Here is a 57,545-nt window from a genome sequence, read left to right as displayed (position 1 = left end):
CCGGAAATCGAGTTTTATCTCGTGCGCAAGAATCCAGACCCGGATTATCCGCTGACCCCTCCTGTGGGCCGTTCCGGTCGCGCGATTGGTGGCGGTCAGGGCTATTCGATTGCTGGCGTAAACGAATTCGATGAACTGATCGACGATATCTATCACTTCTCGGAAGGCCAAGGCCTTGAGATCGATACTCTGATCCACGAAGAAGGTGCTGGCCAGCTTGAAATCAACCTGCGCCATGGCGATCCGGTTGAGCTGGCTGATCAGGTCTTCATGTTCAAGCGCACGATCCGCGAAGCGGCTCTCAAGCACGACATGTACGCCACCTTCATGGCCAAGCCTATTCAGGGACAGCCGGGCTCAGCGATGCATATTCACCAGTCGATCGTCGACAAAAAGACGGGAAGAAACATCTTCTCCAATGAAGATGGCACGGAAAGCGAAGCCTTCCGTCACTTTATCGGCGGTATGCAGCGACATGTACCCAATGCGCTGGTTATGTTTGCGCCGTATGTGAATTCCTATCGTCGTCTGACGCCAGATGCCTCGGCTCCGGTAAACGTCAAATGGGGTTATGACAACCGCACCACAGCCTTCCGTGTTCCGCGTTCAGAACCGGGCGGCAGACGCGTTGAAAACCGCATTCCTTCCTCCGATGCCAATCCTTATCTGGCGCTGGCCGCATCGCTCGCCTGCGGTCTGATCGGACTGGTAAACAAGATCGAAGCAGATCAGCCTGCATCAACCAGTGTCAACACCAAGGAGATCGATCTGCCACGCGGCCTGATTGAAGCGGTGCAACTGTTTGAAAAAGATCAGGAATTGCGCAACCTGTTCGGCAGCTCGTTCGTAACCACCTATGCAGCGATCAAGCGTGCTGAATTTGAAACCTTCATGGAAGTCATCAGCCCGTGGGAACGTGAGTTCCTGCTGCTCAACGTCTGACCGGTTCTACATGCCCAATCAACGGCCCTATCAAAGCCCTATTTCGCCCGGCATATCATGGTACGAAGCGAGCGTTGCTGAACGTCCGCAATATCCCGAGCTGGATGGTGCCCGGCAGGCTGATGTCGTCGTCATTGGCGGAGGTTATACAGGGCTTTCGGCAGCCTATCACTTAGCGAAACAAGGCGCAGACGTCGTTCTGATCGAGGCCGCTCGCTTTGGTGATGGTGCATCTGGCCGCAATGGGGGACAGTTTGGCACTGGCCAGCGAACATGGGCCGAAGATCTCGAAAAGCAGTACGGACTGGAGCGCGCAAAAGCACTGTTCGATGTAGCAGAAGAGGCAAAGGCGCATCTTCTCGGTTTTGCGCGCGAGCATAGCATCGACATGGAATATGTGCCCGGCCAGATATCGGCCGTGCACAAGCCGCGCTATCTCAAACACTATCAGGAACATGCGGAGTTGATGGCAACACGCTTCAACTATCCGCATGTGCGTTATGTTGAGCGCGAGGAAATGGCCACATTGCTTGGTTCAAACCGCTATTACGGTGGCGTTTATGATGCCGGCACAGGCCATATTCATCCGATGAAACTGTTGATTGGTCTGGCTAAAACTGCCGAGACCACTGGCGCTCATCTTTATGAAAACACCACAGCCACGAAAATCAGTACGGCAAGTGGGCGCATCGAAGTGGAAACGGCGCGTGGTACAATTTCGGCCAAGAATGTCTTCATCGCAGTAAATGCTCACGGCGGCGATCTGGAGCCGATCAGTGCGGCCCATGTCATGCCTATCCGATCATTCATCGGAGCGACTGCGCCTTTGGGTGATGACAGCCCGGTCATTCCCGGTGGGGAATCTGTCGATGACTCGCGTTTTGTGGTGCGGTATTTCCGTAAATCAATGGACGGCCGTCTGCTGTTTGGCGGACGCGAAGCCTACACGGCAGACAATCCGCGGGATATCAGCGAGCATATCCGCCGACAGATTGCAGAAATCTACCCGGCGCTGGACAAGGTTGAAATCACGCAAGCATGGGGCGGGTCGGTTGGAATAACCATGCCACGGCAGCCATTCGTGCGCGAGGTAATGCCCGGTGTTATTTCCGCTGGCGGTTTTTCCGGCCATGGTGTGATGCTGGCCAATTACATGGGCAGACTTTACGCCGAGGCAATCAGCGGCAAGCGCGAGAAACTCAAGCTCTTTGAGGAACTGCGGATTCCGGCCTTCCCCGGAGGCCGCACTTTCCGTGCACCGCTGCTATTTGTTGCGCTGTCATGGTATGCGCTCATGGATCGTATTTAGGCTTTTCCAAAGCGTAAAACGATACTCAGGCGTTGAACGAATTTCAAAGAAATGGGCGGGGCTTTTTCCATGCCCCGCCCATCGCGTTATGCTCTCCTGAACGACATTTCACCAGGCTCTGATGGCCAGACGTTGATAAGTCTCTTCCACGATATCGCGCATAGGAAGCACACCGCTGAGGCAAAGCAGAGCATGCATATGTTCACGCGCACCTTCATAGCCAATAACAGGCGCAAAAGGCTGCATGACAACACCCGGCTTACTTGAATAAAGTTCCTGATACTCTGCGAAATTTGTGAAACTCTTGTAGCTTTCGCCGCGCATCAGATAGGTTTCTACTGCAACGCCTTCAGCCAGAACCGCCTCGTGGCTATCTAGAACGATGTTGTAATAATCAACTGTATCTTGTGCTGGAATACGTGTGATGGACCGGCCGTTTACCAAGTCCTTCGCGCGGATCAGAACACCGTCAATGTAAAGCGCATGGTTTGGTGACAGATAGAGATCGCGATAAGGGGTCTTGCCGTCCAGAGAATGTCGCGCAAAACGGATCGGCATGATGTCTTCGTTCCAATCCGCGCCGCTTTGCCGGTAACTTTGCCAACCGATCCATTTGACGGGCATCACGATACCATCAACCGTCTTCACCAGATCGCCAGGATCAAGTTTTTCTACCGCCACGGGCCCATTCGACGTTTCGACGAGAGTTCCTTTCAACAGGCAGTTGGAGCCGGAACCGCCACCCTCGCTTTCCCACCATTTCGTGCCCATAGCGCGTGCTGGCAAAGACGATAAGGACGAAGCCAGAGCGCCAATTGCGGCGGCCCTTGCGGCAAGCCCAGCGGCCGCTCCCAGAAAATGTCGCCGTGCACGATTGCTTGGCGAATGCCGATTTTGATCTGCTGACATGAGTCCCTCCGCTCTTCAAGCGCTACGGCATCGAGCCAAAAATCAGCGTGGATTTTTGCAAAGCACGATGCGCCAATTCCAGAACCTGAAACGCCCTACCGTGTTGCGCGGATGTGAAGCGCTCCAATTGCTTTGCCCCAAGACTACGATTCTGATCTTACCTGATCACCCCTTTGAAAATATTACAGTAATCCGTGCAAAAGCCTCCGCAAATAGACGTAGCCTATACTCAGAATGGTGGAGGTTGGACGGGGTTTTAGTCGCATATGGGAGCACGTTAACGCTAATCGAGGTTAAGGGATAAGCCTGATGCCCTCTCTTTCATAAACCCGCAATGCCAACAGGGTTTGACAGAAAAACATGCAATCGCCGCCGTTTTGCACGGCATCGGTATTGTCTCTGGTTCGCCGCATGCGCGCAGCCAACCGACCCGCTAAAACAAAGTTGACATTCTTGCGAAGCAGGAATAGCAAAGCGCCATGATTAAAGCGCTCATCAACACCCGTTCTTATTACGCCCCGCTCATATAGCGGCGGGTTTGCTTTGTCATAGTTCAACCGCTGCATTGCCAGCGGTTTCGTATGAAGACAGTGCCTCTGGCCTTGCAGCCATTCAGAGGTCAGTTCATGTCTCGCGACGAAAACAGCATTCAGCATAACACAATCGGTATTATCGGCTTTGGTGCATTCGGGCAGCTTATCGCTCGTTACCTGAGCCCTTATTTCCGGCTGTATGCTTACGACACTGTCGCGGGACTGGATAATATTGCTGGCGCACTTTCCGTAACACTCACTCGCATGGAAGACGTCGCGCGTTGCGATATCGTCATTCTGGCTATGCCAGTCGCTCGTCTTGAACATGTTGTTGAAGCGATAGCGCCGCATTTGCGTCCGGGTTCGCTCGTTTTGGATGTGGGATCGGTCAAAGTCAGTCCTGCCAACATCATGCTCAGTGGCTTGCCCGATAATGTCGATATCATTGCGACACATCCACTTTTTGGCCCGCAAAGCGCGCGCGATGGTATTGCCGGTTTGAAGATTGCCGTCTGTCCCGTTCGCGGCTTACAAGGGGCGCGCATCGGTGCTTTTCTGCGCAAAAATCTGGCGCTGGATGTCATCATGACCACGCCCGAAGATCATGACCGCGATGCGGCTATGGTTCAGGGGCTCACACATCTGATTGCCAAAGTATTGGTTCAGATGGAACCTCTGCCCACGCGCATGACAACCAGAAGCTTCGACCTGATCATGCAAGCTGTAGGGATGGTTCGCCACGATGCACCGGAAGTTTTTCATGCTATCGAACGTGCCAATGATTTCGCGCCGCAAATTCGTCAGCGTTTTTTCGAACTGGCTGCTAATGTGAATGAAGAACTGAGCCGTACCCCGCAACCATGACTGCAACCATTTTCTAAGATCCGGAGTGAAAGTTCAATTCATGAATCGCGATACGCTTTTCCTTCTGCAACCGGGATTTGAAGATCCTGCCTATCCCGGCCAGGTTTTCTATTGCTGGCACTGTGCACTCATCGAAGGGGTACTGGCTTCATTTCCTGAATTGGGAAAGGGCCTCGACATAAAGCGGATTGCCTGGGCACGCCCCAGGCAGGAAGTCATTGCTCTTGTGGGCGAAGAAAACCAGTCTTTGCCTTTGCTGATATTGACGAAAGGTGATCCTTCGGTCCATCAGACGGGCGAGTATGAAGGGAGTGTCTTCATCTCAGAAAAGGATGCTATCCTTGAAGTCCTTGCTGAACGGCACGGTTTTCCGTTGCCACACCCGTAATTGAAGGTCCGGCCTTATGAGCGGCAAAATTCTGATCAGCGCCTGCCTTGCAGGGCATCCGGTCCGTTACAACGGATCAGCAAAGCCGCTTGTGCATCCGCTGATCGATCAATGGCGCGCTGAAGGCCGGCTGGTTACGGCTTGTCCTGAACTTATGGCGGGGTTCACTGTGCCACGTCCACCTGCAGAAATCGCAGAAGGGCGCAATGGCGAGACTGTCTTGTCTGGTCAGGGCCGGGTAATTGAAGAAAACGGTGGCGATGTCACAGCACAATTTGTCGCTGGCGCGAAAGCAGCTCTTGCCCTCGCCCGCGCTAATGATTGTCGTTTTGCGCTGTTGATTGATGGCAGTCCGTCCTGCGGCAGTCGTTCAATTTATGACGGTAACTTCGTGGGTCAAAAACATTCAGGCGAAGGTGTTACTGCCACCCTTCTTCGCAAACACGGAATAGAAGTGTTTTCTGACACCGAGATTGAAGACCTGGGCGTGCGCCTTCAGACCACGACCAACTAATATAACTCTTCCAGAATCCACTCTCTAAAGACACGCACTTTGGGCAGGTTCCGCCGAGATTTCGGATACACCAGCCAATAAGACTGACCGTCATCACAGAGAAGATCAAAAGGTTGAATGAGCTGACCTGACGCGAGTTCAGCTGTGTGAAAGGCCGGAGTAAGGATACCCACCCCCTGACCCGCAGCAGCCGCACGTCCTTCAAGATGCTGTGCGCCGTATCGACTAAACGAATTGCCCTGAATGGTCGGGTCTTCAATACCGGCTGCCGAATACCAGATTTTCCACCATGGGTCGGTTGGATCAATGGCGCGCAGACGCAACAAATCGGCAGGCTCTTTTATGCCTCCAACAGATTTTGCAAGCGTGGGGCTCAGCATTGGCGTGAATTCGGCTTTAATCAGCTCATGCGAGATAAGTCCCGGCCACTCACCTCTGCCGCTGCGAATAGCCATGTCGATATTCGACGTCGAGAAGTCGACCATATCATTGGATGTGTCCAGCCGAACAGCAAGCGAGGGATGCTGCATCTGGAACGATCCCAATCGCTGCACCAGCCAGTTGGCCGCAAACGTGACAACGGCGCTTATCGTCAAAATGCCTTGTGTATCTTCACGAGCTGCCGCAAAAGCCGCCCGCATAGTTTCAAAGGCTTCATTGATTGAAGGGGCCAAACGCTTGCCAAGCTCAGTCAATTGTACCTGCCGTGGCAGACGCAAAAATAGCGGCGCCCCAATGCGCTCTTCCAGCAGCTTTATCTGATAACTCACAGCTGCCTGCGTCATCCCAAGCTCTTCCGCAGCACGCGTAAAACTCGCATGGCGGGAGGCCGATTCAAAAACGCGAATAGCAGAGAGCGGCGGTAGCGGTGACGTCATCATACATAAGTCCTCCTTATGTATGCTAATTGACGTTCGATTGGAAAACAACGCATTTTTCCATCATAACCATAGGTACAGTTTAAACGATAGCCAGCCGTGATATGAGGCTATCATCTTAAGAAAATCGAGAACGACCATGCGTGATGTTGAGATCTGCTCATCAGCGATTGCCGCAGCTTGTCCTGAAGGCACTGTCTTTTCTGGATGGCGTGGATGGATTGCACGTCTTTTCAACCGTAAGCAAAAGCACTACGTAGTCAGCGAAAACTCGCCTGAATATTTGCTGCGAGATATCGGCCTGATCGAAGGACGATCATCGCGCCTTTCTCGCCACAGACAAAAACTTCCTGAATGGAAGTGACTCGCTACCCATTAACGACCGCAAAGCCGCGAGCTTTCAGGCCGCGGCGGTCTTCACGCAGATTATCGATGAGTCTCGTACGACTGCCACTAAGATGCGCCGTCATAAGGCTGGTCGCTTTCTGCGCATCACCTTCCCTCACCGCATCAAGAATGGCCCGGTGCTGCACCCACGCACGCGCCAGCGCCTCAGTGTCACGTACCTCCAGCCAACGCGCGCGCGAAAGGCGCTGCATGGCATCACGAACCCCACGGCTCAGAAATTCGTTGCCCGAAAGCCGCGCAAGTTCGATGTGAAAATCCATACCAACGCGATGCCATTCCTCTCGCGAGGTTTGCGCGTCGCAACTATCAAGCAAGGCCATGATCGCATCCACGCCGCTACGATCTTCAAGCGCACATGTGAGCTGTAAAGCAGCAATTTCCAGAACTTCACGATAGACGCCAATCTGCTCTATCTCATTGAGATTGATCGGCGAAACGGTCCAGCCGCGCCCTTCCCGCCCGACAAGCCCCTCAGCTTCCAGCCTGAGCAGAGCCGCACGGATTGGGGTGCGTGAAGCACTGAATTGCGCCTCGATCCAGCGTTCGGTGAGACGCTCGCCCGGTCCGAGTTCAAGCCCAAGGATCATATCGCGAAGCTGTTCTTCGACTTGCCGCATCTGTGACATCTGATCCTCACTTATTCATTCTTCAAGAACTCATGCCCACCAACACAGGTCCCCACTCTTGGGAGAAATGTTTGATCCTGATTGACAAGCCATTCCGACAGGCGCATTTGTGTATTCCAATTTGGTATCCCAAAATGGAATACAAAGCAATCGCACCTGGGGCGGTTCCCATTAAGACTGAATCGTTGGAACCGCTCTAACTATATGTTCGTACGCATTATCCTACGCAAAACCGCTTCGCACTTTTGCTGGAAACGCTTTAATATCAATGGAACAGAGCATGAGTACCCAGCGGGCCGAATACCGCAGCAAGGCCACAGCACAATCGTCAACCGCGATTGCAATTGACGAAAACCAGGAACGGCATTGGAAGCAGAACCTCGTAATCTGCCTCGTAGGGTCCTTCACAACGCTTGTTGCCATGTCGCTGCTTCTGCCGTTTCTTCCACTCTACGTGGAACAACTTGGTGTCGCTGATCATGCCGCCATTGTGCAATGGTCCGGCATTGCATATGGCGCGACGTTTCTCGCAGCAGCAATCGTTGCTCCGTTCTGGGGCAGACTCGGCGACCGTTATGGCCGCAAGCTGATGCTGATACGTGCAAGTCTGGGCATGGCTATCGCTATGTCATTGATGGGTATGGTCACGGATATCTGGCAACTCGTGGCTCTGCGGTTATTCGTCGGCATTGCCGGGGGCTACTCGTCGGGTTCGATGATCCTTGTCGCTACGCAAACGCCAAAAGACAAAACGGGCTGGGCGTTGGGCGCACTTTCGGCGGGCATTATGGGCGGCAATCTGGCTGGTCCTTTGCTCGGTGGTGCGCTGCCCCCTTTGATAGGTATTCGTGCGACTTTCTGGCTGGCTGGCAGCGTGATTTTCCTCACCTTTCTGGCCACCACATTTCTGATCCGTGAGGAGAGGAAACCGCCCAAGCGCAGCAAGGAACAAAGCCGGGAATCTGCCTGGTCTGCCATTCCGGATCGCAAGCCAATCATCGCTATGCTTGTGACAGGTATGTTACTAATGTTCGCAAACATGTCTATTGAACCAATCATCACGGTCTATGTCATGCAATTGATGGACGATCAGGCCAAAGTGACGATGATATCCGGCGTGGTGATGGCTGTTGCAGCGCTCGGCAGCATCCTTTCGGCTTCCAGGCTTGGACGTCTGGCAGACCGTATAGGCCACACGCGCGTCATCATCGGTGCAATGACGATTGCAGCACTCCTGCTGATACCGCAAGCCTTTGTCACAGAGGCCTGGCAGCTGATTGGCCTGCGCTTTCTGATGGGGTTGGCCTTGGGTGGACTCTTGCCCTGTATCAGCAGTGTCATTCGACACAACGTTCCTGATCGGGTCGCAGGCAGTGTTCTCGGTCTTTCAGTTTCAGCGCAATATGTGGGTCAAGTTGCAGGTCCCGTTGCAGGTGGGTTCGTTGGCGGTCGTTTTGGCATGCCTGCGGTATTTCTCTGCACATGTGCACTTATGGGCGCAGGAGCAATTTATAATTGGAGCGTTCTGAGAAAAGCTTCACAGAATTGATGCATGAGGACGATAGTTACCCTCACTCCCCGATTCTTCGAGACAAGCCATGACGACACATATTTTTGCGCCCTATGACGCTCTTGCAGCTAAGCTTTTGCCACACGCATTAGACAGCCATGAGGACGGATCACATGATCTTTCCCATCTCGCTCGCGTCTGGAAAAATGCGGCCACCATCCAGCAGACGGAAGGCGGCGATGCAGAAGTGTTATGCGCAGCCGCTCTCCTGCATGATTGTGTGAGCGTGGAGAAAAATTCACCTGACCGTCACCTTGCCTCGAGCTTAGCTGCCGAAAAAGCATCCAGTCTGTTGAGTAAGCTCGGCTGGAACGAAGATCGGATCGCAGCGGCGGCACACGCCATCAAGGCACACAGCTTCTCTGCCAATATCGAGCCACACACCGTTGAAGCTAAGATTTTACAGGATGCAGACCGGCTCGATGCAATCGGTGTCATTGGGGCAGCACGCTGCTTTTATATCGCAGGACGCATGGGCAGCGCACTTTATGACTGGCAAGACCCGAAGGCAGAAAGCCGCCCGCTCGATGACAAACGCTATGCGCTTGATCACTTCCGAACAAAACTTTTCAAGCTTGCTTCCGGATTCAAAACAGAAACCGGAGGCCGCATGGCTGCGGAGCGCCATGAAAAGCTGGAAGCAATTTTCGATGATTTTCTTGGCGAGGCTGGTTGCCAGAGCATTTCCAGTTTAAGCTGAATCACTGGAAACGCTCTATCTGCTTGTTTTCACGCATGTCTTTATCCCAAAATCGGCTCTCGCTTTTGGGAGACATGCTCTAGATCGAGTAACCGCCATCGACATTGAGGGCTGTTCCCGTCACCATAGAAGATGCATCAGAGGCAAGGAAAAGCGCAGCTTCCGCAATATCTTCTGGTTTGGAGAAACGGCCAATTGGGATAGTGCTTTTCAGAAACTCACGAGCCTGCGGCGTGTCCTCGGCAAGAAACATCCCCAAAGCTTCGCTGTCGCTTTCGGCAGGGCAGATGCAATTGACGCGAATATTCTTGTCAGCAAGTTCCAAAGCCATAGCTTTGGTTGCACTCACCACCCAACCCTTGGAGGCCGTATACCAGGCGAGGCCCTTGCGCGGACGATTTGCGGTGGCGGAAGCAGTGTTAATGATAACGCCGCCACCCTGATGTTCCATGATCGGCACGACAAGCAGCGTCGAATGGTAGATCGCCTTCATGTTGACGGCATTGATGAGATCGAAATTGTGCTCATCCACTTCCGTCAAAGGCATGTTGCGATGCGTAAAACCAGCATTGTTGACCATGATGTCGATGCGACCGAATTTATCGAAAGCCGCACGAGCCAGCCGCTCCATATCGTCTCTACGCGACACATCGGCCTGTACGGACAGCGCATCCTTGCCGATGTCGGCAAGTTCATCTTCCAGACGCTTCACATTCACATCAGCCAGCACAACTTTGGCGCCTTCAGCTGCAAAGCGGCGCGCTATGGCAGAACCGAATCCCGATCCAGCACCTGTGATAATCGCAACCTTGTCCTGCAGCCTCTTCATGTCATTCTCCTTTTGCGGATGAGAGATATGATCCGCCCGTCAAATCACTACAACTATATTCAACATGGGTGTGTTCGCGTTGAAATATGGCCCTATGTTGAACACGTCATCTATGCATATGCGGTTAACCGAGATGCAAAGACAGCTGTAATTGGCAACATTCGCGAGAATGTTACTTTGAATGGTTGAATTTAAATCGATTAGATTATAGACAGAGGCTGCACGAAAATCGCAATCTGCTATTAGCAGACTGATTTGCGTTAGAAGTGGAAGAGAGCAATATATGACCAGCCAGATAATACCGGTAGAGCCCTTCGATTGCATCGTTTTCGGCGGTTCCGGCGATCTTGCCGAACGCAAACTGATTCCTGCGCTGTATCAGCGCCAGCGTGCGGGTCAGCTCAGTGAGCCGACGCGCATCATCGGTGCCTCGCGTAGCGCCATGACCGATGATGAATATCGCAAGTTTGCACGCGATGCGATCAACGAGCATGTGAAGGCTTCTGAAATTGACGCCAAGGAAGTTGATGCTTTCGTTGCTCGTCTTACCTATGTTGCAGTTGATGCCAAGTCCGAAGAAGGCTGGGCTGCTCTCAAGGAAGCTATAGGCAAAAAGCCTGAAAAGATCCGCGCTTTCTATCTGGCTGTTAGCCCGACGCTGTTCGGTGACATCGCCACCCGTCTCAAGTCTCATGGCCTGATCACTCGCGACACACGCATTATCGTTGAAAAGCCAATTGGCCGCGATCTTGAATCCGCCAATGCGCTTAACGATACAATCGGCAGTGTTTTCCGCGAAGACCAGATTTTCCGTATCGACCATTATCTCGGCAAGGAAACCGTCCAGAACCTGATGGCTCTGCGCTTCGCGAATGCGCTCTATGAACCGCTCTGGAATTCCGCACATATCGACCACGTGCAGATCACAGTTGCCGAAGCTGTCGGCCTCGAAGGTCGTGCTGGTTATTACAATACCGCTGGCGCACTGCGCGATATGGTGCAGAACCATATTCTCCAGCTGCTCTGCCTGGTCGCCATGGAGCCACCTTCGTCCCTTGAGGCCGACGCAGTACATGACGAAAAGGTCAAAGTGCTTCGCTCGCTGAAGCCAATCACAACCGCTAATGTCGAAGACGTGACCGTTCGCGGCCAGTATCGCGCCGGCGCATCAGCAGGCGGCCCGGTAAAGGGCTACCTGGAAGATCTCGGCAGCGACACCAGCAACACGGAAACCTTCGTGGCGCTTAAGGCAGAAATCGACAACTGGCGTTGGGCTGGCGTTCCATTCTACCTGCGCACGGGCAAGCGTCTTGCAACTCGCGTGTCGGAAATTGTCGTCACGTTCAAACCAATCCCGCATTCGATCTTCGGTGAAAATGCCGGAAAGGTTGTAGCCAACCAGTTGGTTATCCGCTTGCAGCCTGATGAAGGTGTGAAGCAGTGGCTGATGATCAAAGATCCGGGCCCGGGCGGTATGCGCCTGCGTCACGTTCCACTGGATATGAGCTTTGCAGAATCGTTCAGCGAACGTAACCCCGATGCTTATGAACGCCTGATCATGGACGTTGTTCGAGGCAATCAGACGCTGTTCATGCGTCGCGATGAAGTGGAAGCTGCATGGCGCTGGGTCGATCCTATCCTTCAGGGATGGGAACTGAACAACCAGCTGGTTCAGGGTTACACGTCAGGCACATGGGGACCTTCGTCTTCCATCGCCCTCATCGAGCGTGATGGCCGGACCTGGCACGAGAGCCTGTAAAGAAAGCCCTAAGCCCCGGAGACATTGACAGACATTTCCGGATCAGTCTTTGTGCCAAAAAAGAAAGAGCGAGCGCGAATACCCGGTATGGGGGGTGCTCGCTCTGGACTGTCCTGACTTGAAAGGTATGGCATGAGCATCGAACGGCACGATTTCACCAGCGGAACGGAACTGGCCCAGTCGCTTTCTGAAGCGATTGCGGACAAGCTGGCTGCCGCTATCGCTGAGCGGGGGCAAGCGACACTCGCTGTCTCTGGCGGCACAACGCCGCTCAAGCTGTTTGACATCCTATCTCGCAAGATGATCGACTGGACACTCGTTACAATTACGCTTGTTGACGAACGTTTCGTCGCTCCAAGCAGTGAACGTTCCAACGAAAAGCTGGTGCGCGACCATCTATTGCGCGATCATGCAGGGGTCGCAAAGTTTGTCGGGCTCTATAATCCGGCTGCGACGGCTGAAACAGCGGCACTTGCTGCCGCCAATCGCATTGATGCACTGCGCCGCCCTTTTGACGTCGTTGTGCTCGGCATGGGCAATGATGGCCATACGGCATCGTTCTTCCCGAATGCCGACAGACTTGATCAGGCCATTGATCCTACGACCAAGGCCGTCGTTCTGCCGATCCATGCAGAAGGTGCAGGCGAAAAGCGTCTGACCCTTACGCTACCACTGCTGGCTGAAGCCGACATGCTGGTTCTGCACATTGAAGGTGCAGCCAAGCAGGCGACGCTTGAGAAAGCGCTCGCGGGCGACGACCAGAATGAAATGCCGGTGCGTGCGGTATTCCGCCATGCCCGCAAGCCGATCCAGCTCTACTGGACGAGTTAACGGTTCCGATCATAAACGCAGCAGTTTGCGTTCGGGACTGTCGGATTAAACCGCAGGCAAACCTCGCACTATTTTAGCAGGTGATACCCATGACGACGCAGACTGCACATATCCGTATCAGGAAAATTACCGAGCGTATCGTTGAACGCTCGAAACCCAGTCGCGAGGCCTATCTTGGACGCGTGCGCGACGCTGCGTCCAGGCAACCCCATCGCACGGTGCTTGGATGTGCCAATCTCGCGCATGGTTTTGCAGCCTGTGGCCCGAATGACAAAGCGGCGCTCACTGCTGATATTGTCCCAAACCTTGGCATTATCACCGCCTATAATGACATGCTGTCCGCGCATCAACCTTTTGAGACCTATCCTGAACTGATCCGCAAAGCGGCGCGCGAAGCAGGTGGCGTGGCACAGGTCGCGGGCGGCGTTCCTGCAATGTGCGACGGCGTCACGCAAGGCTTTGCAGGCATGGAACTCTCGCTGTTCTCACGCGAAGTAATTGCAATGGCGACTGCCGTTGGCCTGTCACATGACATGTTCGATGCTGCCGTCTATCTCGGCGTCTGTGACAAGATCGTGCCAGGACTGATCATAGGCGCTTTGACGTTTGGTCATCTGCCTGCGGTCTTCATTCCGGCTGGTCCTATGACAAGCGGCTTGCCGAATGATGAGAAGGCAAAAACCCGTCAGCTTTATGCCGAAGGCAAGGTCGGGCGCGCGGAACTGTTGATCTCTGAATCGAAATCCTATCATGGACCGGGCACCTGCACCTTCTATGGTACCGCCAATTCCAATCAAATGCTGATGGAGATCATGGGGCTGCATCTGCCAGGCTCGTCCTTCATAAATCCCGGCACGCCTTTGCGCGACGCCCTCACCCGCGAAGCAGCCAAACGCGCGCTGGCAATCACCGCATGTGGCAACGAATATACGGCCGTCGGTGAAATGCTTGATGAGCGCTCTTTTGTGAATGGCATTATCGGGTTGAACGCCACAGGTGGCTCGACCAATCATACAATTCACCTGATCGCCATGGCAGCTGCGGCAGGCATTAAGCTCACATGGCAGGATATTTCGGAAATATCCGACGTTGTTCCGCTTTTGGCGCGCGTCTATCCAAATGGACTTGCCGATGTGAATCATTTCCATGCCGCAGGCGGCATGGGCTTCCTGATCCGCGAACTGCTTGATGGCGGCATTCTGCATGAAGATGTCCGCACCGTTTGGGGCGAAGGGTTGCGACCTTACGCGATCGAGCCCAAGCTCGGTGCGGATGGCAATGTCGTGCGTGAACCGGTGCCCGAAAAGAGCGGTGACGACAAAGTGCTGGCCAAGATTCACGCGCCTTACCAGCCAACCGGCGGCATCAAGATTTTGACCGGCAACATCGGCAATGCAATCATCAAGGTTTCCGCAGTGAAGCCTGAACGCCATGTCATCGAAGCGCCCGCAAAAGTCTTCAACGATCAGTCTGAATTGCAGGCTGCATTCAAAGCAGGTGACCTCACTGGCGACTTCATCGCCGTTGTCCGCTATCAAGGGCCGAAAGCCAACGGAATGCCTGAACTGCACAAGCTGATGACTGTGCTTGGCATTTTGCAGGATCGTGGACAGCGCGTGGCACTCGTCACTGATGGACGCCTTTCCGGCGCATCAGGTAAAGTGCCTTCCGCAATCCACGTTACACCCGAAGCCCTGGACGGCGGCGCGATCGGAAAAATCCGCAATGGCGACATTGTTCGGGTTGACGCTGTCAATGGAAAGCTGGAAGTGCTTATCAACGATACGCTTTTTGACGAGCGCATCGAACAGCGTCCAGACCTCTCCGGCAATGAATACGGAATGGGGCGTGAACTTTTCCGCGCTTTCCGCCAGATCGCTGGCCGCGCCGATGAAGGTGCATCCGTATTCTAAAGCATGTCGCGAAAAGTGGGGAACGGTTTTCCGACAACGATATTCACAAATACAAAAAGGGCCGCGTAAACGTTGCGGCCCTTTTTTATTGATCTGAACTTTAGAAGACTGGCTTATCAAAGCCCACGCTGCGACAAGCAGCTGTCAGCGTATTTGCCATCAGCATGGCGATGGTCATAGGACCTACACCACCTGGAACCGGCGTAATGGCACCGGCCACTTTTTCAGCATCTGCAAAATCGACATCGCCAACCAGACGCGTCTTGCCTTCACCCTTTTCAGGTGCCGGAATGCGGTTGATACCCACATCGATAACGGTTGCGCCAGGCTTAACCCAATCGCCCTTGACCATCTGCGGACGGCCAACAGCGGCGACCAGAATATCAGCCGTGCGTGCAATTGCCGGCAAATCCGCGGTGCGGCTATGCGCAACGGTCACGGTTGCATTGGCAGCAAGCAACAGATTGAACATCGGCTTGCCGACAATATTGGAACGGCCAATCACAACAGCATTCAGACCAGACAGATCGCGGCCATGAACGCGCTCAATCATAATCATTGCGCCAGCCGGTGTGCATGGGACAAAAGCCGTATCGACTTCACCAGTGCCAAGCTTGCCGACATTGATGAAATGAAAGCCGTCGACGTCCTTTTCCGGCGAAATGGTCTGAATCACACGACCTGAATCAATGTGTTTTGGCAGCGGGAGTTGCACCAGAATACCGTGTATGGCCGGATCGTTGTTGAGGCTGTCGATCAGATCGAGAAGTTCTTGCTCAGATGCATCTTCCTGCAAATCATGCTGAACAGAAACAAAGCCACATTCCTTGGCCTTCTTGCCTTTCGAGGCCACATAGACCTGACTTGCCGGGTCTTTGCCTACAATCACCACTGCGATGCCAGGAACGACCCCGGTCGCACTGACGAGCTTTTCAGTCTCACGCTTTACCGTGGAAATCACATCCTCAGCGAGCGTCTTGCCATCGATCAATTGGGCCATATCGAATGCTCCGTTTAAGAGCGTATCCCGAAAAGTGCGAAACGATTTTCGGATAAGATACGCTTCAATCAAATAATCGGAGCCCAGTCTGATCTATTCAGATCGACGAGCGCTCCAGGCAGGCGACGCCTTGGGATACATCGCCTTTATCCAGCAGACATGCCAATAAGCGTCATCAACGGATATGACAATCTCGAAAGCAGAAGTTTCAGGATAAAGTCGCAAAATGCCTGAGTGTGAAGGCGATTTCGTATAGCAGTGCAAATGTAACAAACACCGCATGATAACGCCGGTTATCGGTAAACATTGCAATAAGGCTTCCCGCAATCAGCGCACCGACGCGAATAGGATATTCAATCCCGTAAAGATTATAATGCTCCATGCCTTTGAGAAGCGTATCAATGACATCCGCGACATAAACCACTGCAAGAATGCCGAAAAACCATTTGCGTCGGGAAATGAAGTAATCGCGATAGCCGGTATATTCTTCCATACTATCTGGAAAGAGCAACGTGCAGAGCAGGAAATAAAGCCCCGCATAAAAAATCACGAAGAAATATTTTTCAAAAGTCCAGAGATGAATGGTCCTCAGATTGAACTCGAACCACCAGAAATGGATGACCGACAGCAGGATGAAAGCCACCCATGCCAAATGGACCGGGTATATTTTCTGCTTTCCCGGATGCTGTATGAAACGTGCGGAACCCGTCAGCAGACGTGATACGCAAAGACCCAGAATGATACCGATGATAATGCGGACGTGGGTAAAGGCCTCCGCAGGTGGCACGCCAATCGTTAACGCCGGATCCATTGTTTCCCTCAATGCTATTTTATGAAGCATTCTGGAATAGAAAAGTAAGCAATCAATAAATCAAAGTAAAATTGCAAAAATTAAGCGATGCCAACTTGCGTCGGCATCGCTCCAATAACTATCAACAGACGACTGATTTTAGTTGATGGAATTCAGGAAGACTTCCCAGCTTTCAGACCAATGCGTACGGATTTTTTCGTCCGCGGAACGAATGTTACAAGTCTGGAGATCGCTTTCCGGGATTCCCTTCTGGGTTTTTTCACACACCCAGACATCACTGTTTTCAGGTGTAGTGGATGCAACGATACTGACAATTTTATTGTCTTTGATACCAAGCAGGATATCAAAATCGGCTTCATCATTATTGAAGGCCCACGAGCAATACTCATCAAAATCCGGGCGATTTTCGCTTGGAGCACTGCAAGCCTTGTCCCTCACTGGAGCCAGCTTATCCATGAAAGCTTTACCCGCAGATGACGTAAGAACAAGATCAGTATCAGACAACTTGCTGATTTCCTTAACACCCCATTCCGGTCCAGCAGGCGTTTCTGCCGCTGCAGCACCTGCGACCATGACACCTGCTGCAATCGCAGCCACACGCACGATATGGAAAGCTCTTCCAAGCATTTGCTTCACCTTTTAAAGCGATGTTTTACAATAGATTTATCAGCCAATATTCAATTTCAGCAACGAGAGTTATCTATAAAGTTGCTGATATTCAACAAGGAATTTCTCCCAAGTCTGGAATACACGCCCCACCTCGCCCTTCAGACTTTTTGCCGTGAGCCTTGCGATTTGTGTCTGCGGAAGGCTATACCGGACACAACAAACGGCAGTGCTTCAACACTCGATTCATGAAGGCGGAACATTCTCATGCAAGATACAGTTATTCTCGTTGGTTGCGGCAATATGGGCTTTGCAATGCTGAAAGGCTGGCTCGACAGCGGCATTTTGCAATCCGAGAATGTGTATGTTGTTGAACCTTCAGAAGCTCTTCAGAGCCGTGCCGCTGGTGTTGGCGTCAATGCCTGCTCAAGTGTGGATTCCCTGTCTGACGATTTAAATCCACGTATGATCCTTATCGCGGTTAAACCACAGGTCATGGGCGATGTATTGCCTGCATATAAGCGGTTTGCGCCAAATGCGACCTTTGTCAGCGTGGCTGCAGGCATTCCAGTTTCATTTTTCGAACAGCAACTGGGCAGCGACGCCCGGATCATGCGCTGTATGCCCAACACACCAGCCGCAATTGGCAAGGGCATGCTTGTGACCTACAAGAATGCGAATGTGCGTGAAGAAGATGCGGCTTTTGTGAAGAGCCTGCTCAAGACGTCTGGCAAGGTGGCGAGCATTGAGGACGAAGCACAGATGGATGCCGTAACGGCCGTTTCGGGTTCAGGCCCGGCCTATGTGTTCCACTTCATCGAAGCGTTGACCGATGCCGGTGTGACTGCTGGTCTTCCGCGCGAAACCGCGGCACTTCTTGCCATGCAAACTGTTATGGGCGCGGGTGCACTTGCAGCTGCAAGCAGCGATAGCCCAACCAAGCTGCGTGAACAGGTGACAAGCCCCAACGGCACAACGGCCGCAGCGCTTGATGTGCTCATGGGTGACGATCGCCTCAAGAATCTGGTCGCTGAGGCAGTGGATGCAGCTCGCAAGCGTTCTATCGAGCTTGGTAAGGCCTAAGCAATAATTCTCGGCACCGCTTCAATAAGCGCCTTTGTGACAGGCGCATGCGGCGCTGCAATCAACTCTCGTGCCGGGCGGCATTCAATAATCCGCCCGCGCTCCATCACCGCAATGCGATCAGCCATCTGTGCTGCAACTGCCAGATCATGCGTGATGAACAGATAAGCCGTACCTTCGGACTGCTGTATTTCCCGCAACAGTTTGAGAATTGCACCGCGCACTGTTACATCAAGCGCCGATACTGCTTCATCCAGAACGATAAGCGACGGAGACGTAGCAAGTGCGCGAGCAATCGCTACGCGCTGGCGCTGACCGCCGGAAATCTCATGCACGCCGCGTTTAGCGAGCCTGGCATCAAGGCCGACCTGTTGCAGAAGCTCGGAAACGTTCCGGCTCAGTCTGTGAATCCGCAACGGGTCGCGCAGCAACTCGTAAACGCTTGCCCGTGGGTTGAAGGCGGAAAGTGGATCCTGAAATACCATCTGCATACGAGCACGAAGCTTACGAAGAGCAGAACCTTTTGGTGTGAGCCAATCTTCACCCTCGAAATAAATCTTGCCACCATCAACAGGGTGCAATCGCAACAACGCTCGTGCAAGCGTTGATTTTCCACTGCCAGAAGAACCAACGAGAGCCAGCGTTTCACCCGGAAAAATTTCGAGGCTTACTCGGTCGAGGGCCATCTTATCGCCGTAGCGCACGACCATTTCGCTCGCCTCCAACAGAGCCCTAACCATGTGCAGTCTCCAGTGTGGGAACCGCGTTGATGAGTAGCTTCGTGTAATCGCTTTGCGGACTACAGATAACCTCGCGCGCCGTACCAAGTTCCAAAAGTTCGCCATGCTGAAATACTGCAATGCGGTCCGCCAGATTAGAGGCCAGAGCAATGTCGTGCGTGATGAAAATCAGCGTCATGCCGTCTGCTCGCACCAGATCACGCAGAAGAGCTACGATTTCACTTTGCACAATAGTATCGAGCGCGCTCGTTGGCTCATCAGCTATCAGCACCTGCGGGTTGGCCGCGATCGCAAGCGCTATAGCAATGCGTTGTTTCTGGCCACCAGAAAACTGGTGCGGGTAACGGAAGAAACTGTCTTCCGGTTCGGGAATATGGACACGCTCTAACAGCCTGATCGCTTTGATCTTTGCGGCTTTGACGTCAATCTTTTCATGGGCGCGAACTGTTTCGACGAGTTGTGTGCCGATACGCATAAGCGGATCAAAGCTTGAAGCCGGGTCCTGAAATACAAACCCGATGTCGCGACCCAGCTTTGGTAGCCCCTCGCGCCAATTGATGCGTCCTGAGACAACCGCATTAGCTGGCAGGAGATTGGCCAATGTCAGTGCCAGTGTGCTCTTGCCGGAACCGCTTTCACCAATAATTGCGAGGATTTCACCGGCATCGATAACAAGATCAACATCTTGCAGAGCAGCATCCCGACCATACTGAATACTGAGATTTTGAAGGCTTACAAGAGACTTCATGACTGCACCTCGCGGCGCGACGTCGCATTGGTAATCCCCTCACCTGCAAGATAGACGCCGACGACAGTGAGTGCCAATGCCAGTCCCGGCAAGATCGATAGCCATGGTGCAGAACGCAGAACCGTGCGACCTTCGGCGATCATACCGCCCCACGTGACGCGATTAGGATCACCCAGTCCGAGAAATGATAAAGCCGCTTCAATCAAGATTGCTGAGGCAACGATCACCGGAACCAGCGCCAGAACTGGCGGTAAGGCATTGGGCAATATTTGCCGAAAGGCAATCTCGAGCGGGTGCATACCGATAACCCGAGCCGACGCCACATAGTCGCGCTCACGGATCGAAAGCACTTGCCCTCGGGTAAGGCGTGCGGCCTGCGTCCAGCTTGAAAGGGCGATTGCCGCAACAAGAACCGACAGTGATGGTCCGGCAATACTGACCAATGCCAGCGCCAGAAGAAACCCCGGTACGGTTTGAAAAGCTTCCGTAACCCGCATCAACACTTCATCGACAAATCCGCCAGCAAAACCCGCCAGCGTTCCGACGATACTACCTATGAGGATTGAAGCTACAGCGGCAGCAAGCCCTACAATCAGCGAAATACGACTTGCATGAAAAAGCTCGGCCAGAACATCGCGTCCGAGCCGGTCAGTTCCAAGCGGAAACGTTGTGTTGTCAAAAGGTGCAAGCAAAGGCGTTGCAACAATGCGCTGGGGATCGCCGGGGAAAAGCAGCGGCGCGAAAAGAGCAGCAACGATCAACAGAACGAGAATGATTGCGCCCGCGATGCCCTCGCCCGTACCGAAATAGCGTTTAAACCCGTTCATGATCCAGCCTTCCCCGCAGCAATACGCGGATCGAGCCAGAGATAGAGAAGATCAACAACGAAATTGACGACAATCACCATAAGAGCGCTCGTCAGAATGATGCCAAGCAACAGCGGCGTGTCACGGCTTGCCATCGCCTCCTGCGCCAATCGCCCAAGACCCGGCACAGCAAAGACGCTTTCAATCACCACGCTGCCGCCAAGCATTGAAGCAGCTTGAAGCCCAAGCATGGTGACAACAGGCAGAAGCGCGTTGCGTGCAACATGGCGCACAACGATGTGCGGGCGAGAGATGCCGCGTGCTTTCAGTGCTCTGACAAAATCCATTCGCCAGATATCAGCCATGGAAGCACGCATGACACGGAGATAAAGCGCCAGATAAATCAGCGCGAGCGAGACAACCGGTAGCACCAAATGGCGCGCTATATCGATTGCGCGCGCCAATCCTTCTTTACCTGAGGCAATCGTTTCAATCCCGCTTGAAGGTAGCCAGCGCAACCTGATGGAAAACAGGATCACCAACACCAGCGCCAGCCAGAAACCTGGAATGGCATACAGCACCAGCGATGCAACGGACAAGAAACGGTCGCGCAAACTACCGGGTCTCGCGCCTGCAACAATGCCCAACAGAGAGCCAATAGCAAAGGACAGTGCCGTCGCCGCTCCCATGAGCCAAAGCGTATTGGGCAGCCGCTCAAGGATCACATCAAGAATGGGGCGGTTGAAACTTACCGACCAGCCAAGACTGCCGTGGAGAAGTGCTGACAGATAAGCGCCAAGTCTGTGCCAGATCGATTGATTCAGTCCCCAACGTGCGCGCATTTCGGCAATGGCTGTGGCATCCCCGCCAAAGCTTACAGCATAGGCATCGACAGCGTCGCCCGGTGCCGTTTCAAGCATGAGGAAACAACCAATAACAACAATCAGCAGCACAATAATGCTGCCAATCAATCGTTTCCTGAAAAGGGTTAGAATCTGTGCCACGCTTTGAGCGTACAATCAAAGCAATGCTTCGTCACGGTGCTATCCAGACATCTGCCCAGTTGGATACCGCCCAGCGCGGGTTGTTGGAGATGTTTTTCACGCGCTCGTTAGCGACGGTTATAAAGCCCCATTCGGCCACATTGATGAGAGGCAGATCAGCTTCCACCAATTGCTGGAACTGATGATACAATTCGATGCGCTTCTTCTCATCAACTTCATGCGCGGCCTTTGCGATCACCGCATCGAGCGCCGCATTGGTGTAACCACCCTGATTGGAAAAAGGAACGCCCGCAGGAATTCCGCTTTCAACCAGAATGGTAGTCGAAATAGCAGGATCACCTCGATAGACAGTCGGTGCGATAGCAAGATCAAAATCGTGATCCGTATAAACAGCCTTCTGATGAGCGGCTGAATCATTGTTGACAATGCGTGCATCAATCCCGACTTCTGCAAGCGCCTGCCGGAGATAATCGCCGAACTGTTTGGTTTCATTGAAATAAGGTGCTGGCAGAAGTTTCAACGCAAACCGTGTACCATCAGTGCCACGCTTGTATCCAGCCTCATCCAGAAGCGCGTTCGCCTTCTCCACATCGAGAGGATAGGCTGTTACATCGCCGGTATAGAATTGGTCATCGTAGTGTGGCACAGGACCAGTCGAGGTCTTTGCGAAACCAAGAAAAATCGTTTTGACTAGGAAATCGCGATCAATGGCATGGGCAATGGCCTGCCGAACCTTGAGATTATTTAGTTCCTTGCGCCGATGATTTATCTCGACAACAAGCTGATACGTCAGCGCTTCATAGCCTTTGGAAATGACCGTCAGCCCTGATAATTTTGAGACACGATCAAGGTCGGCCAAAGGTACGGCGGAAAACGCTGCGAGATCAATTTCTTCGGCTTCCAGCGCTCCGGCTGCGGCTGCGCGGTCCGGCAGCACACGATAGATGATCTCATCGAGATATGGTTCGCCCCCTCCCCAATAAGCATCATTTTTCACAAGCCTATAATATTCGCCGGCCTTGTGTTCTGCATATTTGAAAGGCCCGGTGCCGATCAGCTTTTCATTCGCCGGATTGGAGGCAATGTCAGTGCCATCAAAAACATGCTTCGGCAAAACAGCAGTCAGCGCAGGGAGCGCGTTGCGGATAAGCTGAAACGGCGTAGGTTCACTGAAATGGAAAACCGCCGTATGCTCATCAGGCGTTTCAACTTTTTCAAGCGCCTTGAAAACCACTCGGCCGAGGTTTTGCAGCGGCTTCCAGACTTCCATCGCCGAAAATGCCACATCTGCAGAAGTGAATGGCTTATCGTCATGCCATTTTACACCTTCGCGTAAACGGAACGTCGCAGTAAGGCCGTCATCTGAACCTTTCCAGCTCAGTGCCAGACGTGGCTCAAGACCATTTTCGCCATCAAAAGCAGCTTCCGCCAGCGGTTCTATCACTTTGCTTGCAACGAAGAAGACACCATTGGACGCGACAATTGCCGGGTTGAGATTGCGCGGTTCGGAATCCGCTGCAACAACCAGTCGCCCACCTTTTTGCGGCTTTTCCTCTGCCGTCGCCCACCGCGGTAAAAGTGGCAGAGCCACCAGCGAAGTCGAGCCAACCAGAAACGCTCTGCGCGATGCAATAAACCGAGCCATGTCACTGCCTCTGAAATTCAATTCCCTTTTTTCATTGTCTACACTGGCCAAAAAACAAATGCAGGGCAAATTCTGTCACAGTGGCAATAAATATCGAAAACTGTTTCTCTTTTTCGAAGTGAATACAATTTTTGGAGAGATAAAAAATCCTTAAAAGCGTTGGACATCGACGCCTCTAGCGGCCCGCTTCAGGCTGAATTGATTTTCCCCGTTCCGCTCATTTAAAGAAATTTTCTCCTTGCCAAGCACCCGTCCTTGCATAGATCATGGTTAATTATGTGTTGTCGTATTCCGTGAGCAGAAATTGATGCGGCACATGCATGAAGAGCGAGTATCGGCTCTTTTTGAACCGCATTTGCGGAGTCCTGTATCGAAGTTTCCGTAGATGCCTGAAGCTGAACCACCATTGAAAGAGAGGAAACAGACATGTCTAGTTTGCTGCCCCCACTTCATGACGGTCATGCACCGATCTATTTGCATCACGCATTTCAGGACGCAGTCGATGCTTATGAGCACTGGAATCTGGAAACAGCAGAACCAGTCGTAGCAATCAATGGTAAGATCACGCGGATAAGTGTCGTTTTCCGGCGCCTGTGGAGCTGTACCGACACCATTCCTCGTCATACACTTGAAGCATTGAGGGACATCGTTCCGTCCAGTCTCATCCATGCGGAACGCTGGAAAGAAAATGCAACATTCGCCGATGCTGCCCACCTGATGAGGACAGCGATCGAATGGCGCAAAGCACGACGGCTTCCCGTCGTCTGCTGACATTACTTCAGCCGAAACAAGCAGAGCGCCTCTTCGATTGGGGCGCTCTCGTTTTTATTCACATCGCTTAACCGTGCCAATGCGAGCAGCGGATAACGCTACAGAAATTACCGCGATGAAAATGCGGCTCCTTGTCGGCAATAACATCCGCTTTCACGGTGCCAAAGGTCGTATCAGGCTTGTGTCTGATGCCGTCATAGAAAGCTTGAATGATGTATTCCTTGAACTGTGACGTACGTGGAAACGCCTTAACCACCGCATCTCGTTCGGCATCCGTGTATTGATCATAGGTCAGGCCCAGCACGTCCATTTGCCAATACTATCGCCGCACATGCCAGCAGCGCTTAATCTCAATGCTTCAATAAGATTGGTCTTAAAGCGCCGGATCAAGCTTGCGGAAGCGCACGCGTGCCGAACGCTCAATTGCTGCAACTGTCAATTCATCTAGGTCCCAGCGGTCGCGCAGCATCTGAAGAAACTCAAGCTCTTCCTGTTCGACATGCAAATCGGCAGCAGCAACTTCGACGGCCAATGCATAGGCGGTCTCGTAGAGCCTCACAGGCAGCACCTCATGCGCGAGATCAAGGATTTTCTCAAGTCCATCTTCATCGGCCAGAAGTACATAGCAATCGCTTGCAAGTTTCGGCAGGTGCTTTGGATCAAATCCCTGAAACACGGGCAAGCGCGATACCACATTACCAATGGAGGCAAGCTCTGCATCGGTCATGCTCGTATCGGCTGCAGATGTCGTCACCATGATGTAGACGAGAGCGTCCTGCTGTGAAATCTTGTTCATCAAATGCTCCTGCACCATGCGATCGGAATCAAAAACTGAAGGTCAACTGACGAGAAACGTAGGAAGCCTATCACACTTGCGCAAGGAAATTCGGCAGCAATAGGGTTAGCAAAGATTGACGCGCGCGTCACGGCGCGCCATAGAGCATAAGCGTGTTTATATGCACCGTTTTCAATGAATAAAGCCCTTCACAGGATATCAGGATAAAACCATGACTTCGCATCGCCTTCCCGAAATTACGCTGACCCCGGAACTGACCGCGGCGGCCGCGGAAGCGAAAGCATGGCCTTTTGAAGAGGCTAAGAAAATCCTGAAGCGTTATGCAAAAACCGGCTTGCCGGAGACCGTGATTTTTGAAACCGGTTACGGCCCTTCGGGTCTGCCGCATATCGGCACTTTTGGCGAAGTGGCACGGACCTCAATGGTGCGTCATGCCTTCCGCATTCTGACCGAAGACAAGGTCAAGACGCGCCTCATCTGCTTTTCCGACGATCTCGACGGTATGCGCAAAATCCCGGAAAACGTACCCGACAAGGCAGCGCTGGAACCTTTTCTGCAGTTGCCACTTTCTGCTGTCCCCAACCCGTTTGGTGGCAAATACAAGAGCTTTGCCGAGCATAATAATGCGATGCTCTGCCGCTTTCTGGATACTTTCGGCTTCGATTACGAGTTTGCGAGCGCGAGCGAATATTACAAGTCTGGCAAGTTCGACGCGGTTCTCCTGAAAGCCGTCGAACGCTATGACGATATCATGAAGGTGATGTTGCCAACGCTCGGTGAAGAGCGTCAGGCGACTTACAGCCCGTTCCTGCCAATTTCGCCTAAGTCTGGTCGTGTGCTCTACGTGCCGATGAAAAGCGTTGATGCCAAGGCAGGCACCGTCACTTTTGACGATGAAGACGGTGTTGAAACCACGCTGCCGGTCACTGGTGGCAACGTGAAGCTTCAGTGGAAGCCGGATTTCGGTATGCGCTGGGCGGCTCTGGGTGTCGACTTTGAAATGTTCGGCAAGGATCACCAGACCAATGCGGGCATTTATGATCGCATCTGTGAAATTTTGGGCGGTCGTGCGCCGGAACATTTCGTTTATGAGCTGTTCCTTGACCAAATTGGCCAGAAGATTTCCAAGTCGAAGGGCAACGGCATCGCGATTGACGAATGGCTTGCCTATGCGCCGACAGAAAGCCTTGCACTCTACAATTTCCAGAAGCCTAAGACCGCGAAGAAGCTCTATTTCGATGTCATTCCGAAGGCTGTGGACGAGTATTTCACTTATCTCTCCGCCTATGAGCGTCAGGAATGGAAAGACCGTCTGAACAATCCGGTCTGGCATATCCATTACGGCAACCCACCAAAGGTAAACCTGCCTATTACCTTCGCACTGATGCTCAACCTGGTCAGTGCATCTAATGCCGAAAATCCGAGCGTTCTGTGGGGATTCATCTCACGCCATGTGCCCGGTGTCACGCCTGAGAACAACCCCGAACTCAATGCGCTTGTTGGTTATGCGATCCGCTACTTCAACGATTTCGTCAAACCAACCAAGCAATTTCGTGCGCCGGACGACGTGGAACGTGCAGCACTTGAAGCACTGGATGCCAAGCTTGCAACGCTGCCTGCTGGCAGTGATGGCAACGCGATACAGAACTCCATTCTCGATGTCGCGCGCGCTATCGAACGCTATCAGGATCACACCAAGAAGAGCCCGGAAGGCGGCCCCGGCGTATCGGTATCCTTCTTCCAGATGCTCTATGAAGTACTGATCGGTCAGGAACGCGGCCCACGCTTTGGTTCCTTCGTTGCGCTTTACGGCATCGATGAAACCCGTGCCTTGATCCAGAAGGCGCTGGCCGGAACACTGTCATAAGCATTTGATAATTCTATGCGAAGCCCTGCCCGGACATTATCCGGGCGGGGCTTTTTTTGTAAGCTCCGTGCTGATCACTGGAGCACCCCATGACCTACCCAAAATATCATCCGTTCGAGAGTGAGGCTCTTGCAGTTTCGCACGGCAATGAAATCTACTGGGAGCTCTCAGGAAATCCTGATGGCAAACCTGCGCTTTATTTGCATGGTGGCCCGGGAAGCAGCCTGCTTTCGGGCAGGTATCGCCAGCACTTTAATCCTGATCGCTATCGGCTGGTCGGTATCGATCAAAGGGGATGTGGACGCAGCAGCCCTCTGGCGATCGATAATCTCGATCAGCTTTATCTCAACACCACCCAAGCCCTGATTGAAGATATCGAAGCTGTCCGTAAACATCTGGGTATTGATAAGTGGCTGATAGCCGGATCATCATGGGGTACCACACTTGCACTCGCCTATGCGCAGGCCCATCCTGACCGTGTGTCGGAAATGGCATTGATTGCAGTTACAACCACCAGCCGTAGCGAAGTGAACTGGATTACAGAAGGCGTGGGATCATTGTTTCCAGAGGCGTGGGAACAATTTGACATCTCTTCATGCCGACAGGTTGGCGAAAGCAATGTTGCGGCCTATGCCAGGCGCCTCGCGAGCGGCAGTCTGGAAGACCGTTTGCAAGCCGCCCGCGACTGGAACCAATGGGAATCGATACATATCTCACTCGATCCCAACTGGGCACCAATCAAAAGCCGCTTCGACGAGAAGGCAGGGCTCGCCTTTGCAACGCTTGTTACACATTACTGGGCAAATGATGGCTTTCTGCGCAATGGTCGTGAAATCCTCAACAGAATGGAAAAGATCGAGCATATTCCGGCAGTGTTAATCTGCGGTCGGCGTGATTTTAGCGGACCCGCGATAACCGCTTGGCGGTTACACAAAGCATGGCCTGCAAGCAAATTGCTCATTATGGAAACCGAAGGGCATGGTGGCCCACTTTCCGAGCACGAACTGTGCAATGCGCTGGATGCTTTTGCCGCTGCACGCACTGATGGCGTTTGAAGGCCCAGGCCCGAAATCAAACCCGCTTTATAGTCCATTCCAAACAACATGGCAGCGTCTGGCAAGCAGTCGATTGACTCGCCTCTCATTGGTAGGTAGTACGATCTAACTACCAATGAGAGTCGACAATGAACAACAACCCAACCTCCTCCGAAAGTGCACGCGACAAACTGCTCAAGGCTGCTGCGGTTCTCTTTTATAATAACGGGATCGGCGGCACGGGTATTGATGCCATTGTTGAAAAGGCCGGCGTTGCCAAGAAGAGCCTCTATAATAATTTTGCATCCAAAGCCGATCTCGTAAACCAGTATCTCGAAGCGCGTCACGCCGAGTGGCTTGCGCTGTATGATGCGAGATTGCAGCATGCATTCACCGGAAAAGATAAGGTCCTCGCAGTCTTTGACGCTTATCAGGATCATGCCGAACATGAATATGAGCGCGGTTTTCGCGGCTGCGGCCTGCTGAATGCAGCTGCCGAACTCTCCGCAGATGACATTGGACGACAAGCGGTAAAGCATCACAAGCGCGAAGTTGAAGCGCTGATTGCAAATCATTTGACAGAGCTTCTACCACATGATCCTGCCCGTGCAGCAGCGCTGGCCAAGCATATGGCTTTTCTGCTTGAAGGCGCCATGTCACGCGCCGGTCTTGAGGGAAATAGCGACTGCGTTACAGACGCCCGCGCAATGGCATGCGATATGTTGGAGCCTTCGTGAACACTTCAACACGTGATTATACTGTCGGTGTGTCTGCCGTTCTGTTTTCTTCCATTGTCTGGGGAACCACGGGGACGGCCGCAACTTTCGCTCCGCAGGTTAGCGCTATCGCAATCGGTGCCGCAGCGATGGGCATTGGTGGCATTTTGCAAGCCATGCTTGCAGGGCTGGGTATATGGCGCGCATTGCCTGCACTCGCAACACACTGGAAAAATCTGCTTCTGGGCGGACTGGCCGTGGCCATCTATCCATTGGCTTTTTATGCATCAATGCGGATGGCTGGCGTCACCATCGGGACGGTTGTGACCATTGGTTCCGCGCCACTACTCTCAGCTCTTATCGAATATCTGTTTGATGGCGCGCGCTTGTCGAAGCAATGGCTATGGGGTGCACTTATCGGCCTGCTTGGAATGGTATTGCTGTGCATCGCAGAGGGCTCGATACATGACAGCGCACACACTGGCAATTCGGTGCTGATCGGTGTCTGTCTCGGCCTCATAGGTGGTCTGACCTATGCCCTTTATTCATGGACTGCGCGTGGCTTAATGTTGCGAGGAATACGCTCCTCTGTCGCTATGGGCGCAACTTTTGGAATTGGCGGCCTATTGCTGATGCCGGTCCTGCTCATGACCGGAGCTCCTTTTTTGGCCTCGTGGAATAACGCTGCTGTCGGCATCTATATGGCCCTGGTACCGATGTTCCTGGGCTATCTCTGCTTTGGCATAGGCCTTGCACGAATTTCTGCAAGCATGGCAACGACAATCACGCTGATAGAACCCGTCGTCGCCGCGCTGCTGGCCGTTGTTATTGTAGGAGAGCGGCTCGCCCCGATGGGCTGGATAGGCGTGGCTCTGATTATCTCATGTCTTGTGGTCATAACGCTGCCGTTCAAGAGATCGTCGAGCGTGAACCGGGAACAAACGGCTGCGTAAAGAGCTGTCCGCCATCGCCTAACTATCGATCAGTTTACGGGCGCTGGCAGCATTGGTGCAGGTGCAGGTGGGAACTCACCTTGCTGAGGTGATGGTGCGGACGGTTGCGGTTCTGTTTCAGGAGCAAGAGGTGAAGGGTTTTGCAGTGGACCACCAGTGTCCGAACCAAGGGTCGGCAATGATGTATCTGGCTTGTCGCCATACACGCCAAGCTTTGCCTCTTCCGCTTCCTGTCCTGCTTCGGCATAGGCACCACCGGGCGTAGCTTTCGCCCAGCCATTCGCCACAAGCCAGAGAGCTGCATCATCATTGCCCACATTGCATTGCGTTGCGACTGCCGCTCCGCTGTCATTTTGCGGCAGACGGCACATAATCGCACGCGAGCGCAGCCATTGGCGAAAAGCAGTGCGCGCCTGCATGCCACATGGCCAGACTTCACCCGATGAAGACTGACAAGTCTGCTCAAGTGGCACAGTCTCTATGCCTTGCAGATCGACAATACGACCCTGGCTTTCCAATTTTCCAGCAGCCAAAGCGACAGGGCGTTGCAGCAACTGCATCGGCTCCCCCTCGTCTACCGGCGCACTCGGTACCGGGGGTTCTGGTGGCTTCGGCGTTGATGCAAGCCCCAGATCGCTCAAAGGCGGACGCGCAGGTTCACGCTCAAGCGCGTTCTGATCTGCCGGACTATCAGTTTTCTGGCTGTCACCATCTGGTGTTGTTTCAGGAGCGGGTGTTACGTCCTTTGATGCAGATTGATCAGTTCCAGAGCCTGCGTCCGGTTCATTGTAGTCAAATTGCTCGACTACAATTCCATTGTTTGCACCAGTTTCAGCCTGGCTTTTTCCGTCTGCACTTTCGATCACCGTTACGGGACGATCAAGTGCACCATAGAAAGGCGCAACAAAAGCAGCGACGAGAATTGCACCGGTTACCCCGGCAAAGGCACCGAAAACAAATCGGGCATGGCTCTTACTTTGCGGTTTAGCCATTACTGGCTCGCCCACAAAATACGGGCGATCCACTCGACATCTTTGGTCTCAAAGGAGCGGTTTGGAAACTCAGGATTAAACGAATGCAATTCAATTGTGCGCGGTGTCTGGCGGTGCAGGATTTTAGCCATAACCTCTCCGTCTTTGGTGCGAACGACCACACGGTCGCCACGGCGAACCGGTGCATTGGGTGCTACGACCAACGTATCGCCGTCGCGATAGAGTGGCAACATGGACTCGCCTGAAACTTCCAGCGCATAGACATTATCAGTCGGCGCGGCAGGAAACTGCACGACATCCCAGCCCTGTCCGGCAGGAAACCCGGCATCGTCGAAAAAGCCGCCAGCGCCCGCTTCTGCCATACCAAGTAGTGGAATGGCGCTCGGTTCCTGAAAATAATCGCCATAGTGATGCGTTCCAACTTCACCGCGGATCAACCGGGTAAATTCGTCAAACGTCGCCCCTGTGGCTTCCATGACTTTGGCAAGCGATTCTGTCGATGGCCAACGCGCGCGGCCATCAGCAGCATAGCGCTTTGACTTGTTGAAGGTCGTCGGGTCCAGCCCTGCGCGGCGTGCAAGGCCGGACGCACTCAAGGAATTGCGTTCTGCCAAAGCATCTATCGCAGCCCAGACGCTATCATGAGAAAACATTACTATGACCCGCCAAAGAGGATTTTAAACCTAAACACCTATCATATGTTGTGTAGAACCTACCGGATATCCTAATTTTGCGCAAGATGTGCGATATGACAGGGAAAATTTTCTTATTGCAAACAAAAACGCGCGACATAACAATGCCGCGCGTTTTGCAATATTTATTTGAATGCCTGATCAGGCGGCCTTCTTCGCTTCGCCCTTATATGGGTTGAAACGCTTGTAGAAGCTTTCGCCACTTTCGGCCATGTCGAGAAGCAGCTTCGGCGCTTTGAATTGTTGGCCGTATTTGCGCTGCAACTCCTTGGCAATTTTGACGAATTTCTTTGCGCCCATGCCATCGATATAAGAAAGCGTACCGCCGGTATAAGGAGCGAAACCAAAGGCCAGAATGGAGCCGACATCGGCTTCACGCGGGTCGGTGACAATGCCCTCTTCCATCACACGGGCCGCTTCCAGAGCGATGGTGACGAGGAAGCGCTCTTTAAGCTCGCTCACATCAATTTTATCCGGATTCTGCTGCGGATAGAGGTCTTTCAGGCCTGGCCAGAGATGCTTTTTGGCTGGCTTCGCCGGATAGTCGTAAAAGCCCTTGCCATTCTTGCGGCCCTTGCGGTCGAACTCATTGACAAGTCTGTCCACCAGCTCAACATGACGCGGATCGACGGCCTTTTCGCCGAGATCGGCAAGCGTGGCTTTCAGAATCTTCTGCGACAGATCAATTGCAGTTTCATCATTGAGCGCAAGTGGGCCAACCGGCATACCGGCCATTCGGGCAGCATTTTCGATCATCGCCGCCGGAACACCTTCAACAAGCATGTTGTAGGCTTCCGACATATAGCGCAGCACGCAACGATTGACGTAGAAGCCACGTGTGTCATTGACTACGATTGGCGTCTTCTTGATCGCCCGGACATAATCGAGGGCTACGGCCAGCGCCTTTTCACCCGTCTTCTTACCGAGGATCACTTCCACCAGCATCATCTTGTCGACAGGCGAGAAGAAGTGAATGCCGATAAAGTTCTTCGGGCGCTTCGAGACTTTCGCAAGGCCGGAGATCGGCAAAGTCGAAGTGTTGGAAGCGAAGATCGTGGAAGTTTTGAGCACTTCTTCGGCTTTTTCCGTTGCCACACGCTTGACTTCGCGGTCCTCAAAAACCGCTTCAATCACCAGATCAGCGCCTTCAAGCAAAGAATAATCCGGCGTCGCGGTGATGAGTGACAGCAGCGTTTCCTTGTCTGCTTCGGTAGCACGGCCCTTCTGCATTTCCTTGGCAATGAGATCTGCGGCATGGGCTTTGCCCCTATCCGCAGATTCCTGATCGCGATCGATCAGCACCACCTGTATACCAGCCTTGGCCGTCACATAGGCAATGCCAGCGCCCATGAAGCCCGCGCCAATCACACCGATCTTCTTAAATTTGGTGGGCTTCTCATCGACTGGACGACGTGCGCCCTTGTTCAGTTCCTGCAACGACACAAACAGCGAGCGGATCATCATGCCCGCTTCGGTCGTCTGAAGGATTTCCGTGAAATAGCGCTGCTCAATCCTGAGACCGGTATCGAAGGGCACCAGAAGGCCTTCATAAACCGACTTCAGAATAGCAAGCGCTGCCGGATAATTACCGGAAGTTTCACGCCGCAGAATGGCAGTTGCCGCAGGCCAAAGGTTAGCACCGGCAGCTGAATAGATTGCGCCGCCCGGCAACTTGAAGCCTTTTTCATCCCATGGCTGAACCGGCTTGAGGCCACCCTTGATGAGCTTCTTTGCGGTTTCAACGAGCTTTTTAGCTGGAGCCACCTCAGTGATGAGACCCATTGCCTTGGCGCGCTGCGCAGTCAGGCTGGAACCAGTTGTCATCATCTGAAGAGCGTCCTGCTGGTTGGCAAGACGTGGTACGCGCTGCGTACCACCAGCACCCGGAAACAGACCGACTTTGACTTCCGGCAGGCCCATTTTCACGCCCGGTGCATCGGATGCAACGCGAGCATGACAGGCAAGCGACATTTCAAATGCGCCGCCCATGCAGGTGCCGTTAATGGCAGAAACCCATGGTTTGCCGGAGGTTTCCAATTTACGGAAAAGACCGCCCATGCGACCAACATTATCAAACAGCGACTGAACGGCTGCCTGATGGTCTTTAGCCTTCTGCTTCTGGAATTCCTTGAACATGCCTTCCAGCATGGTCAGATCGGCCCCGCCGGAGAAGGTTTCCTTGCCCGACGTAATAACAACGCCCTTGATCTTGTCGTCTGCAGTCGTCGCGTCGATAATGGCGCTCAGTTCCTGCATCGCATCGACGGTGAAAACATTCATCGACTTTTCAGGCATATCCCATGTAACGAGAGCAATGCCATCGGCGTCGGTTTCAACTTTGAAATTTACATAAGCCATTGTCTGAACCTCCCCTTACACGCGCTCGATGATGGTGGCCGTACCCATGCCGGCACCGATGCACAACGTCACCAGTGCAACATTGAGATCGCGGCGTTCCAACTCATCCAGCACCGTTCCGAGGATCATCGCGCCGGTTGCGCCAAGCGGATGGCCGAGCGCAATCGCGCCGCCATTCACATTGATCTTGTCATGCGGAATGTCGAAAGCCTGCATATAACGCAGGACCACGGCGGCGAAGGCCTCGTTCAACTCGAACAGGTCAATGTCCGAGATTTTCATCTTAGCCTGTTTCAGAAGCTTTTCAGTTACATCAACCGGGCCGGTCAGCATGAGGGCTGGATCGGAACCGATATTGGAAAAAGCGCGAATGCGTGCACGCGGCTTGATATCAAACGACTTGCCTGCTTTACGCGATCCAATCAGAACACCCGCAGCACCATCTACGATGCCCGACGAATTACCGGCATGATGGACGTGATTGATGGTTTCGACTTCCGGATGCGCCTGAATGCCAACGGCATTGAACCCGCCCATTTCACCCGGCATCACAAAAGATGGATTGAGCTGGCCCAGTGCCTGCATGTCAGTGCCGGGACGCATATGCTCGTCCTTATCAAGAATGGTTAGACCATTCTGATCTTTGATCGGAATGACAGAATTCTTGAAATAGCCCTTTTCCCACGACTTGGCAGCGCGCTTCTGGCTTTCGACAGCATAGGCATCAACATCGTCGCGGCTGAAGCCGTATTTTGTGGCGATCAGATCGGCAGAAACGCCCTGCGGCATGAAATAGCCAGGGAAGCCAACCGATGGGTCCATGTACCAGGCACCGCCCGACATGCCCATACCAACACGTGACATGCTTTCAACGCCGCCCGCGATCACCAGATCATCAGAACCGAAGGCTACCTTTGCAGCCGCCAGATTGACCGCATCAAGGCCTGACGCACAGAAGCGCGAAATCTGGATGCCCGGTGCTTTGAAATCATAGCCGGCTTCAAAAGCCGATGAGCGCGGAATAACGGCTCCCGCTTCACCGACCGGATCGACGCAGCCGAAAATAATGTCATCAACCTTGGCCGTGTCGATGCCGTTGCGGTCGCGCAAGGATTCCAGAACCTTCGCGCCCAGACGAACGGCAGGCACTTCATGCAGACTGCCGTCTTTCTTGCCACGCCCACGCGGAGTGCGGACGTGATCGTAAATATAAGCCTCAGCCATTTGTTCTCCTTCCCGCTGCGCTCGTAAGAACGCAGCCTAATCTTTAAATCAGAATGCGTCTGCGTTGAGCGCCATCATGCTGTCCGCACCCGACTGGATGCGTGCGAGATGGGCGACAGTTTCAGGCATAATCCGCTCGAAATAATAACGCGCGGTGACGAGCTTGGCTTCAAGATACTCCTTGTTGCCCTCGCCCGCTGTCAGCTTTTCTTCGGCAACTTTCGCCATGCGCGCCCACATAAACCCAAGCGCTATCAGACCAAAAAGATGCATGTAATCATTCGATGCCGCACCAGCATTGTCAGGCTTTGCCATAGCATTCTGCATCAGCCACATGGTCGCGGCCTGAAGGTCGTTGACGCCCTTCTTCAAATGCTTGGTGAAGAACGAAAGCTTTTCGTTTTCACGGTTGGTTTCGCAGAACTCACCGACTTCCTTGAAGAAGGCTGTAATGGCACGGCCACCGTTCAACGCCAGCTTGCGGCCAACCAGATCAAGTGCCTGAATGCCATTGGCACCTTCATAGATCATGGCAATGCGCGCATCGCGCACATACTGGCTCATGCCGTGTTCTTCGATATAGCCGTGACCGCCAAACACCTGCTGCGCCATGACAGCATGTTCAAAACCCTTATCGGTCAGAACACCTTTCAGTACTGGCGTCAGCAGACCAACAAGATCGTCCGCCGCCTGGCGTTCAGCTTCATCGCCTGAACGATGAGCTATATCGGAATTAAGCGCAGTCCATAGAATGAGCGCACGCCCTGCTTCGTTGAACGCACGGATGTTCATGAGATTGCGGCGAATATCCGGATGCACGATGATCGGGTCTGCCTTCTTGTCCGGCGCAGCCGGACCAGAAAGCGCACGACCCTGAATACGCTCACGCGCATAAATCGCGGCGTTCTGATAAGCCGTTTCAGCGATCGAGAGCCCCTGAAGCGCCACACCCAGACGTGCTTCATTCATCATGGTGAACATGGCGCGCAGGCCCTTATGCGCTTCACCAATCAGATAGCCCGTTGCATCATCATAATTCATGACGCAGGTGGAATTGCCGTGGATGCCCATCTTTTCTTCAATAGACCCACAAGACACGCTATTACGCTCGCCCGGATTGCCATCAGCATCAAGAATGAACTTCGGGACGATGAACAGCGAAATGCCCTTCACACCCTCCGGAGCGCCGTCGATACGCGCCAGCACCAGATGGATAATGTTTTCCGACATATCGTGTTCGCCAGCGGAAATGAAAATCTTCTGGCCGGAAATCTTATAAGAACCATCGCCCTGCGGCGCAGCTGTTGAACGCAGCAGACCCAGATCCGTGCCGCAATGCGGTTCGGTCAGGTTCATCGTGCCAGTCCACGTGCCTTCCACCATCTTGGGCAGATAAGTGTCCTTCTGTTCATCGGTGCCGTGAGTGAGGATCGCGGCAATCGCGCCCTGCGTCAGGCCCGGATACATGGTGAGCGCCATATTGGCCGACGACATATATTCGCCAACTGCCGTATGCAGCAGATAAGGAAGCCCCTGCCCGCCATATTGCTCAGGCACTGCAAGACCAAGCCAACCGCCTTCGCGATACTGGTCATAAGCAGCCTTGAAACCCTTAGGCGTCTTCACCGAACCATCAGCGGCGCGAACGCAGCCTTCCTGATCGCCCGTATGATTGACCGGAAACAGCGTGCCTTCGGCAAGCTTTGCGCCTTCCGACAAAATCGCCTCAACGACATCGGGTGTCGCATCGGCAAAGCCTGGCAGATTGTTGTAGCGCTGATAGTTTAAAACGTCATTGAGAACAAAATTCGTATCCTCAACTGGCGCGCGATAGCTCGGCATCGAAATCCTCCAAATCAATAACCCGCTCAACCCCGCATGAAGCGGAACAGGCTCCCACCTGCGTTCTGGCATGTTTGTCACATGAGTTGTTCAACTACGTGACAGCATGTCCCTGTTGACAAAAATGGGTTCTAAAACTCAAAAAACCAGCCATTTTTGCCATTTCAAACATCTGCCTTCGCATTTTTTGAAGGTCAGAGTCTAAATTCGAGGCAAAACTAGCGCACTTTGACGTTTCCGTAAACGTCAAAAATTTCACTTAATCGTGCGCCCTTGTTTTTCGGTAAATTTGTAAACACTGCCTTGGTTTTCCGCCCTCGTCCCAACAGAAGATTTTCGTTCGTTTGATTGGTCCGAATTATCGAAATCACGTAAAATACCGCGTGTGATAAAACCATTATCAGATATCGGCATCCATCAGCGTGCTCTGCTCCAGCCATCGCATCGAACTTGCGAATATTGTAACTGAACAATATTCCGGAGTAAGAGGAATAGTTATTTCAGCGCGGAACAACATTCAGTATAGCTCGTTAAGTTCAGACATGCCTTCTACCCAAAGCCATACGACATCACATTCATCGTGGAACAAATGCGGGCACAATAATCCGTTGTATTAATTGGCCGAATACCGTTCTACCGTGTGTTTCTTGTCTTTTTCATTTGGATTCAATAAATGCAACAGGACGAGATTGCACAATTAATTAATCGAGTGGCACTAGGGGATAGAGCCGCATTTAATTTACTTTATCGACAGACCAGTCCGAAACTTTTTGCGATTTGCCTTCGTATTCTCAAAAACAAAGAGAGAGCTGAAGAGGCTATTCAAGAGGTTTACATAAAAATCTGGCATCGCTCTAAAACATTTGAAGATGGTTTCAGCTCATCATGGTCATGGCTTGCAGCCATCGCTCGCTATCAATCAATTGATGTCATTCGACGGCTTAAACCTGATAGTTTGAACATAGAAGAAGTTTATGAACTGGAAGATACGGGCATGTTAAACCCTGAACAACAAGCGGTAATTTCTGATCAGGGACGTCAACTCGAAAGCTGTTTACGGGAGCTCGCTGACAACCATGCTTCCGCAGTAAAACGAGCCTATGTCGAAGGTTTAAGTTATCTGGAACTCTCTGACGAACTGAATGTCCCGATCAATACCGTGAGAACATGGTTGCGTCGTAGTCTTCTGAAATTGCGAGAGTGTATGCAGCGATGACATCCGAACCGCAAAATTCCGCTGAACGTGATCCAGATGATGTAATCGCTGGCGAATACGTCTTAGGCGTTCTGCCAATTGAAACCCGGCGGCAAATAGAACAGCGCATCAGCGTAGATCGTTCATTTGCCAGACGCGTCGAACGCTGGCAGCAGGATTTCGCGACCTTCAATGAAGAATATATTGCTACACCCGTGCGAGGAGACATCTTTCCAAAAATTGAGCAGCGGCTGTTTGGGAAGCCGCTTAAGCGGCACATTCTGGGCGATATTTGGAATTCCACTCTTTTCTGGCGCTGGTTCGGGCTTGCAAGCGCTACAGCAGCATTAATAGCCTTTGTTTTCGCATCCGGTGTAGGTCTAGCACCGCGCACAACCGTACAGTTGCTAACTGAACTTCGTACTTCTAATAGCAATTTCAATTTGTTGGCGTCATATGATGGGCCAACGGGCAGCTTAAAAATAACACCCGTCGCTTCAGGCGAAGAGAGCGAGAATTCTCTTGAACTCTGGATCATTCCTGAGCAGGGGACCCCAATTTCTGTGGGCATATTCGAGCCGGGGAAAAATGGTGAGTTTGCCGTTTCTGACGGACTGCAAAAGTATCTCGTTGCAGGAACAACCTTAGCTGTCAGTCGCGAACCCTTTGGTGGCTCCCCGACGGGGCAGCCTACAGGACCTGTCGTGGCAAGCGGCACTATCAGGAATTTGTAGGATAGAGCCACAGCTGCCTTTCAGAGCGCCGATTTGATTCAATCAAATCGGCGCTCTAACCCTTTTTATTTGAAGCACAATCTTATCGATCCTCGTTTCACTCAGGTCCGATTGTGCTCTAATCTGTCCGCTTGATCTGCTCATGAAAAATAAAAAGCTCATTGGTTGAAACTTTTCCATTCCAGCTCTCGTAACTGCTTCTAGCCACACCACTGTGCGGCCATCCGGCAGCTTATCCGGAGTTTTAGGAGGAAATTGAAATGATGCATTTTTCTAAAAGAGCACTCACTGTTGCCGCTATTTTTTCCGCGATTTCTACTGTTGCACTTGCTGAAAATCCGAATGTCGGCGGAGCAGCAATGTATGACAACAAAACCATCGTCGATAATGCGATGAATTCCAAGGATCACACAACGCTCGTCGCTGCTGTTAAAGCTGCGGGGCTGGTTGATACACTTAAAGGAAAAGGCCCGTTTACAGTTTTCGCACCAACCAATGAGGCATTCGCCGCCCTCCCAAAAGGGACGGTCGATACCCTTCTGAAGCCTGAAAACAAGGAAAAGCTGACGAAGATCCTTACCTGTCACGTTGTCGCCGCGGATGCTATGTCGAAGAACATCACTAAAATGATAGCTGACGACAAAGGAACTCACGACATCAAAACAGTGGGCGGCTGCGTTCTGAAGGCCAAAGAAGCAATGGGCAAGATTACGCTGACCGATGAGAATGGAACTGTCGCTCACGTCACAATAGCAGACGTAAAGCAGTCAAACGGCGTGATACACGTCATTGACAAGGTTCTGTTGCCTAAAATGTAATAACATCAGCTTTCGACAGAAATTCCGACCGGGTGATTTATCCGGTCGGTGACATAGAAAAACAGGCGTATAACGTTTCGGACCATTTGAGGATATCAATGGATATACAAGAGAATGCTATTTTAACCGATGTAGGCGGTTTTCGGCTAAACAGTGTTCTTATCTCTCCCCAATCTTTAGCGGCGAAAACGACCGTCCTGTTTATTCATGGGGCGAGCACCAGCCTGCTGGATCCATTCTATTCATTTTCCGGCATGTGCCCTCAAAACATGCAAATGCTTTTTGTTGATCGACCAGGTCACGGGAAGTCAGACTTTGGAACATCTGAAAATATACTCCCCGACGCTCAGGCCGATGCGATCGCGACATTGATGCAATTGCGCGGTATAGCCAAAGCTATCATTGTCGGCCATTCATACGGGGGTGCTGTCGCTGCTGCATTGGCGGTTCGTCATCCAGAGAAAGTAGCAGGTTTGATCTTTCTCTCACCGGCTGCTTATCCTTGGGTTGGCGGCATTTCATGGTTCAATAATATTGCCAAGCTGCCGATAATCGGAGCACTCTTCAGCTTTTTCGTCGTCCCCACCCTGGGAGCGATTGTACTTAAAAGAGCGACGAAAGCAGTTTTTGAGCCGAATGAGTTTCCAGACGATTACACGAGGCGGGCGAAGACATGGCAAGCCCTGCGACCTCGCGCATTCCAGCGTAATGCCCGGGAACTTGCAGCCTTGAGCGCGTGGGCCGAGCAGGCATCTCACAATTATAAACGGATTATCGCGCCAACACTTATTGTCACTGGCGACAGAGATGACATCGTGTCGCCTGTTGTTCACGCCAAGCGACTGGCCAAAGAAATTAAACAGTCTGAGTTATTTGTACTAAAAGGCATGGGCCACAAGTCTGACTATATAGCGAGAGACCTTGTTGTTGCGGCTATAGAAAAACTTTCTGGTCAAAAAATTGATCTGGACCCAATTGCCAGACATATAGAAAATAAGATCGCCGAGGACGCCAAGGGGTAATTGTGGTCCGGGAGCATAGAATACACCCGGCATCGTTAAGGTACGGTCTAAAGCCGGGCCGACTTTCATCGACCCGGCTCTTAATATTTATGAAGACGGAAGAACCGTCAGATCCCGGATATTTTCACCAAGCGTCTCTATAACGCCCACCTTTGTGGCAGCGCCAGTTTCAAGATTGACTGTATAAATCGTGTTGTCTCCAACCAGATATGCGGTGTTCTTGCCTTCTTCCAAACTATGAATATCGAAAGCATAGTTCGCAGGAGCATCGCCGATTTCAAGCTTGCCGATCGACTTAAGCGTTCCATCATTCGGCTTTGTTTGCTGAACCAATGCGTTCGTGCCCGCATCAATATTAAACATTGCGGTCTTTTCAGGCTTACCGATGGAGTTAGTATAGGCAGCAGCAACAATTTTGGATTCTGAGCCTTCGGCTGCATCGCCCTTTTCATATGCCAGCTTCCCATCAACCGTGACTTCACCCGTATCAGGATGGACACGGTGATTTGTTGTCCCGGTCATGAAACGAAGCCGGTCAGCCATGGGGTTAAAGTCGACAATAACGGCCTGCCCCTCTGTGAGTGGCAGCATCTCGTTCATTTTTGAGACTTCCGTGACAGCTCCTCCATCAAGATTGATCGCAACGATCCGATGATCCGCGGTAACACCGACAAGGGTTTTATCAGCAGGCCTGAAATCAATTCCAAGCAATTTTTCCACGCCGCTCAACTCCAGTGTTTTCGTCACCTTCGCATCGTCTGTATCAAACCAAACAAGTGTCTTGTCACCGACGAGTCCAATAGCAGGTGCTGCAACGCCATGAATAATCGAAACGCCAAGAATTGTGGATGTAACCAGTGCCAACTGAATGATACGCATTATTATTCTCCTTTGTTTTCGCGGTTCGAAGCTGCCTTACAGATCGTGGATTTCAGCGCCTCTAATTCTTAGACACGCGAGGTCAGTGGTTTGGATGCATCGAAGAAAAATAAAATTCCAATGCATCTGTTTGCTGGTTTCTTGCGTATAGGAATTGAGGTTAAGTTATCTGGCGGCAGAGGAGATGTGCGGAATGGGTGGGCAGTCGGATGAACTCGCAAAAGCTATTGCTGCCTGCGTGCGGCGTGATCGTTCAGGGCTCCGAGCCATATTTGATCAGGAAGCGGGTCGACTGCTGGCGGTTGCGCACCGCATTCTTCGTCGCCGGGAACTTGCAGAAGAAGTTTTACAGGAAGCCTTGATCCGCATTTGGACTCATGCCCATCAGTATGCGCCTGACCAGGGGTCTGCGAAGGGTTGGATATATGCGATTGTACGCAACCGGGCATTAAATGTACTTCGCGATGGCAAACGCGAGCAGACGGTCGATGATCTCGATGCTTTGAAAGAAGCCGAATGTTCAAACGACATTCTGACCGCATGGCATCAGCTTGATCAAAAAAGCCGATTACGGGATTGTCTGAATTCTCTGGACAAAGACAAGCGGGATGGAATTCTCATGGCTTATGTCGGCGGCTATACACACGGTGAGATCGCCGGTCGTTTGCAGATACCTCTGGGCACTGCGAAGTCCTGGGTGCGACGCGGGCTAAGCGCATTACGGGCGTGCATGACATGATCAATTCATTCGACAACATAGCGGAAATTGCTGACGATTATGTACTGGGTCTGCTTGAGCCTGACGACATGGTTCGGGTTGAAGCTGAAATTAATCACAATGAAGAGCTGAAACGAGCCATTGCGAGTAGTCGTGAACGGTTTCTGCCGTTGGATACATCTATTGCTCCAATGAGTGTGAACGAAGATATCTGGCAGAGCATAGTGCAGCAACTCGCTGATGCTCGTACCCCATCAACAGTAATCACCGAAAGTGCCAACGATAATAGCCGTACAATCGGCCGCTGGAAGCTTGCAGCCCTCTCCACTTCAGCTGCCTCCATTCTCCTTGCGCTCGGTCTGGGATGGTCACTGACCAGAACAGCCGAACCTATTGTCATTGCGGTTCTGCTGGATGAGAGCGGAAGCGTTCAAGCGGTTGTCGAAGATTTTGGCAACGAGCGTGCGCAGGTGCGGCTGCTGAACAATGTCGAAATCCCTTCCGGTAAAACCATTCAGGTCTGGACACTACCTTCACAGGAAATGGGCCCTGTCTCGATGGGATTACTTGAAGGTGCCCATTCGGCCCAACTGAAAGGGCCAGACCTCCCGTTTCCGAAGGTTGAACAACTTTATGAACTCACCTTGGAACCTGCAGGCGGCTCGCCGACAGGTCGCCCAACCGGGCCAATCCTCTCAAAAGGTTACGCAAAAATTCCGCTATAACGCAGTCTGATTGCGTGGCGTATAGCCCAGTCAAAACGCTGGATTAAATAAACACTGCCTGAGCTTCAGCTGGTTCAGATCAAAGGCTTGTTTGTTGGTTGCCTTGAACGGTGATTGGCACACGCCCTGTTGCGCAATCAGTATCTGACACAACAAAACTCAACGCTAAAAACAAGAAAGCCCGCTTCGCTGGGAGGAGGAGTGCGAAGCGGGCTGATCTGGAAAGCGCGACTGGGAGGAGGAGTGCCGCGCTTCGAGTTCAGTTTCTGGGAGGAGAAGTGAAACTGAACAGCCCGAAAATAGGCACAGGGTATGATGATTACAAGAAACAAATATGCATAGCTGATATGCACACCCTTAAAATGGAAAACCGCCCGGCAGCGACTGAGCGCGCGCAGGCGGTTTAATCCTCCCAAGAGGCCGCTTGATAACAGTATTGTTTCAATAAAGCAAATCAATCGACCAAGTACATAATCATACTCTTTTTGTATGATTATAACTAGACTTGTAGAAACCAGAAGAAATTGCAATCTGATCTGAAACAAAGGCCCGTATCACGCATTTTGGGCGGGGGGCTTGGGTTGCGCGATACGGGTGCCGTCCTGCAAACAGGGTGCAGTCCATAAATAAATACGATGGCCGAAAACAAAAATGACAGTTTGTTGCAGTTGAAAATGGTTAGTGCAGCAACCGCTAACAAAAGTCGCTCCGCAGCGAGGGCTGTCGGAGCGACTGCGAACCGATGCCCCTGCCCAGAAGTCGGAACGCAAATTCAGCGTAACATCGCCAGGATGGGACTGAAAGTTACAGATAATTTAGGAAACTGTGGCGATCAGCTCCACTCATTCAAAAGCTTGAATAATCGACTATACGCCTGGTTAAGCTGTTTTCTTTACCCGATATGCCATCCCAAGTGATCTTGGAGCTGTTTCCTGAAAACCAAATTTTTCATAAAGCTTGTTTGCCGGGACATCGGCAATCAGACTTACATAGGCAGAAGCAGGAAGTTCTGTGTTCACATAATGCATAATGGTCTTCATGATCACCTTGCCGAGTCCCCGTCCCTGATATTGAGGATCGACAGCAATATCCACCACCTGAAAAAAGCAGCCTCCGTCTCCAATCAGACGTCCCATTCCAATAGCTGTATCCTCGTGCAAAACCACAGCTGCAAAAACGGTACCTTTAAGCCCGAGGATGGCCGCTTCTTCAGAAAATGCGCTTAATCCCGCCACTGCGCGAAGATGCAGATACTCTTCAACAGACGGTGTGCGCGCGACAGTTGAGTAGACAGGCTGATTCATTCGGCATTCCTCTTTTTCGTCACCGCGACTAACCGCATCTTAAACTGATTCAACACTTCAAACAGGATCAAAAAAGAATTGTCATAGCCGGTTGATTGCTTGTGCTGCTTGATGTCTAAGTATTTCTAATATCAAGCTCTTCGGATCATGGCTGTGACTACAGAACAAACCCCTTCCAACGTCATTTTCTCTCGCACCGCAGTCACCAGTACTGCGATGATCTTCGGTCTGACATATAGTCTCAGCGCCGCGCTCATTGCACTGGACCTGGATGAAATGGGGTTCAGCGAAGCCATTATCGGCGCCAATGCAGCAATGCATGCTGTCGGTGTGCTGTGCATGGCCTTTTTGCTTCCACGCCTGAGTGCATTGCTCGGCATGCGTTTGCTGGTGATCGTTGCCCTTGCGGCTGCAGCTATTCTGCTTGGTCTGTTTCCTGCAATCCCATTAGTATGGCTTTGGTTCCCACTGCGCATCCTGCTGGGTGCCGCATCAGAAACATTGTTCGTTGTTTCCGAAACGTGGCTCAACTCGCTCAGTACAGATGAAAACCGATCAAAGACCATGGGCATCTACACAGCTGCTCTGTCACTCGGTTTTGCGCTTGGACCTTTGATCCTCTCGCTGGTTGGATCAAGCGGGTTCGTGCCCTATCTCATTGGCTCCGCATTGGCGATTGTCGCGGCACTGTTGATTGCCAGCCCAAAAGTCAGCGCACCCCCGATCACCGACGAACCACATGGAAGCCCGCTGCATTATTTAGCTCTTGCGCCCGTGGCGCTCGCGGCAACGGTGTTGAATGCTGCCATTGAATCAGCGGGTCTGTCGTTTCTGCCACTATATGCCGTGGATCTGGGATGGAACGAAAATCAGGCAACACAGCTTATGTCTGTCATGATGTTCGGCGCAATCGTTCTTCAGATTCCCATTGGTTTTCTGGGAGATCGAATGAGCCGGCAGAACTTGCTCATCATACTTGCGGCCCTTTCGGCCGCCGGTGCTGCGATCTGGCCATGGGCGCTTACTCTGCCATGGCTCACCTATACGTTGTTGTTTGTGTGGGGCGGCGCCTTCGTCGGCATCTATACAATCATGCTGAGCGTGGTTGGTAGTCAGTTCAAAGGCGCTCAGCTCGTCGGCATTTATGCCAGTATGGGCCTCATGTGGGGTGTCGGCGCATTGATCGGACCGCTCTTTGCGGGGATTGCCCAGCAATATTTGACCCACGGTCTGCCGATCTTTGTTACGATTGCCTGCCTGATCTTTCTGGCGCTAGCCCTCGTCTTACGTCCACGTGCAGTGCTCGCAACCGAATAACATCGATTTTTCCGAAACTTAAAGCCGCAGCGGCCTCCCGAAAGGAGGCCGTTTTTATGCAATCAATAATAGATTTTAACCACTTATTTACTACGTTTGTAAGAATATGGCTTTAGCAAACATGGCTTCGACTCGTTCGTGAATTCGGCTTTCGGCTAGCTTCTATTTTTTGGAAAAGTGAATTTCACATGGCAAACACTCATCAGGCATCCGGTTCACGCTCTATCATAGATGAACTCAACGCCCTGCGTGAGCGCCATGCGCCGACGACACCAAAGTCGAGCGCGATGAACGAACTGCACAACACTTTGGCAGAACTCGAAAAGCGGCTAGGCCAGCTTGGAAGTGCCACGCCTCGCCCTCGCGCAGTTGAACCACAGCAATCCGATAAACGCATCGAAGGTCTCGCAGAAATTGCCGAGCATTTGCGTCGTCTCAGCGATCAGCAGAACAAGGCCGAATTGCATAACGCGCGACCAGCATCAGCTTTTACCCCGCGCTTTGCCGAACTGAATGATAAGACGAGCGCATCGTTTTCTGACAACAACGCTCTGCGCCAGATTGATGCTCGTCTGGATGAAATCAGCCGAGCTGTTATTGCCGCCAACCGCCATCAGAGTTCTGATCATGAGGAAGCGCTTCGTCTGGAGCGCATCGAACGCCGTCTTACTGAACTCACTCAGCAACTTGATAGTTCAGTTGCCGATCAGAATGCTGATACATTGTTCCGTCGACTTGGCGAACTTTCACAGCGCATTGATGCTTTAAGCGAAGGATCGCACTTGCCTGAACAGGCAATCGACGAGCTGGCACAGCAAATTAATCTCCTTGCGCATCAGGTTGGCAAGGTTATGGAAAACCTGAGCCAGTCCGATTATCAGAACGTCGATGCCCGTCTTGGAGCAATTGACCAAAAGCTCGCCACTGCCGAACAATGGGCCCACCAGCCAAATCCCGAGCTTTTGGAAAAGGTTGATAATCGTTTCAAAGAACTGACCAAGCGCCTCGATGCGCAATATGCAAGCCATTACGCAGAAGGTGGCATGCTCCATACGCTTGAAGGTCGTCTGGACGATATTTCGCAACAGATATCGCTCAGCCTGTTGCAAACGCCGCAGCCGGAAGAGATCGCGCTTGCAGAAAGCGAAGCCATTCGCGGCCTTGAAAGCCAGATCGCAAACCTTGCACGTCAACTGGCAAAGCCTTCAGCAGAATTTGCAGAAATCAAGCCACGCCTTGATGCAATTGAACGCTCAATCACAGACAACCGTGAAACTGTTCTTGACGCAGCACGAGAAGCCGCCGAAACAGCGGTTGCTCATGTACTCAAGCATGGCTCGCAGCACGATACCGCAATCGCACTTCAGCTCGCCAATGATATGAAGTCGCTTGAGGCGCTTGCACGCAATGCCGACGAGCGTAATGGCAAAACATTTGAGGCTGTTCACGAGACGCTGGTTAAAGTGGTTGACCGGCTCGCAAACCTTGAACAGCAAATTGATGCACAGCCACTTCTCTCGCAGACCGCGGCAAAAGCCAAGCCGGTTGCAAATCCCTATTCCGCAGCACCACACGCGTTTCCAACCCTTGCGCCCCAGATCTCTGATTCTCATTCTACGGAAAAAAGCCCGAAGCCCGTCGTCGATGCGCCAAGTGCCGATGAGAAGCTCGCAAAACTGACGCCAAAAATGCGACAGGAACCAGAACTCGGCTCTTCGCTCGATTCAGTTCAGCCCGACAATGACAGCGTACTCGACCTTAACACGATTATGAAGCGTGTGCGTGAAGAGCGGAGCCAGCAAGACAGTGCGAAAGCCGAAACAAGCGGCAAAGCGGATTTAATCAGCGTAGCACGTCGCACCGCGCAGCAGGCAGCTGAAGAATCGGCCAAGCTTGAGCAACAGTCGGACAAGGTTGCGGAGAAGAAAAAAGGATCGATCAGCGACCTCTTCAATCGTCAGCGCAAGCCTATCTTGCTGGCCATTGGTGCCGTGATGCTGGCAATAGCTGGCTTGCAGGCAGGATCGGCCTTCCTGGAAGCCAATCAACCGGCAGAACTTTCCGCAAAGACTGAAGCGCCGGCGATCGACAATGAAACCACGGCTTCCATCACCCCTGCAAATGAGGTGTCCCCAGCACCAAAAATTCAGCCAATCCCAGAAGTGGTTGCGCCTGAAACAACCATTGCCAGGCCCCAGCAGGAAAGCAGTCTGACAGCACCGATGCCTGCTCCAGCGTCTCTAGAGCCGGAGATCGCCGACACTGCGCCAGCACAGGAACCATCCTTGACTGAAGTGCCGGTTGAAGCAGGTCCTGCAGCGTTGCGCGAAGCCGCAATGACCGGTGACTCTCGTGCACTGTTTGAAATCGGCAACCGCTATATGGAAGGTCGTGGCGTTCAGGCAGATTTGGCAGAAGCCGCAAAATGGTATGAACAGTCGGCGACAAAAGGCTTTGCACCCGCGCTTTATCGCATGGGCAATTTCAATGAGAAGGGGCTCGGCATGCCCCGCAATCTCACAAAGGCAATCGATTGGTATCAGCAGGCAGCCAAACAAGGCAACGCCAGCGCCATGCATAATCTGGCGGTGCTTTTTGCATCAGGTGCCAATGGCTCACCGGATAACGCTTCTGCGGTGCGTTGGTTTACCGATGCGGCAGAGCTCGGCGTCAAAGACAGCCAGTATAATCTCGGCATTCTGGCCGCCAAGGGCCTTGGAATGCAGGTTAACCTTGAAGAGAGCTATAAGTGGTTTGCACTTGCTGCCAAAGCGGGTGACAAGGATGCAGCCGACAAGCGCGATCAGATCGGCGAAGCAATGAAGCCTCAGCAGCTCGAACGCGCCAAGGGTAGCGTTGAACTGTGGAAGGCAATGCCTCTTAATCAGGAAGCCAATTCAGTTGACATGCCTGAAGGCTGGGCCGATGAAAAACCTGTCACCACTGCCTCTGTCGATATGAAAAAGGCGGTTCGCAACATTCAGCTCATCCTCCAGAAGAACGGCTATGATGTTGGAAACCCAGATGGCGTTATGGGTAATAAGACCCGCAATGCCATTGCCGACATTCAAAAGGCCCATGGGCAGGAACCCACAGGTGAGGTCAATCAGCAACTGGTGCAACTGCTGCTTGAGAAGAATAAATAACCGTCAGATTATGGCCTGATACTGTCTTGATCAGCGATCATTGATGCGGGATCGCGATACAATCTGGCGGTCTCGTTGTCTTTATTGTCGATCGTAAACGGATCCATTGATGATTAGACGCGCCCTTCGGCGTCCCAGATGCCGCCCGCCTGACATTTGTCTTCGGACACCACTAATATAATCAATCGCTATCGTCATATCGATCAAGTGATTGACATGGTGATTGGTCGAAAAACACGTGGAAATAGTTCCAGAATAAAACGCTGATCTCAACGAAATGCACTCTTAGAGAATAGCAAATATTTTCGATGAGCAACAACGTTGCGAAAACCAGCAGAGCCTTTGCCGAGGGCATTTAATTTATGCGAAAAGTAACAGCTTGAACCCAATAGCCGCCACTTATTATCTAATCGATGAAAGAGGGGGCGATGGTATGCTGCTGCATGTAAACAATGAAATGGAAAATGGCATAATTGCCAAAATACCCCTTGCTTTGGACAAGGATATCAAAAACTTTCAGGGAGATGCTATCGATTTCGAAGTATCCATACTGGAAGGCCATCTCCTTCCAGCCGATGAACTTCACCCATATAAGTCACTGTTCAAAGTTCTTTCAGGAAACGCAGAACTAAAAAATCTTTATATGGCGCTTTCGTTCAACCTCAATTTTTCAACGCCGGACGGCAAAAAAACCTCAATGGCACGTTCCGGCCCAGCTGATGAATGGGTGATCACGAATGGGCAGTATTACTCTGACGCAGCATCATCTTTCGGCTTCACATCCGGGAGCAAGTTTGCCGGAGCTTATAGCGCGAGCATCACCAATCTATCTCTTTATGTAATCAAGAGCGGTAGCCTCATCGACAACAAAATGTCGAACCCTATCGCGATTAAGGCACAATTCTATCAATCTTCGACACATTCGATCATTACCCCGAAGGAACACATCAATATCGTGCTCAACAATCGGCAAGGCTCCTACGAATAGGCCGGCCGAGACGATGAGAATGTGAAGCTTTTATGGAAGAACCAGTGGCACATTGTTGTGCACAAACAACAATGTGCCATTTTCTTTTCTTATTGCCGTTCAAAGTAACTCTAATCTCAATCGGGGTTTGACTTCCCCCGTTTGAAAGAGCAAGACCGTTAGAGCGCATCCTAAAAAATGTGAAACAATTTTGGGATTAAGTGCGCGTTAAAACGATTGTTTAGGGTACGATCTGATTCAGTCAGATCGATACGGCTCTGAAGACTTGAGACAGACCTTGCGGCATAGCGCGACCGCAAAGGGCTGGGTATTGTGCGTTTGTAAAACCGGGTTCGGAATTGGGTATTTACCTTCCCATTGCGGAATTATCGGTCAACATGCTGGTTCTGCTCGGCATGGGCGCTGCTGTTGGTTTTCTTTCCGGATTGTTCGGTGTTGGCGGTGGATTTCTGATCACACCGCTGCTGATTTTTTATAACATTCCACCAGCAATTGCCGTGGCGACTGGCGCCAATCAGGTCATCGCTTCATCGGTATCCGGGGCCCTTGCGCATTTCAAACGACGAACACTCGACATCAAGCTCGGCCTGTTTCTAGTTGCGGGCGGCATCGTTGGGTCGCTACTCGGTATTTTCGTCTTCTCGTGGCTGCGTGATCTGGGTCAGCTCGATCTGATCGTTTCAATCCTGTACGTCTTCTTCCTCGGCACAGTCGGCGGACTGATGCTGGTTGAAAGCGTGCGCGCGTTACGGCGTGTGAAAAAGGGGCAGGCAGGAGCAATTCGCCGCCCCGGTCAGCACACATGGATACATAAACTGCCATTCAAGATGCGGTTCCGCGCATCCACTATTTATGTCAGCATCATTCCGGTACTCGGCATCGGTTTTTTCATCGGCCTGCTATCATCTGTGATGGGTGTAGGCGGCGGCTTCATTATGGTGCCCGCGCTGATCTACCTGCTGCATGTCCCCACCAACGTGGTGGTTGGCACGTCGCTCTTCCAGATTACTTTCGTCACTGCATTTACGACTGTTATGCAGGCGACAACCAACCAGTCCATCGACATCGTGCTGGCGTTTCTCCTTATGCTTGGCGGCGTAATCGGCGCACAATATGGTGCGCGTATAGGCCAGAAGCTGCGTGGCGAACAACTGCGCTTATTGCTTGCTCTGCTGGTTCTCGCAGTTGGCCTTCGCCTTGCGTTCGGCCTCTTCGTGCGGCCTGACAATCTGTTCTCGATCACAATTGCGGATATGTGATATGAGCAAGTTCAGCCTCATATCAGCTTTGCTATTATGTTTTGCAGCGGGCCCAGCGTCGGCGCAGATTAATTCGAGCGGCGATGGCAATGCCGTACCGCAATTGCAGAACCCTGCTGAAGAGACCATCGAGATTGGTCTTTCAACAGAGACTATTGCTATTACCTCCAATTTTGGCGGCACGGATCTCACCATCTTCGGTGCGCTTGATAATGCTGATCCAATGATCCAGCGGCAGGGACGCTACGACATTATCGTCGTTCTGCAAGGGCCGGCACGCGACCTGGTCGTGCGCAAAAAAGAACGCTATCTGGGCGTCTGGGTAAACGCGGATTCTGAAACCTTCATGGGTGTTCCGCTTTCCTATTCGTTGGCCTCGACACGTAATTTGCAGGATATCGCAGACGATAAGATTTACCGTCAGCTTTCAGTCGGTGTCCGCAATTTTTATCTGAGGCCAGAAGACCCGGCGAGCCTGTCGGGCAATATTCCGAAGTTCGGTGATGAATTGCGCGAGATGAAACTCCGGCAAGGTCTTTACAGCCAACGTATCGGCGGCGTGGAATTTCTATCACGCACATTGTTTCGTGCGACGTTGAACTTGTCAGCGAATGTGCCGGTCGGACGCCACCGCGCCCGCGCGCTTTTGTTCCGCAATGGTGTTTTTCTGCGTGAAGCCAATGCCAGCCTTGAGATCGTGAAGGCCGGTGTGGAACAAAGCATCTATGATGCAGCCCATAAATACAGCTTCTATTATGGTGTGTTTGCTGTGTTTCTGGCAGTATTTACCGGCTGGGCTGGTCGTATTCTATTCAAGAAAGACTAGAGAACTTCTGGATTGATTTGAATCGTTCGGAATGCTTTTTGTTTTTACGCACATTTTTTCGAAAACCGTCCCCGTTTTTCGGGATGTGCTCCAGCCATTTTATACGCCATTACCTTATGCAAAACCGTTACACATTTTGCAGTAACTGCGTTACCCACCAACCAGCGCACCGTGTGCAATTGGATAAATTTTGCCCTGCCCCAGCATGTAAGCACGCAGTGTCGCATCGACGAACAACCCACGGAAAGCACGATCAAGCACATTGAGTGCGCCCGTATAAGCACCAAAAGCTGGCATTATAAGCCTTTCGCCATCACTTGCGAAACATGGCCGGCGAACCGAGCGCCCACGTCGTACAATGCGTGCTGCGGGATGAAGATGACCGGCCACTTCACCCTGCGCCTGTATCCGAGAAGGCTCGTGCCGGAAGGTCAGCGGTCCAACAGCAAGCTCTTCAACACAATCTCCGGGCAGGTCAGCTGGGCGATCAGGATCATGGTTGCCGGTTATCCAGAACCACTCACGATGCTCCATCAATGATCTGAGACGGATTGCATAAAGCGATGGGAGACGTTCGCTCGCTTTCGCATCGTGAAAGCTATCACCCAGGCTGATGACAGTGCGTGGCTGATAGCGCGCTATAACCGCCGCCAGCATGTCAAGTGTCACACCCGTATCATAAGGCGGAATGAGTTGACCGCGCCGCGCGAAGGATGAGCCTTTCTCAAGATGGAGATCAGAGACGACCAGCATATGGAGATCGGGTAAAAAGAGCGCTCCGCAAGGGTCATAAACGGTCGCAACGCCGCGCACTTCCGCATGCGCCAGACTGTAAGCCTCTCCATTGCCCCAAACTGCTGTACTCATCCTACTGCTTCTCTGATCAAGTCGTCAGCTGCTTCTTCAAGCAGCATCTCATCACCCTCACCTGCCACGCGCTCCCGTCCGATTTCAAGCATAACCGGCAGAGCCAGCGGCGAAATGCGGTCAAGCGGCTTGTGCAGAAGATGCCCTTTCACTCGTGTCAGCATGTCGCCAAGACGTTTGATGTCTAAAAGCCCCGTCGCTGCATCGGCACGCGTCGCCTGTAGCAAAATATGGTCCGGTTCATGGGTGCGCAATACGTCATAGATCAAGTCAGTTGAAACCGTAACCTGACGTCCTGTTTTCTCCAGCCCCGGATGACGGCGTTCGATAAGTCCGGAAATAACAGCGCAATTGCGGAAGGTCCGCTTCAAAAGATAACTTTCATCAAGCCATGCCTCGAGGTCGTCACCCAGCATATCCTCATCGAACAGGCGTGTAAGACTGAGTTTGCCAGCACCAATCATCGCACCCATGTCTTTTAGGCCCCAAAGCCCAAGTGAATAGTCAGTCGCGACAAAACCGAGAGGATGCGCGCCCATGCGCTCCAGACGGCGCGTCAGCAACATCCCGAGCGTTTGATGCGCCAACCGTCCCTCGAAGGGATAGGCAACCATGTAAAAGCGCCCGCCCTTTGGAAAAGTCTCTATCAGCAATTCATCAGTTCGCGGCAGTACAGACTTAACTTGCTGCATCTCCAGCCATTCGCGCACCTGTTCAGGCAGAAACTGCCAGCGCGAGCGATCGGCGAGCATGGCCCGCACCTGTGATGCGAGATAGGTGGATAAAGGAAACTTACCACCCGCATAAACAGGAATTTTTGCGTCCTGCCCTGCTGCATTGGAAGCGATACATTCATTTTCACGGATACCCTCAAATCGCAGTACCTTGCCTGCAAACAGAAACGTGTCACCCGGCGTCAGCGTTTCAAGGAAATATTCCTCGATCCGCCCCAAAACACGCCCACCCCTTCCAATCGCACGGGTATTCGCGCCCTTGCCAGCACGTGTAAGCCGCACGTTCAGTTCGGGAGCCTCGACGATCGTGCCAATGTTCAGGCGATATTGCTGGGCAATGCGCGGATTGGAAACGCGCCATGTGCCATCAACAGTCTTGCGGATTTTGGCAAAGCGCTCGTAGGTTTTGAGCGCATAGCCGCCGGTTGCCACGAAATCGAGAATGCGATCAAAGGTTTCGCGCGAAATGTCAGAATAGGGTGCCGCGCTCTGTACCTCACGATACAGCTGATCAGCATTGAATGGTTCTGCACAGGCCATACCCAGAACATGTTGCGCCAGCACATCCAATGCACCGTCGATAAGAGGCGGCGTATCCTGTGCACCAAGATAATTGGCATCGAGAGCTGCACGGCATTCCATAACTTCAAAACGATTGGCAGGCACCAGAATGGCGCGACTTGGTTCGTCCATACGGTGATTGGCACGGCCGATACGCTGTGCGAGGCGACTGGCCCCTTTCGGTGCGCCGACATGAATGACCAGATCGACATCGCCCCAGTCAATGCCAAGATCAAGCGTTGAGGTCGCAACCACGGCTCGCAATGTGTTGGCCGCCATGGCCTGCTCAACCTTGCGGCGCTGACTGGCGTCAAGCGACCCATGATGAAGCGCAATGGGCAGTGTATCATCGTTCACGCGCCAGAGTTCCTGAAACAGCATTTCAGCCTGACTGCGCGTGTTCACAAAAAGCAGTGTCGTTCGATGCGCGCGGACAGCCTCGTAAATATCAGGAATCGCATAGCGGGATGAATGCCCCGCCCATGGCACACGCTCTGCGGAATCGAGAATGGTGATTTCCGGCTTCGCGCCGCCATCCACTGTGACAAGCCCCGATTTAGGCTCTGTGCCGTCCTGTTCCACCAACCAGCGACGAAGCTCATCGGGCTGGGCCACGGTGGCCGAGAGGCCTATCGTCTGCAATTTCGGTTGCAGGCGGCGGAGACGAGCAAGCCCCAGTGCCAGCAAATGACCCCGCTTGGAAATGACCAGCGAGTGCAACTCATCCAGCACCACATAACGCAAGCCTTTGAAAAATTGTTCCGCCCCTTTGGAGGCGATCAAAAGCGCAAGCTGTTCCGGCGTCGTGAGCAGAATATCAGGAGGCGCTAGTTTCTGCCGCTGACGCTTGTGTGCTGGTGTATCACCCGTGCGGGTTTCGATACTGATATCAAGCCCCATATCCTCAACTGGTACGGTCAGATTGCGGTGAATATCGACAGCCAGCGCCTTAAGCGGTGAAATATAAAGCGTATGCACACCACGCTTTGCCATGCCGGGCTTTTTGCGACCACTTCGTTCCAGATCGACCAGTGCTGGCAGAAAGCCGGCCAGCGTCTTACCTGCGCCCGTTGGCGCAATCAACAGCGTGGATTGTCCTTCTTCAGCACGCGAAAGCAGTTCAAGCTGATGCGCGCGCGGCGACCAGCCTTTCTCTGCAAACCATTTCACAAAACGGTCTGGCAGATTAAAAGCAGCTGTCTGCCGGGTCGGGGTCAGGTTCAACGTCACCTCCCCAATCTAATGCCCGTAAGGCTCCGCGCCAAGATGTTTGTTCACTTTTGTTCTCATTTTGTCAGCAGTATCGTTTTCGTGCTCTTTCCAGCACGAAGTTACTGACCTATCTAATCATTCATGCGTTTTGATGAGTTGCTGCGCTCCACACCAAAAGGTCTTTATTGCCCGCCCGGCGATTTTTATATCGATCCGGTACGGCCGGTGGATCGTGCACTCATCACCCATGGCCATTCCGATCATGCGCGCGCCGGACACAACCATGTGTTGGCCACACCGGAAACGCTCGACATCATGGCGATCCGCTATGGCGCAGATTTTGCGGGCAGCACACAACCGATGAAACTTGGCGAGGCACTAACAATCAATGGTGTACAGATAAGCTTTCATGGCGCGGGTCATGTGCTGGGCTCTGCTCAAATTGCCGTCGAGAAAGATGGTACGCGCATTGTCGCTTCCGGTGATTACAAACGGGCAGCTGATCCAACCTGTGCGCCTTTTGTACCAATCCCCTGCGACGTATTCATCACGGAAGCCACCTTTGCGCTGCCGGTATTTCGTCACCCCGAAGCTGCTCACGAAATCGCAACATTATTGAAATCACTCGTTCAGTTTCCCGAGCGTGCGCATCTTGTGGGAGCTTATTCACTCGGCAAAGCACAGCGGGTAATCAAGCTCATTCGCAATGCTGGCTATGACGAACCAATCTATATTCACGGTGGCTTGCAGAAGCTCTGCGATTATTATCAGTCGCAAGGCATTGAGCTTGGACAGTTGGAGCCCGCAACACTTGAACGTGGCGAGGCTTCGCCTGATTTTGCCGGGAAAATCGTGATCGGCCCGCCATCCGCTTTTTCAGACCGATGGGCACGGCGTTTTCCTGATCCGCTGCCCGCTTTTGCATCCGGCTGGATGCGTATTCGCCAGCGGGCGAAGCAACGCGGTGTCGAACTGCCACTTATTATTTCCGATCATTGCGACTGGGACGAGTTGACCGCCACCATCAGCGAGATCAACCCCGCCGAAGTATGGGTAACACATGGTCGAGAAGAAGCTCTCGTTCGCTGGTGCGAATTGCAGAATATTCCCGCACGCCCGTTGCATCTCGTCGGCTACGAAGACGAAGGGGATTGATGCGCGCCTTTGCTGAACTCCTCGACCGACTTGTCCTGACGCCCCAGCGCAATGGCAAATTGCGGCTGCTGGTCGATTATTTCCGTACAACTCCCGATCCGGACCGGGGGCTGGCGCTGGCGGCAATCACGCGCGATCTCGAATTGCAAAGTGTCAAACCCGCCATGCTGCGCGCACTGATTGCCGAGCGCAGCGACCCCACACTTTTCGCCTATTCCTACGATTATGTCGGCGATCTGGCTGAAACAATTTCGCTGATCTGGCCAGGACCAAATGAAACACCTGCGGGTGCCAATCTGCCGCTTAGTGTGGTCGTTCACGATTTGCAGAATGCTTCACGTCGAGAAGGCCCGTTGCTCGTGGCAGGCTGGCTTGATCTGCTCGGCATTTCAGAACGATACGCACTGCTGAAGCTTGTCACAGGTGGTTTGCGCATTGGTGTTTCTGCTCGTCTTGCTAAACAGGCACTCGCTGATTTTGGCAGCGTAGATGTTATCGAAATAGAGGAACTGTGGCACGGGCAGACACAGCCATTCACAGCACTCTTTGCATGGCTGGAAGGCCATGGTGCAAAGCCTGCCGCCACGGCTGATGCGCCGTTTCGCCCTGTCATGTTGGCAACAGCACTTGATGAAGACGAAATTCCGGCGCTCGATCCATCAGCCTATAGTGCTGAATGGAAGTGGGATGGCATTCGTGTGCAGGCTGTATCGGAAAATGGTGTGCGGCGGCTTTATTCACGTACGGGCGATGATATTTCCGGCGCTTTTCCCGATGTGCTAGAAGCCATGGAGTTTGATGGAGCCATAGATGGCGAACTGCTCGTCGGCCATCGTGGCGAGACTGGCATTGAAACCGCCACTTTTTCTGATTTGCAGCAAAGGCTTAACCGCAAGACTGTCACAGCAAAACAGCTAAAGGAATATCCCGCCTTCATCCGCGCCTACGATCTTTTGCAGGTTGGCACGCAACAAGCCGGAGAAGATTTGCGTTCCCTGCCTTTCATGGAACGGCGTGCGCGACTTACACCTTTCATTGAAAAGCTCGACAAGCGCCGGTTTGATCTATCGCCCGTATTGCAATTCAACGACTTCAGCCAACTGGCAAAAATGCGCCTGAACCCACCCCATCCGGTGATTGAGGGCGTGATGCTGAAGCGTCATGACAGCCCATATGTTCCCGGTCGCCCCAAAGGACCCTGGTTCAAGTGGAAACGCGATCCATTCACCGTGGATGCCGTGGTTGTCTATGCACAGCGCGGGCATGGCAAACGATCAAGCTACTATTCCGACTTCACCTTTGCAGTATGGACTGGACCCGAAGACGAACCTGTTCTGGTGCCTGTGGGGAAGGCTTATTTCGGCTTTACTGATGAGGAGCTGAAGCTTCTCGACAAGTTTGTTCGCGAGAACACGATTGAACGC

At 52.5% G+C, this 57,545-nt stretch carries 53 protein-coding genes and 1 pseudogene (2 of these 54 running past the window's edge); 30 read left to right on the top strand and 24 right to left on the bottom strand.

Annotated features, from left to right (window positions below; translation table 11 throughout):
• Nucleotides 1-942: the 3' portion of a glutamine synthetase family protein gene (locus tag CEV32_RS03200; RefSeq protein ID WP_094574092.1), read on the top strand. 489 nt of this gene lie to the left of the window's left edge; only the last 942 of its 1,431 coding nucleotides appear in the window; its start codon lies off the left edge, out of view; its stop codon occupies nt 940-942.
• 10 nt (nt 943-952) lie between these two features.
• A complete protein-coding gene (locus CEV32_RS03195; RefSeq protein WP_094574090.1) occupies nt 953-2,251 on the top strand; it encodes an NAD(P)/FAD-dependent oxidoreductase in 1,299 nt (432 codons plus the stop codon).
• Between the two features lie 108 nt (nt 2,252-2,359).
• Here CEV32_RS03195 and CEV32_RS03190 read toward each other — a convergent pair whose 3' ends face one another.
• Both CEV32_RS03190 and CEV32_RS03185 read right to left on the bottom strand, forming a co-directional pair.
• Nucleotides 2,360-3,160, bottom strand: coding sequence for a Hint domain-containing protein (locus CEV32_RS03190; RefSeq protein ID WP_094574088.1), 801 nt, complete (start codon nt 3,158-3,160; stop codon nt 2,360-2,362).
• A 293-nt stretch (nt 3,161-3,453) separates the two neighbouring features.
• Nucleotides 3,454-3,726, bottom strand: coding sequence for a hypothetical protein (locus tag CEV32_RS03185; protein ID WP_094574086.1), 273 nt, complete (start codon nt 3,724-3,726; stop codon nt 3,454-3,456).
• Nucleotides 3,727-3,786: 60 nt separating this feature from the next.
• Here CEV32_RS03185 and CEV32_RS03180 point away from each other — a divergent pair, with 60 nt between their 5' ends.
• Genes CEV32_RS03180 through CEV32_RS03170 form a run of 3 tightly spaced genes read left to right on the top strand, consistent with a single transcriptional unit; the run spans nt 3,787 to nt 5,459 of the window.
• Nucleotides 3,787-4,557: a prephenate dehydrogenase/arogenate dehydrogenase family protein gene (locus CEV32_RS03180; RefSeq protein ID WP_094574084.1), complete on the top strand. Its 771-nt coding sequence runs from the start codon at nt 3,787-3,789 to the stop codon at nt 4,555-4,557.
• Nucleotides 4,558-4,597: 40 nt separating this feature from the next.
• Entirely contained in the window at nt 4,598-4,945 is a 348-nt protein-coding gene (locus tag CEV32_RS03175; protein ID WP_094574082.1) for a DUF3088 domain-containing protein, read from the top strand.
• A gap of 16 nt (nt 4,946-4,961) precedes the next feature.
• Complete coding sequence (locus CEV32_RS03170; protein WP_094574080.1) at nt 4,962-5,459, top strand: DUF523 domain-containing protein; 498 nt, start codon at nt 4,962-4,964, stop codon at nt 5,457-5,459.
• On the opposite strand, the gene CEV32_RS03165 is transcribed toward CEV32_RS03170, so the two are convergent.
• On the bottom strand, nt 5,456-6,337 hold the full coding sequence (locus CEV32_RS03165; RefSeq protein WP_094574467.1) for a LysR substrate-binding domain-containing protein: 882 nt from the start codon (nt 6,335-6,337) through the stop codon (nt 5,456-5,458). The genes CEV32_RS03170 and CEV32_RS03165 overlap by 4 nt on opposite strands.
• Before the next feature lie 139 nt (nt 6,338-6,476).
• Here CEV32_RS03165 and CEV32_RS03160 point away from each other — a divergent pair, with 139 nt between their 5' ends.
• Complete coding sequence (locus tag CEV32_RS03160) at nt 6,477-6,701, top strand: hypothetical protein (protein ID WP_094574077.1); 225 nt, start codon at nt 6,477-6,479, stop codon at nt 6,699-6,701.
• A 4-nt stretch (nt 6,702-6,705) separates the two neighbouring features.
• Here the strand turns inward: CEV32_RS03160 and CEV32_RS03155 are convergent, their stop codons facing one another.
• On the bottom strand, nt 6,706-7,371 hold the full coding sequence (locus CEV32_RS03155; RefSeq protein ID WP_094574075.1) for a GntR family transcriptional regulator: 666 nt from the start codon (nt 7,369-7,371) through the stop codon (nt 6,706-6,708).
• Between the two features lie 280 nt (nt 7,372-7,651).
• Between CEV32_RS03155 and CEV32_RS03150 the strand changes: the two genes are divergently transcribed.
• Both CEV32_RS03150 and CEV32_RS03145 read left to right on the top strand, forming a co-directional pair.
• The gene (locus tag CEV32_RS03150) at nt 7,652-8,920 is read left to right on the top strand and encodes a multidrug efflux MFS transporter (RefSeq protein ID WP_094574465.1); all 1,269 of its coding nucleotides are present in this window, start codon (nt 7,652-7,654) and stop codon (nt 8,918-8,920) included.
• A gap of 49 nt (nt 8,921-8,969) precedes the next feature.
• Nucleotides 8,970-9,641: an HD domain-containing protein gene (locus CEV32_RS03145; RefSeq protein WP_094574073.1), complete on the top strand. Its 672-nt coding sequence runs from the start codon at nt 8,970-8,972 to the stop codon at nt 9,639-9,641.
• Between the two features lie 79 nt (nt 9,642-9,720).
• Here the strand turns inward: CEV32_RS03145 and CEV32_RS03140 are convergent, their stop codons facing one another.
• Nucleotides 9,721-10,470 (bottom strand): SDR family oxidoreductase, encoded by a 750-nt coding sequence (locus CEV32_RS03140; protein WP_094574070.1) that lies wholly within the window; start codon nt 10,468-10,470, stop codon nt 9,721-9,723.
• A 283-nt stretch (nt 10,471-10,753) separates the two neighbouring features.
• Here CEV32_RS03140 and zwf point away from each other — a divergent pair, with 283 nt between their 5' ends.
• The 3 genes from zwf (at nt 10,754) to edd (ending at nt 14,973) form a co-directional block, all read left to right on the top strand.
• On the top strand, nt 10,754-12,229 hold the full coding sequence (gene zwf / locus CEV32_RS03135; RefSeq protein ID WP_094574067.1) for a glucose-6-phosphate dehydrogenase: 1,476 nt from the start codon (nt 10,754-10,756) through the stop codon (nt 12,227-12,229).
• A gap of 132 nt (nt 12,230-12,361) precedes the next feature.
• Nucleotides 12,362-13,060 (top strand): 6-phosphogluconolactonase, encoded by a 699-nt coding sequence (gene pgl / locus CEV32_RS03130; RefSeq protein WP_094574065.1) that lies wholly within the window; start codon nt 12,362-12,364, stop codon nt 13,058-13,060.
• Between the two features lie 89 nt (nt 13,061-13,149).
• On the top strand, nt 13,150-14,973 hold the full coding sequence (gene edd, locus CEV32_RS03125; RefSeq protein ID WP_094574063.1) for a phosphogluconate dehydratase: 1,824 nt from the start codon (nt 13,150-13,152) through the stop codon (nt 14,971-14,973).
• A 100-nt stretch (nt 14,974-15,073) separates the two neighbouring features.
• On the opposite strand, the gene folD is transcribed toward edd, so the two are convergent.
• From folD to CEV32_RS03110, 3 genes are all read right to left on the bottom strand, one after another.
• The gene (folD, locus tag CEV32_RS03120) at nt 15,074-15,973 is read right to left on the bottom strand and encodes a bifunctional methylenetetrahydrofolate dehydrogenase/methenyltetrahydrofolate cyclohydrolase FolD (RefSeq protein WP_094574061.1); all 900 of its coding nucleotides are present in this window, start codon (nt 15,971-15,973) and stop codon (nt 15,074-15,076) included.
• Between the two features lie 208 nt (nt 15,974-16,181).
• Nucleotides 16,182-16,784, bottom strand: a complete 603-nt coding sequence (locus tag CEV32_RS03115; protein ID WP_094574059.1) for a hypothetical protein — start codon at nt 16,782-16,784, stop codon at nt 16,182-16,184.
• A gap of 138 nt (nt 16,785-16,922) precedes the next feature.
• The gene (locus CEV32_RS03110; RefSeq protein WP_094574057.1) at nt 16,923-17,411 is read right to left on the bottom strand and encodes a hypothetical protein; all 489 of its coding nucleotides are present in this window, start codon (nt 17,409-17,411) and stop codon (nt 16,923-16,925) included.
• A gap of 246 nt (nt 17,412-17,657) precedes the next feature.
• Here CEV32_RS03110 and proC point away from each other — a divergent pair, with 246 nt between their 5' ends.
• On the top strand, nt 17,658-18,473 hold the full coding sequence (gene proC, locus CEV32_RS03105) for a pyrroline-5-carboxylate reductase (protein WP_094574055.1): 816 nt from the start codon (nt 17,658-17,660) through the stop codon (nt 18,471-18,473).
• Here proC and CEV32_RS03100 read toward each other — a convergent pair.
• Genes CEV32_RS03100 through CEV32_RS03080 form a run of 5 tightly spaced genes read right to left on the bottom strand, consistent with a single transcriptional unit; the run spans nt 18,470 to nt 23,416 of the window.
• Nucleotides 18,470-19,213 (bottom strand): ABC transporter ATP-binding protein, encoded by a 744-nt coding sequence (locus tag CEV32_RS03100; RefSeq protein WP_094574053.1) that lies wholly within the window; start codon nt 19,211-19,213, stop codon nt 18,470-18,472. The two genes, proC and CEV32_RS03100, sit on opposite strands and share 4 nt — an antisense overlap.
• Nucleotides 19,206-19,961, bottom strand: coding sequence for an ATP-binding cassette domain-containing protein (locus CEV32_RS03095; protein WP_094574051.1), 756 nt, complete (start codon nt 19,959-19,961; stop codon nt 19,206-19,208). The genes CEV32_RS03100 and CEV32_RS03095 overlap by 8 nt, the downstream gene beginning before the upstream one ends.
• A complete protein-coding gene (locus CEV32_RS03090) occupies nt 19,958-20,788 on the bottom strand; it encodes an ABC transporter permease (RefSeq protein WP_094574049.1) in 831 nt (276 codons plus the stop codon). The genes CEV32_RS03095 and CEV32_RS03090 overlap by 4 nt, the downstream gene beginning before the upstream one ends.
• Nucleotides 20,785-21,771, bottom strand: a complete 987-nt coding sequence (locus CEV32_RS03085; protein ID WP_374882687.1) for an ABC transporter permease — start codon at nt 21,769-21,771, stop codon at nt 20,785-20,787. The genes CEV32_RS03090 and CEV32_RS03085 overlap by 4 nt, the downstream gene beginning before the upstream one ends.
• Nucleotides 21,772-21,802: 31 nt before the next feature.
• Entirely contained in the window at nt 21,803-23,416 is a 1,614-nt protein-coding gene (locus CEV32_RS03080; protein ID WP_094574045.1) for an ABC transporter substrate-binding protein, read from the bottom strand.
• Between the two features lie 426 nt (nt 23,417-23,842).
• On the opposite strand from CEV32_RS03080, the gene CEV32_RS03075 reads away from it, so the two are divergent.
• Complete coding sequence (locus tag CEV32_RS03075; protein WP_094574042.1) at nt 23,843-24,187, top strand: BRA0787 family protein; 345 nt, start codon at nt 23,843-23,845, stop codon at nt 24,185-24,187.
• A gap of 67 nt (nt 24,188-24,254) precedes the next feature.
• On the opposite strand, the pseudogene CEV32_RS03070 reads toward CEV32_RS03075, so the two are convergent.
• A pseudogene (locus CEV32_RS03070) lies at nt 24,255-24,500 on the bottom strand (phosphohydrolase); the annotation flags it as partial.
• Nucleotides 24,501-24,560: 60 nt separating this feature from the next.
• Entirely contained in the window at nt 24,561-24,983 is a 423-nt protein-coding gene (locus tag CEV32_RS03065) for a tellurite resistance TerB family protein (RefSeq protein ID WP_094574040.1), read from the bottom strand.
• 211 nt (nt 24,984-25,194) lie between these two features.
• Here CEV32_RS03065 and CEV32_RS03060 point away from each other — a divergent pair, with 211 nt between their 5' ends.
• The 4 genes from CEV32_RS03060 to CEV32_RS03045 all read left to right on the top strand — a co-directional run bounded on the left by CEV32_RS03060 (nt 25,195) and on the right by CEV32_RS03045 (nt 29,553).
• Complete coding sequence (locus CEV32_RS03060) at nt 25,195-26,850, top strand: lysine--tRNA ligase (RefSeq protein ID WP_094574038.1); 1,656 nt, start codon at nt 25,195-25,197, stop codon at nt 26,848-26,850.
• A gap of 89 nt (nt 26,851-26,939) precedes the next feature.
• Nucleotides 26,940-27,905: a prolyl aminopeptidase gene (gene pip / locus CEV32_RS03055; RefSeq protein WP_094574036.1), complete on the top strand. Its 966-nt coding sequence runs from the start codon at nt 26,940-26,942 to the stop codon at nt 27,903-27,905.
• A 128-nt stretch (nt 27,906-28,033) separates the two neighbouring features.
• Nucleotides 28,034-28,621, top strand: coding sequence for a TetR/AcrR family transcriptional regulator (locus tag CEV32_RS03050; protein WP_094574034.1), 588 nt, complete (start codon nt 28,034-28,036; stop codon nt 28,619-28,621).
• Nucleotides 28,618-29,553 carry a DMT family transporter gene (locus CEV32_RS03045; protein WP_235818699.1) on the top strand — a complete coding sequence of 312 codons (936 nt, stop codon included), beginning with the start codon at nt 28,618-28,620 and terminating at the stop codon, nt 29,551-29,553. Before CEV32_RS03050 ends, CEV32_RS03045 begins: the two co-directional genes overlap by 4 nt.
• Nucleotides 29,554-29,582: 29 nt before the next feature.
• On the opposite strand, the gene CEV32_RS03040 is transcribed toward CEV32_RS03045, so the two are convergent.
• From CEV32_RS03040 to CEV32_RS03020, 5 genes are all read right to left on the bottom strand, one after another.
• The gene (locus CEV32_RS03040) at nt 29,583-30,545 is read right to left on the bottom strand and encodes a thermonuclease family protein (protein WP_094574030.1); all 963 of its coding nucleotides are present in this window, start codon (nt 30,543-30,545) and stop codon (nt 29,583-29,585) included.
• Nucleotides 30,545-31,198 carry a S24 family peptidase gene (locus CEV32_RS03035; RefSeq protein ID WP_094574028.1) on the bottom strand — a complete coding sequence of 218 codons (654 nt, stop codon included), beginning with the start codon at nt 31,196-31,198 and terminating at the stop codon, nt 30,545-30,547. Before CEV32_RS03035 ends, CEV32_RS03040 begins: the two co-directional genes overlap by 1 nt.
• 180 nt (nt 31,199-31,378) lie before the next feature.
• Nucleotides 31,379-33,595: an FAD-dependent oxidoreductase gene (locus tag CEV32_RS03030; protein ID WP_094574026.1), complete on the bottom strand. Its 2,217-nt coding sequence runs from the start codon at nt 33,593-33,595 to the stop codon at nt 31,379-31,381.
• 15 nt (nt 33,596-33,610) lie between these two features.
• Complete coding sequence (locus tag CEV32_RS03025) at nt 33,611-34,819, bottom strand: acetyl-CoA C-acetyltransferase (RefSeq protein ID WP_094574023.1); 1,209 nt, start codon at nt 34,817-34,819, stop codon at nt 33,611-33,613.
• A gap of 48 nt (nt 34,820-34,867) precedes the next feature.
• A complete protein-coding gene (locus CEV32_RS03020; RefSeq protein ID WP_094574021.1) occupies nt 34,868-36,661 on the bottom strand; it encodes an acyl-CoA dehydrogenase C-terminal domain-containing protein in 1,794 nt (597 codons plus the stop codon).
• Nucleotides 36,662-37,334: 673 nt separating this feature from the next.
• Here CEV32_RS03020 and CEV32_RS03015 point away from each other — a divergent pair.
• The 4 genes from CEV32_RS03015 to CEV32_RS03000 all read left to right on the top strand — a co-directional run bounded on the left by CEV32_RS03015 (nt 37,335) and on the right by CEV32_RS03000 (nt 40,430).
• Nucleotides 37,335-37,877, top strand: coding sequence for a sigma-70 family RNA polymerase sigma factor (locus tag CEV32_RS03015; RefSeq protein ID WP_094574019.1), 543 nt, complete (start codon nt 37,335-37,337; stop codon nt 37,875-37,877).
• Nucleotides 37,874-38,590, top strand: coding sequence for an anti-sigma factor (locus CEV32_RS03010; protein WP_094574017.1), 717 nt, complete (start codon nt 37,874-37,876; stop codon nt 38,588-38,590). The genes CEV32_RS03015 and CEV32_RS03010 overlap by 4 nt, the downstream gene beginning before the upstream one ends.
• Nucleotides 38,591-38,850: 260 nt before the next feature.
• Entirely contained in the window at nt 38,851-39,408 is a 558-nt protein-coding gene (locus CEV32_RS03005; protein ID WP_094574015.1) for a fasciclin domain-containing protein, read from the top strand.
• 98 nt (nt 39,409-39,506) lie between these two features.
• A complete protein-coding gene (locus CEV32_RS03000; RefSeq protein WP_094574012.1) occupies nt 39,507-40,430 on the top strand; it encodes an alpha/beta fold hydrolase in 924 nt (307 codons plus the stop codon).
• Nucleotides 40,431-40,517: 87 nt separating this feature from the next.
• Here the strand turns inward: CEV32_RS03000 and CEV32_RS02995 are convergent, their stop codons facing one another.
• Nucleotides 40,518-41,309 carry a DUF4394 domain-containing protein gene (locus CEV32_RS02995; RefSeq protein ID WP_094574010.1) on the bottom strand — a complete coding sequence of 264 codons (792 nt, stop codon included), beginning with the start codon at nt 41,307-41,309 and terminating at the stop codon, nt 40,518-40,520.
• Nucleotides 41,310-41,502: 193 nt separating this feature from the next.
• Here CEV32_RS02995 and CEV32_RS02990 point away from each other — a divergent pair, with 193 nt between their 5' ends.
• On the top strand, nt 41,503-42,048 hold the full coding sequence (locus CEV32_RS02990; protein ID WP_094574008.1) for a sigma-70 family RNA polymerase sigma factor: 546 nt from the start codon (nt 41,503-41,505) through the stop codon (nt 42,046-42,048).
• Nucleotides 42,045-42,752 (top strand): anti-sigma factor, encoded by a 708-nt coding sequence (locus CEV32_RS02985; RefSeq protein ID WP_167382730.1) that lies wholly within the window; start codon nt 42,045-42,047, stop codon nt 42,750-42,752. The genes CEV32_RS02990 and CEV32_RS02985 overlap by 4 nt, the downstream gene beginning before the upstream one ends.
• An 878-nt stretch (nt 42,753-43,630) precedes the next feature.
• Here CEV32_RS02985 and CEV32_RS02975 read toward each other — a convergent pair.
• Nucleotides 43,631-44,056 carry a GNAT family N-acetyltransferase gene (locus CEV32_RS02975; protein ID WP_094574002.1) on the bottom strand — a complete coding sequence of 142 codons (426 nt, stop codon included), beginning with the start codon at nt 44,054-44,056 and terminating at the stop codon, nt 43,631-43,633.
• Between the two features lie 147 nt (nt 44,057-44,203).
• On the opposite strand from CEV32_RS02975, the gene CEV32_RS02970 reads away from it, so the two are divergent.
• From CEV32_RS02970 to CEV32_RS02950, 5 genes are all read left to right on the top strand, one after another.
• Nucleotides 44,204-45,373, top strand: coding sequence for an MFS transporter (locus CEV32_RS02970; RefSeq protein ID WP_167382729.1), 1,170 nt, complete (start codon nt 44,204-44,206; stop codon nt 45,371-45,373).
• Nucleotides 45,374-45,561: 188 nt separating this feature from the next.
• Nucleotides 45,562-48,519 (top strand): peptidoglycan-binding protein, encoded by a 2,958-nt coding sequence (locus tag CEV32_RS02965; protein ID WP_094574000.1) that lies wholly within the window; start codon nt 45,562-45,564, stop codon nt 48,517-48,519.
• Nucleotides 48,520-48,952: 433 nt separating this feature from the next.
• On the top strand, nt 48,953-49,507 hold the full coding sequence (locus CEV32_RS02960) for a hypothetical protein (protein ID WP_094573998.1): 555 nt from the start codon (nt 48,953-48,955) through the stop codon (nt 49,505-49,507).
• 377 nt (nt 49,508-49,884) lie between these two features.
• Nucleotides 49,885-50,766, top strand: coding sequence for a sulfite exporter TauE/SafE family protein (locus CEV32_RS02955; protein WP_235818707.1), 882 nt, complete (start codon nt 49,885-49,887; stop codon nt 50,764-50,766).
• 1 nt (nt 50,767) lies between these two features.
• Nucleotides 50,768-51,592, top strand: coding sequence for a TIGR02186 family protein (locus CEV32_RS02950; RefSeq protein WP_094573994.1), 825 nt, complete (start codon nt 50,768-50,770; stop codon nt 51,590-51,592).
• Nucleotides 51,593-51,742: 150 nt separating this feature from the next.
• Here CEV32_RS02950 and pdeM read toward each other — a convergent pair whose 3' ends face one another.
• Nucleotides 51,743-52,459, bottom strand: coding sequence for a ligase-associated DNA damage response endonuclease PdeM (gene pdeM, locus CEV32_RS02945; protein WP_094573992.1), 717 nt, complete (start codon nt 52,457-52,459; stop codon nt 51,743-51,745).
• The gene (locus CEV32_RS02940; protein WP_094573990.1) at nt 52,456-54,984 is read right to left on the bottom strand and encodes a ligase-associated DNA damage response DEXH box helicase; all 2,529 of its coding nucleotides are present in this window, start codon (nt 54,982-54,984) and stop codon (nt 52,456-52,458) included. The genes pdeM and CEV32_RS02940 overlap by 4 nt, the downstream gene beginning before the upstream one ends.
• Before the next feature lie 123 nt (nt 54,985-55,107).
• Between CEV32_RS02940 and CEV32_RS02935 the strand changes: the two genes are divergently transcribed.
• Together CEV32_RS02935 and CEV32_RS02930 are read left to right on the top strand one after the other, a co-directional pair.
• Complete coding sequence (locus tag CEV32_RS02935) at nt 55,108-56,121, top strand: ligase-associated DNA damage response exonuclease (RefSeq protein WP_094573988.1); 1,014 nt, start codon at nt 55,108-55,110, stop codon at nt 56,119-56,121.
• A protein-coding gene (locus tag CEV32_RS02930; protein WP_094573986.1) for a cisplatin damage response ATP-dependent DNA ligase crosses the window boundary here: on the top strand, nt 56,121-57,545 show its 5' portion. Its footprint extends 195 nt past the window's final position; the window shows 1,425 of its 1,620 coding nt (coding positions 1-1,425); the start codon lies at nt 56,121-56,123; the stop codon falls past the right edge of the window. The genes CEV32_RS02935 and CEV32_RS02930 overlap by 1 nt, the downstream gene beginning before the upstream one ends.

Origin of the sequence: Brucella rhizosphaerae (genome assembly GCF_002252475.1) — a bacterium.
Lineage (GTDB): Bacteria > Pseudomonadota > Alphaproteobacteria > Rhizobiales > Rhizobiaceae > Brucella > Brucella rhizosphaerae.
The sequence above is the reverse complement of the archived record's forward strand: the minus strand, read 5'-3'. Positions and strand labels throughout refer to the sequence as shown.

Coding starts and splice junctions, on each gene's coding strand:
- CEV32_RS03195 (WP_094574090.1), top strand. CDS start 953: ATGCCCAATCAACGGCCCTATCAAAGCCCTATTTCGCCCGGCATATCA.
- CEV32_RS03190 (WP_094574088.1), bottom strand. CDS start 3,160: ATGTCAGCAGATCAAAATCGGCATTCGCCAAGCAATCGTGCACGGCGA.
- CEV32_RS03185 (WP_094574086.1), bottom strand. CDS start 3,726: ATGCAGCGGTTGAACTATGACAAAGCAAACCCGCCGCTATATGAGCGG.
- CEV32_RS03180 (WP_094574084.1), top strand. CDS start 3,787: ATGTCTCGCGACGAAAACAGCATTCAGCATAACACAATCGGTATTATC.
- CEV32_RS03175 (WP_094574082.1), top strand. CDS start 4,598: ATGAATCGCGATACGCTTTTCCTTCTGCAACCGGGATTTGAAGATCCT.
- CEV32_RS03170 (WP_094574080.1), top strand. CDS start 4,962: ATGAGCGGCAAAATTCTGATCAGCGCCTGCCTTGCAGGGCATCCGGTC.
- CEV32_RS03165 (WP_094574467.1), bottom strand. CDS start 6,337: ATGACGTCACCGCTACCGCCGCTCTCTGCTATTCGCGTTTTTGAATCG.
- CEV32_RS03160 (WP_094574077.1), top strand. CDS start 6,477: ATGCGTGATGTTGAGATCTGCTCATCAGCGATTGCCGCAGCTTGTCCT.
- CEV32_RS03155 (WP_094574075.1), bottom strand. CDS start 7,371: ATGTCACAGATGCGGCAAGTCGAAGAACAGCTTCGCGATATGATCCTT.
- CEV32_RS03150 (WP_094574465.1), top strand. CDS start 7,652: ATGAGTACCCAGCGGGCCGAATACCGCAGCAAGGCCACAGCACAATCG.
- CEV32_RS03145 (WP_094574073.1), top strand. CDS start 8,970: ATGACGACACATATTTTTGCGCCCTATGACGCTCTTGCAGCTAAGCTT.
- CEV32_RS03140 (WP_094574070.1), bottom strand. CDS start 10,470: ATGAAGAGGCTGCAGGACAAGGTTGCGATTATCACAGGTGCTGGATCG.
- zwf (WP_094574067.1), top strand. CDS start 10,754: ATGACCAGCCAGATAATACCGGTAGAGCCCTTCGATTGCATCGTTTTC.
- pgl (WP_094574065.1), top strand. CDS start 12,362: ATGAGCATCGAACGGCACGATTTCACCAGCGGAACGGAACTGGCCCAG.
- edd (WP_094574063.1), top strand. CDS start 13,150: ATGACGACGCAGACTGCACATATCCGTATCAGGAAAATTACCGAGCGT.
- folD (WP_094574061.1), bottom strand. CDS start 15,973: ATGGCCCAATTGATCGATGGCAAGACGCTCGCTGAGGATGTGATTTCC.
- CEV32_RS03115 (WP_094574059.1), bottom strand. CDS start 16,784: ATGGATCCGGCGTTAACGATTGGCGTGCCACCTGCGGAGGCCTTTACC.
- CEV32_RS03110 (WP_094574057.1), bottom strand. CDS start 17,411: ATGCTTGGAAGAGCTTTCCATATCGTGCGTGTGGCTGCGATTGCAGCA.
- proC (WP_094574055.1), top strand. CDS start 17,658: ATGCAAGATACAGTTATTCTCGTTGGTTGCGGCAATATGGGCTTTGCA.
- CEV32_RS03100 (WP_094574053.1), bottom strand. CDS start 19,213: ATGGTTAGGGCTCTGTTGGAGGCGAGCGAAATGGTCGTGCGCTACGGC.
- CEV32_RS03095 (WP_094574051.1), bottom strand. CDS start 19,961: ATGAAGTCTCTTGTAAGCCTTCAAAATCTCAGTATTCAGTATGGTCGG.
- CEV32_RS03090 (WP_094574049.1), bottom strand. CDS start 20,788: ATGAACGGGTTTAAACGCTATTTCGGTACGGGCGAGGGCATCGCGGGC.
- CEV32_RS03080 (WP_094574045.1), bottom strand. CDS start 23,416: ATGGCTCGGTTTATTGCATCGCGCAGAGCGTTTCTGGTTGGCTCGACT.
- CEV32_RS03075 (WP_094574042.1), top strand. CDS start 23,843: ATGTCTAGTTTGCTGCCCCCACTTCATGACGGTCATGCACCGATCTAT.
- CEV32_RS03065 (WP_094574040.1), bottom strand. CDS start 24,983: ATGAACAAGATTTCACAGCAGGACGCTCTCGTCTACATCATGGTGACG.
- CEV32_RS03060 (WP_094574038.1), top strand. CDS start 25,195: ATGACTTCGCATCGCCTTCCCGAAATTACGCTGACCCCGGAACTGACC.
- pip (WP_094574036.1), top strand. CDS start 26,940: ATGACCTACCCAAAATATCATCCGTTCGAGAGTGAGGCTCTTGCAGTT.
- CEV32_RS03050 (WP_094574034.1), top strand. CDS start 28,034: ATGAACAACAACCCAACCTCCTCCGAAAGTGCACGCGACAAACTGCTC.
- CEV32_RS03040 (WP_094574030.1), bottom strand. CDS start 30,545: ATGGCTAAACCGCAAAGTAAGAGCCATGCCCGATTTGTTTTCGGTGCC.
- CEV32_RS03035 (WP_094574028.1), bottom strand. CDS start 31,198: ATGTTTTCTCATGATAGCGTCTGGGCTGCGATAGATGCTTTGGCAGAA.
- CEV32_RS03030 (WP_094574026.1), bottom strand. CDS start 33,595: ATGGCTTATGTAAATTTCAAAGTTGAAACCGACGCCGATGGCATTGCT.
- CEV32_RS03025 (WP_094574023.1), bottom strand. CDS start 34,819: ATGGCTGAGGCTTATATTTACGATCACGTCCGCACTCCGCGTGGGCGT.
- CEV32_RS03020 (WP_094574021.1), bottom strand. CDS start 36,661: ATGCCGAGCTATCGCGCGCCAGTTGAGGATACGAATTTTGTTCTCAAT.
- CEV32_RS03015 (WP_094574019.1), top strand. CDS start 37,335: ATGCAACAGGACGAGATTGCACAATTAATTAATCGAGTGGCACTAGGG.
- CEV32_RS03010 (WP_094574017.1), top strand. CDS start 37,874: ATGACATCCGAACCGCAAAATTCCGCTGAACGTGATCCAGATGATGTA.
- CEV32_RS03005 (WP_094574015.1), top strand. CDS start 38,851: ATGATGCATTTTTCTAAAAGAGCACTCACTGTTGCCGCTATTTTTTCC.
- CEV32_RS03000 (WP_094574012.1), top strand. CDS start 39,507: ATGGATATACAAGAGAATGCTATTTTAACCGATGTAGGCGGTTTTCGG.
- CEV32_RS02995 (WP_094574010.1), bottom strand. CDS start 41,309: ATGCGTATCATTCAGTTGGCACTGGTTACATCCACAATTCTTGGCGTT.
- CEV32_RS02990 (WP_094574008.1), top strand. CDS start 41,503: ATGGGTGGGCAGTCGGATGAACTCGCAAAAGCTATTGCTGCCTGCGTG.
- CEV32_RS02985 (WP_167382730.1), top strand. CDS start 42,045: ATGATCAATTCATTCGACAACATAGCGGAAATTGCTGACGATTATGTA.
- CEV32_RS02975 (WP_094574002.1), bottom strand. CDS start 44,056: ATGAATCAGCCTGTCTACTCAACTGTCGCGCGCACACCGTCTGTTGAA.
- CEV32_RS02970 (WP_167382729.1), top strand. CDS start 44,204: ATGGCTGTGACTACAGAACAAACCCCTTCCAACGTCATTTTCTCTCGC.
- CEV32_RS02965 (WP_094574000.1), top strand. CDS start 45,562: ATGGCAAACACTCATCAGGCATCCGGTTCACGCTCTATCATAGATGAA.
- CEV32_RS02960 (WP_094573998.1), top strand. CDS start 48,953: ATGCTGCTGCATGTAAACAATGAAATGGAAAATGGCATAATTGCCAAA.
- CEV32_RS02955 (WP_235818707.1), top strand. CDS start 49,885: ATGCTGGTTCTGCTCGGCATGGGCGCTGCTGTTGGTTTTCTTTCCGGA.
- CEV32_RS02950 (WP_094573994.1), top strand. CDS start 50,768: ATGAGCAAGTTCAGCCTCATATCAGCTTTGCTATTATGTTTTGCAGCG.
- pdeM (WP_094573992.1), bottom strand. CDS start 52,459: ATGAGTACAGCAGTTTGGGGCAATGGAGAGGCTTACAGTCTGGCGCAT.
- CEV32_RS02935 (WP_094573988.1), top strand. CDS start 55,108: ATGCGTTTTGATGAGTTGCTGCGCTCCACACCAAAAGGTCTTTATTGC.